49 protein-coding genes and 1 other annotated feature (2 of these 50 cut by a window edge) are annotated in these 52,942 nt (G+C 52.3%); all 49 genes read left to right on the plus strand.

The genetic code is table 11. The features are described 5' to 3' along the window. A protein-coding gene (gene tig, locus MHH82_RS07575; RefSeq protein WP_145038572.1) for a trigger factor crosses the window boundary here: on the plus strand, positions 1-486 show its 3' portion. The gene continues 837 nt to the left of window position 1, outside the view; only the last 486 of its 1,323 coding nucleotides appear in the window; its start codon lies off the left edge, out of view; it ends in the stop codon at positions 484-486. Positions 487-760: 274 nt separating this feature from the next. Beyond that, positions 761-1,351 (plus strand): ATP-dependent Clp endopeptidase proteolytic subunit ClpP, encoded by a 591-nt coding sequence (clpP, locus tag MHH82_RS07580; protein WP_009590407.1) that lies wholly within the window; start codon positions 761-763, stop codon positions 1,349-1,351. Positions 1,352-1,365: 14 nt separating this feature from the next. Then, the gene (gene clpX, locus MHH82_RS07585) at positions 1,366-2,631 is read left to right on the plus strand and encodes an ATP-dependent protease ATP-binding subunit ClpX (RefSeq protein WP_009590414.1); all 1,266 of its coding nucleotides are present in this window, start codon (positions 1,366-1,368) and stop codon (positions 2,629-2,631) included. Positions 2,632-2,745: 114 nt separating this feature from the next. Then, complete coding sequence (gene ispG, locus MHH82_RS07590; RefSeq protein WP_009590416.1) at positions 2,746-3,855, plus strand: flavodoxin-dependent (E)-4-hydroxy-3-methylbut-2-enyl-diphosphate synthase; 1,110 nt, start codon at positions 2,746-2,748, stop codon at positions 3,853-3,855. Positions 3,856-4,477: 622 nt separating this feature from the next. Then, a complete protein-coding gene (gene lonB / locus MHH82_RS07595; protein ID WP_285857570.1) occupies positions 4,478-6,187 on the plus strand; it encodes an ATP-dependent protease LonB in 1,710 nt (569 codons plus the stop codon). An 84-nt stretch (positions 6,188-6,271) separates the two neighbouring features. After that, positions 6,272-8,608 carry an endopeptidase La gene (gene lon, locus MHH82_RS07600; RefSeq protein WP_015734000.1) on the plus strand — a complete coding sequence of 779 codons (2,337 nt, stop codon included), beginning with the start codon at positions 6,272-6,274 and terminating at the stop codon, positions 8,606-8,608. Positions 8,609-8,625: 17 nt separating this feature from the next. Then, positions 8,626-9,270, plus strand: coding sequence for a ribosome biogenesis GTP-binding protein YihA/YsxC (yihA, locus tag MHH82_RS07605; protein WP_015734001.1), 645 nt, complete (start codon positions 8,626-8,628; stop codon positions 9,268-9,270). A 213-nt stretch (positions 9,271-9,483) separates the two neighbouring features. Next, entirely contained in the window at positions 9,484-10,074 is a 591-nt protein-coding gene (locus MHH82_RS07610) for a hypothetical protein (RefSeq protein WP_015734002.1), read from the plus strand. 355 nt (positions 10,075-10,429) lie between these two features. Beyond that, positions 10,430-10,828 (plus strand): adenosylmethionine decarboxylase, encoded by a 399-nt coding sequence (speD, locus tag MHH82_RS07615; protein WP_006208786.1) that lies wholly within the window; start codon positions 10,430-10,432, stop codon positions 10,826-10,828. A gap of 338 nt (positions 10,829-11,166) precedes the next feature. After that, on the plus strand, positions 11,167-12,573 hold the full coding sequence (gene hemA, locus MHH82_RS07620; RefSeq protein ID WP_015734003.1) for a glutamyl-tRNA reductase: 1,407 nt from the start codon (positions 11,167-11,169) through the stop codon (positions 12,571-12,573). Between the two features lie 18 nt (positions 12,574-12,591). Then, on the plus strand, positions 12,592-13,422 hold the full coding sequence (gene ccsA, locus MHH82_RS07625) for a cytochrome c biogenesis protein CcsA (protein ID WP_009594011.1): 831 nt from the start codon (positions 12,592-12,594) through the stop codon (positions 13,420-13,422). A gap of 6 nt (positions 13,423-13,428) precedes the next feature. Further along, positions 13,429-14,085: a precorrin-2 dehydrogenase/sirohydrochlorin ferrochelatase family protein gene (locus MHH82_RS07630; RefSeq protein ID WP_015734004.1), complete on the plus strand. Its 657-nt coding sequence runs from the start codon at positions 13,429-13,431 to the stop codon at positions 14,083-14,085. Between the two features lie 3 nt (positions 14,086-14,088). Next, on the plus strand, positions 14,089-15,045 hold the full coding sequence (gene hemC / locus MHH82_RS07635) for a hydroxymethylbilane synthase (protein ID WP_009594031.1): 957 nt from the start codon (positions 14,089-14,091) through the stop codon (positions 15,043-15,045). 4 nt (positions 15,046-15,049) lie between these two features. Beyond that, positions 15,050-16,606, plus strand: coding sequence for a uroporphyrinogen-III C-methyltransferase (cobA, locus tag MHH82_RS07640; protein WP_340964864.1), 1,557 nt, complete (start codon positions 15,050-15,052; stop codon positions 16,604-16,606). Positions 16,607-16,661: 55 nt separating this feature from the next. Then, a complete protein-coding gene (gene hemB / locus MHH82_RS07645) occupies positions 16,662-17,660 on the plus strand; it encodes a porphobilinogen synthase (protein WP_340964867.1) in 999 nt (332 codons plus the stop codon). Between the two features lie 36 nt (positions 17,661-17,696). After that, positions 17,697-18,992, plus strand: a complete 1,296-nt coding sequence (gene hemL, locus MHH82_RS07650) for a glutamate-1-semialdehyde 2,1-aminomutase (RefSeq protein ID WP_009594000.1) — start codon at positions 17,697-17,699, stop codon at positions 18,990-18,992. Beyond that, positions 18,989-19,897 (plus strand): RluA family pseudouridine synthase, encoded by a 909-nt coding sequence (locus MHH82_RS07655; RefSeq protein ID WP_145038559.1) that lies wholly within the window; start codon positions 18,989-18,991, stop codon positions 19,895-19,897. The genes hemL and MHH82_RS07655 overlap by 4 nt, the downstream gene beginning before the upstream one ends. A gap of 163 nt (positions 19,898-20,060) precedes the next feature. Next, a complete protein-coding gene (locus MHH82_RS07660; protein WP_340964873.1) occupies positions 20,061-21,410 on the plus strand; it encodes a LysM peptidoglycan-binding domain-containing protein in 1,350 nt (449 codons plus the stop codon). 251 nt (positions 21,411-21,661) lie between these two features. After that, positions 21,662-21,960: a binding site (T-box leader), on the plus strand. A 111-nt stretch (positions 21,961-22,071) separates the two neighbouring features. Then, positions 22,072-24,741: a valine--tRNA ligase gene (locus MHH82_RS07665; RefSeq protein ID WP_015734008.1), complete on the plus strand. Its 2,670-nt coding sequence runs from the start codon at positions 22,072-22,074 to the stop codon at positions 24,739-24,741. Between the two features lie 8 nt (positions 24,742-24,749). Further along, positions 24,750-26,153, plus strand: a complete 1,404-nt coding sequence (locus tag MHH82_RS07670) for a bifunctional folylpolyglutamate synthase/dihydrofolate synthase (protein WP_036662707.1) — start codon at positions 24,750-24,752, stop codon at positions 26,151-26,153. A 6-nt stretch (positions 26,154-26,159) separates the two neighbouring features. Continuing rightward, a complete protein-coding gene (gene murC, locus MHH82_RS07675; protein ID WP_015734010.1) occupies positions 26,160-27,536 on the plus strand; it encodes a UDP-N-acetylmuramate--L-alanine ligase in 1,377 nt (458 codons plus the stop codon). Positions 27,537-27,741: 205 nt separating this feature from the next. Continuing rightward, the gene (locus MHH82_RS07680) at positions 27,742-29,136 is read left to right on the plus strand and encodes an SPOR domain-containing protein (protein ID WP_015734011.1); all 1,395 of its coding nucleotides are present in this window, start codon (positions 27,742-27,744) and stop codon (positions 29,134-29,136) included. Positions 29,137-29,263: 127 nt separating this feature from the next. Next, positions 29,264-29,506 (plus strand): DUF4321 domain-containing protein, encoded by a 243-nt coding sequence (locus tag MHH82_RS07685; RefSeq protein WP_009594010.1) that lies wholly within the window; start codon positions 29,264-29,266, stop codon positions 29,504-29,506. A gap of 25 nt (positions 29,507-29,531) precedes the next feature. After that, positions 29,532-30,143, plus strand: coding sequence for a Maf family protein (locus MHH82_RS07690; protein ID WP_015734012.1), 612 nt, complete (start codon positions 29,532-29,534; stop codon positions 30,141-30,143). A gap of 84 nt (positions 30,144-30,227) precedes the next feature. Continuing rightward, complete coding sequence (gene radC, locus MHH82_RS07695; protein ID WP_009593994.1) at positions 30,228-30,917, plus strand: RadC family protein; 690 nt, start codon at positions 30,228-30,230, stop codon at positions 30,915-30,917. A 38-nt stretch (positions 30,918-30,955) separates the two neighbouring features. Further along, a complete protein-coding gene (locus MHH82_RS07700) occupies positions 30,956-31,990 on the plus strand; it encodes a rod shape-determining protein (RefSeq protein ID WP_009593998.1) in 1,035 nt (344 codons plus the stop codon). A 57-nt stretch (positions 31,991-32,047) separates the two neighbouring features. Next, entirely contained in the window at positions 32,048-32,923 is an 876-nt protein-coding gene (mreC, locus tag MHH82_RS07705; RefSeq protein ID WP_015734013.1) for a rod shape-determining protein MreC, read from the plus strand. Beyond that, on the plus strand, positions 32,920-33,447 hold the full coding sequence (mreD, locus tag MHH82_RS07710; protein ID WP_015734014.1) for a rod shape-determining protein MreD: 528 nt from the start codon (positions 32,920-32,922) through the stop codon (positions 33,445-33,447). Before mreC ends, mreD begins: the two co-directional genes overlap by 4 nt. Before the next feature lie 85 nt (positions 33,448-33,532). After that, entirely contained in the window at positions 33,533-34,195 is a 663-nt protein-coding gene (locus MHH82_RS07715) for a septum site-determining protein MinC (protein ID WP_015734015.1), read from the plus strand. A 3-nt stretch (positions 34,196-34,198) separates the two neighbouring features. Continuing rightward, a complete protein-coding gene (gene minD / locus MHH82_RS07720; RefSeq protein WP_009594006.1) occupies positions 34,199-34,993 on the plus strand; it encodes a septum site-determining protein MinD in 795 nt (264 codons plus the stop codon). Positions 34,994-35,165: 172 nt separating this feature from the next. Continuing rightward, on the plus strand, positions 35,166-36,074 hold the full coding sequence (locus MHH82_RS07725) for a M23 family metallopeptidase (protein ID WP_015734017.1): 909 nt from the start codon (positions 35,166-35,168) through the stop codon (positions 36,072-36,074). Next, a complete protein-coding gene (locus MHH82_RS07730) occupies positions 36,067-36,930 on the plus strand; it encodes a M50 family metallopeptidase (protein ID WP_015734018.1) in 864 nt (287 codons plus the stop codon). Before MHH82_RS07725 ends, MHH82_RS07730 begins: the two co-directional genes overlap by 8 nt. A 119-nt stretch (positions 36,931-37,049) precedes the next feature. After that, complete coding sequence (locus tag MHH82_RS07735) at positions 37,050-38,285, plus strand: Rne/Rng family ribonuclease (RefSeq protein WP_340964884.1); 1,236 nt, start codon at positions 37,050-37,052, stop codon at positions 38,283-38,285. Between the two features lie 161 nt (positions 38,286-38,446). Beyond that, positions 38,447-38,758, plus strand: coding sequence for a 50S ribosomal protein L21 (rplU, locus tag MHH82_RS07740; protein ID WP_006208810.1), 312 nt, complete (start codon positions 38,447-38,449; stop codon positions 38,756-38,758). Positions 38,759-38,771: 13 nt separating this feature from the next. Further along, positions 38,772-39,104: a ribosomal-processing cysteine protease Prp gene (locus tag MHH82_RS07745; RefSeq protein WP_009593993.1), complete on the plus strand. Its 333-nt coding sequence runs from the start codon at positions 38,772-38,774 to the stop codon at positions 39,102-39,104. 17 nt (positions 39,105-39,121) lie between these two features. Next, complete coding sequence (gene rpmA, locus MHH82_RS07750) at positions 39,122-39,433, plus strand: 50S ribosomal protein L27 (protein WP_009594004.1); 312 nt, start codon at positions 39,122-39,124, stop codon at positions 39,431-39,433. Positions 39,434-39,604: 171 nt separating this feature from the next. Further along, positions 39,605-40,345 (plus strand): Spo0B domain-containing protein, encoded by a 741-nt coding sequence (locus MHH82_RS07755; RefSeq protein WP_235201772.1) that lies wholly within the window; start codon positions 39,605-39,607, stop codon positions 40,343-40,345. 13 nt (positions 40,346-40,358) lie between these two features. Next, the gene (gene obgE, locus MHH82_RS07760) at positions 40,359-41,669 is read left to right on the plus strand and encodes a GTPase ObgE (RefSeq protein ID WP_145038550.1); all 1,311 of its coding nucleotides are present in this window, start codon (positions 40,359-40,361) and stop codon (positions 41,667-41,669) included. A gap of 282 nt (positions 41,670-41,951) precedes the next feature. Further along, positions 41,952-43,253 carry an SPFH domain-containing protein gene (locus MHH82_RS07765; RefSeq protein WP_145038548.1) on the plus strand — a complete coding sequence of 434 codons (1,302 nt, stop codon included), beginning with the start codon at positions 41,952-41,954 and terminating at the stop codon, positions 43,251-43,253. A 20-nt stretch (positions 43,254-43,273) separates the two neighbouring features. Further along, a complete protein-coding gene (locus tag MHH82_RS07770; RefSeq protein ID WP_145038546.1) occupies positions 43,274-44,032 on the plus strand; it encodes a hypothetical protein in 759 nt (252 codons plus the stop codon). A gap of 24 nt (positions 44,033-44,056) precedes the next feature. After that, positions 44,057-44,806: a hypothetical protein gene (locus MHH82_RS07775; protein WP_145038544.1), complete on the plus strand. Its 750-nt coding sequence runs from the start codon at positions 44,057-44,059 to the stop codon at positions 44,804-44,806. 48 nt (positions 44,807-44,854) lie between these two features. After that, complete coding sequence (locus MHH82_RS07780; RefSeq protein WP_015734025.1) at positions 44,855-45,514, plus strand: hypothetical protein; 660 nt, start codon at positions 44,855-44,857, stop codon at positions 45,512-45,514. A gap of 235 nt (positions 45,515-45,749) precedes the next feature. Continuing rightward, positions 45,750-46,187, plus strand: coding sequence for an ACT domain-containing protein (locus MHH82_RS07785; RefSeq protein WP_009594028.1), 438 nt, complete (start codon positions 45,750-45,752; stop codon positions 46,185-46,187). Positions 46,188-46,245: 58 nt separating this feature from the next. Then, positions 46,246-47,532: a homoserine dehydrogenase gene (locus tag MHH82_RS07790; RefSeq protein WP_015734027.1), complete on the plus strand. Its 1,287-nt coding sequence runs from the start codon at positions 46,246-46,248 to the stop codon at positions 47,530-47,532. 61 nt (positions 47,533-47,593) lie between these two features. After that, on the plus strand, positions 47,594-48,667 hold the full coding sequence (thrC, locus tag MHH82_RS07795) for a threonine synthase (protein ID WP_015734028.1): 1,074 nt from the start codon (positions 47,594-47,596) through the stop codon (positions 48,665-48,667). Next, on the plus strand, positions 48,664-49,632 hold the full coding sequence (gene thrB, locus MHH82_RS07800) for a homoserine kinase (RefSeq protein ID WP_213580569.1): 969 nt from the start codon (positions 48,664-48,666) through the stop codon (positions 49,630-49,632). Before thrC ends, thrB begins: the two co-directional genes overlap by 4 nt. Further along, on the plus strand, positions 49,629-50,516 hold the full coding sequence (pheA, locus tag MHH82_RS07805) for a prephenate dehydratase (RefSeq protein ID WP_009594007.1): 888 nt from the start codon (positions 49,629-49,631) through the stop codon (positions 50,514-50,516). The genes thrB and pheA overlap by 4 nt, the downstream gene beginning before the upstream one ends. Continuing rightward, the gene (ilvE, locus tag MHH82_RS07810) at positions 50,517-51,401 is read left to right on the plus strand and encodes a branched-chain-amino-acid transaminase (RefSeq protein ID WP_015734030.1); all 885 of its coding nucleotides are present in this window, start codon (positions 50,517-50,519) and stop codon (positions 51,399-51,401) included. Between the two features lie 163 nt (positions 51,402-51,564). Then, positions 51,565-52,942 carry the 5' portion of a LysM peptidoglycan-binding domain-containing protein gene (locus tag MHH82_RS07815; protein ID WP_340964906.1) on the plus strand. The gene runs 341 nt beyond the window's last position, so the window shows 1,378 of its 1,719 coding nt (coding positions 1-1,378); it begins with the start codon at positions 51,565-51,567; its stop codon lies beyond the right edge, outside the window.

Here is a 52,942-nt window from a genome sequence, read left to right on the forward strand (position 1 = left end):
GAGCAAGAAGCCCAAGGCGTTCGTGAGAACGAGGCCGTTGAAAAAGCAGCAGCAAACGCTGAAGTTGAAATTCCTGAAGCTATGATTCAATCCGAAGTTCAAAACATGATGCGCGATTTCGACAACCGTCTTCGCCAGCAAGGCATGAACCTGGAAATGTTCCTCAGCTTCTCCGGCCAAACCAATGCCGATCTGGAAGGCCAAATGAAGGACGATGCTGAAAAACGCGTTCGCAACAACCTCGTGCTGGAGCAAATCGCGAAGGAAGAGAAACTCGAAGTATCCGAAGAAGAAATCAACAAAGAGCTGGAAAACATGGCTGATACGTACAAGCGTTCCGCTGATGAAATCCGCAGCATCCTCGGTGCTAACGGTTCCCTCGACAGCCTTCGTGAAGAACTGCTTCTTCGCAAAACGATCGACTTCTTGCTGGAAAACAGCGTAGAAGGCGCTCCTGTTGAGAAAAAAGAAGCAACTGAAGAATAATAAATAGGCGGCTGCCGAAGCCGCCCTCACATTAGATAAGGCACGTACATTTCATGCGTGCCTTATTTTTAACTAAGAATAGCCAATTTACTACTAAATGTGACATGAATTGGTTATAAATTTCGACATACATAATGAGACAAGTTGGCAGGATATAATTCTTGGCAAGTTCATAGAATGTAAACAGGGTTAAAAAATGACATCGTGCTTTGAACATGTTAGAATAACTTTTGTAACGCTGTAGTATATTTTTCAAGGAAAAGAGGTTGGTCGCATGAGTCTTGTACCTATGGTTGTTGAACAAACCAGTCGAGGCGAAAGATCTTACGATATCTACTCAAGATTACTGAAGGATCGCATTATATTCCTCAGCAGTGCGATCGATGACGATGTTGCCAATCTTGTTATTGCCCAGCTTCTGTTTCTGGCTGCGGAAGATCCGGAAAAAGACATCTCTTTGTACATCAATTCCCCTGGCGGTTCGGTAACGGCCGGGATGGGTATATATGATACGATGCAGTTGATCAAGCCTGATGTATCCACGATTTGCGTCGGCATGGCCGCCAGCATGGGATCATTGTTGCTTACTGCAGGAGCGCCAGGCAAACGCTATGCTCTCGAGAACAGTGAAGTGATGATTCATCAGCCGCTCGGAGGCATTCAAGGTCAGGCATCCGATATCCAAATCCATGCAGATTGGATCATCAAGACCAGACAAAAACTGAATCAAATCTATGTGGAGCGCACGGGTCAGCCCCTTGAAAAAATCGAACGCGATACAGACCGCGACTTTTTCATGAGCGCGGAGGAAGCGAAGGCGTACGGTATTATTGATGATGTTCTGTCTTCACCGACCAAATCTTAAGGGGTGGTAATAGCATGTTTAAATTTAACGATGACAAAGGGCAGCTGAAGTGCTCCTTCTGCGGCAAATCGCAGGAGCAGGTCCGCAAGCTGGTTGCGGGGCCCGGTGTTTATATATGTGACGAGTGCATCGACTTGTGTTCGGAGATCGTAGAGGAAGAGCTCGGACATGAGGAAGAAGTGGATCTGAAGGATATTCCGAAACCGCGTGAAATTCGCGATATCCTGGATCAATACGTAATCGGACAGGATCAAGCAAAGAAATCCCTTTCGGTTGCCGTTTACAATCACTACAAGCGCATCAACACCCAGAGCAAGATCGAGGACGTCGAATTGCAAAAGAGTAATATTTTGCTGCTCGGACCAACAGGTTCCGGTAAAACCTTGCTTGCGCAAACGATGGCCAAAATTTTGAACGTGCCGTTTGCTATTGCAGACGCAACCTCGCTGACCGAAGCCGGTTACGTGGGTGAGGATGTTGAGAACATTCTGCTGAAGCTGATTCAAGCAGCGGATTATGACGTGGAAAAAGCAGAACGCGGCATTATCTATATTGATGAGATCGACAAAGTGGCCCGCAAATCGGAGAACCCGTCCATTACGCGTGACGTTTCCGGTGAAGGGGTTCAGCAGGCTCTCCTGAAAATTCTGGAGGGAACCGTTGCTTCCGTGCCGCCGCAAGGTGGACGCAAGCATCCGCATCAGGAATTCATCCAGATCGATACAACGAACATCCTGTTCATTTGCGGCGGTGCGTTTGACGGTTTGGAGCAGTACATCAAACGCCGGATCGGCAAAAAGGTCATCGGCTTTAATGCATCCGGAGAAAGCCAAAAGGATCTTAAGCCAGGTGAATACCTGACGATGGTTCTGCCGGAGGATCTCTTGAAATTCGGATTGATTCCGGAATTCGTCGGCCGTCTGCCGGTCGTGTCCACGCTAGAGCCGCTGGATGAGGCGACATTGGTACGTATTCTGTCCGAGCCTAAAAACGCGCTGACCAAACAGTACCAAAAGCTGCTTGAGTTTGATAACGTGAACCTCAAGTTTGAGCCAGGCGCTCTTGAAGCGATTGCCCGCGAAGCCATTAAGCGCAATACGGGTGCACGCGGACTGCGTTCCATTATCGAAAGCATCATGCTAGACGTGATGTATGAAGTGCCGTCCAGAGATGACATCAAGGATTGCGTCATTACGGAGCAGGTCGTTCGGGATAAAGTAATTCCTGAGCTTCAAACCAAAGCCAACGAAGACGACAAGAAACAAGAAGAAAGCGCCTAATGCGTTATAGCGTTTTAGACGTGGAATAAATCTACGCTGATTCTCCACTTCCAGTTATGCCCAAATGGGCTTTGCTGGAGTGGAGCTTTGGCGTTATATGGGAGAGATCGTACCATGTTTTTGAGACAAGACACACGGCCCGTCAAGGTGGGGAACCTTACCATTGGGGGAAAGAACGAAGTCATTATTCAAAGCATGTGCACCACCAAAACAGCAGACGTGGAGGCTACTGTTGCCGAGATATTGCGCCTGGAGGAAGCAGGATGCCAGATCGTCCGGGTAACGGTGAACAATGAGGAAGCAGCTGCTGCCATCAAGGAAATCAAGAAACGCATTCATATCCCGCTCGTGGCGGATATTCATTTTAACTATAAGCTTGCCCTGATGGCGATCGAGAACGGTATCGATAAAGTCCGGATCAATCCAGGGAACATCGGTAAGCGCGAAAAGGTTGAAGCCGTCGTGAAGGCATGCAAGGAGAAGGGGATTCCGATTCGGATCGGGGTTAATGCCGGTTCCCTGGAGAATCACCTCCTTGAAAAATACGGCTATCCGACACCGGAAGCCATGGTAGAAAGCGCCCTGTATCATATCGGCATCTTGGAAGAACTGGACTTCCACGATATCATCGTTTCGCTTAAAGCGTCTGATGTGCCGATGGCCATTGCGGCGTACACCAAGGCCGCCGAAGTGATTCCGTACCCGCTTCATCTTGGAATTACCGAAGCAGGTACCCTCTTCTCGGGCACCGTGAAGAGCGCGGCCGGTCTTGGGGCACTGTTGTCCCTAGGCATCGGCAGCACGATGCGTATTTCCTTGAGTGCCGATCCCGTCGAGGAGATCAAGGTTGGCCGGGAGCTTCTAAAATCCTTCGGTCTGATCTCGGATGCGGCAACCTTGGTATCCTGCCCGACTTGCGGACGGCTGGATATCGATTTGTTCTCCATCGCCAATGAGGTGGAGGAGTACATCTCGAAGATCAAGGTGCCGATCAAGGTTTCCGTCCTGGGCTGCGCCGTGAACGGTCCCGGTGAGGCCAGAGAAGCCGACATCGGTATTGCCGGCGCTCGTGGGGAAGGTTTGCTCTTCCGTTACGGAGAGATGATCCGCAAAGTTCCGGAAGCCACCATGGTGGAAGAACTTAAGAAAGAAATCGATCATATCGTGAAGGTGTACGAGGAAACCGGCGAAATCCCGGGACGTAAGCACAAATCCACGGTCTGAGCTGGATAACTAAGTTTCCATAAAGGTAGTTTCAATCTAAAGAAAACGGCAATCTCTGGATCGCAAGAGATTGCCGTTTTGTTGTTTTCTAAGGAAGCACAGGGTCTTAGGTGATGTGTGGTTCAAATTTATTTGAATGTATTTTTAAGCGGTCTAATATTTTTCTAAAGTTGCAATTATGCTTTCTGTTGTTCCAAGTATAATCGCTCCTAACCGAGCTTCTGATAATGAAGCTCAGCTCTACCCACTCCCCACCCCCCACGATGAAGAAGGATGCCATGCGCCGCACCAGCGGAGCGGACGAATCGATTCCGGAGAAGCGAAGCGGTCGGCTGAAAGTTTTCCGCAGGAAAACTCGCATCGGAAGGATAAGCTGTTGCCGAATTTCTACATTACTATTCTCATTCATGAAATTCGGAAACAACAGCGATCGGAGGAACGATACGTACGCGGAGCGTCTCACTCAAGTGGCTCACCTAAGCGTCTCCATCCACTTTTTGATACTTTTCCGCCTCCAGCGTTTTACCATCCGAGGAATCGGCAATACTACCATGTATTAACGTTTGGATGAAGACATAATGGAGTACAGGAGGAATGACTTGTGAATTTAAGTATCGTGATTATGCTGGTGCAGCTGTTTTTTGCAGTCATCATCGGCATTTATTTTTGGAATTTATTGCGTGGACAGAAGACAAGCAAAACAGCGGTGGACCGGGAATCGCGCAAGGAGCTCGATAAACTCCGCAAACTCCGGTCGGTATCGCTAACGAAACCGCTCGCGGAGAAAACGAGACCGCAAACCATGGATGACATTGTGGGGCAAAAGGACGGCTTGCGCGCCTTAAAGGCCGCGCTATGCAGCGCGAATCCTCAGCATGTCATCGTATATGGTCCTCCGGGGGTCGGTAAGACCGCTGCTGCCCGCGTGGTGATGGAGGAAGCCAAGAAGAACCCGCAATCGCCGTTTAAATACGACGCGAAATTCACGGAGATCGACGCAACGACGGCCCGTTTCGACGAACGTGGAATTGCCGATCCGCTCATCGGGTCTGTTCATGATCCGATTTATCAAGGCGCCGGTGCCATGGGGGTGGCAGGCATCCCTCAGCCGAAGCCGGGCGCGGTGACCAAGGCCCATGGGGGAATCCTGTTTATTGACGAAATTGGGGAATTGCATCCAATCCAGATGAATAAGCTTTTAAAAGTGCTGGAGGACCGCAAGGTGCTGCTGGAAAGCGCATATTATAATTCAGAGGATGCGAATACGCCCGCTTATATTCACGATATTTTTCAAAATGGGCTTCCGGCGGACTTTCGCCTGGTAGGCGCTACGACACGTTCGCCGGAAGAGATTGCTCCTGCACTTCGCTCGCGCTGCATGGAGATTTTTTTCCGTCCGCTTCTGCCTGAAGAGATCGGCAGGATTGCGGAGGATGCCATTCAGAAGATTGGACTGAACGCTCCGCCGGAAGCGGTAGAAGTGGTGAAGCAGTACTGCTCTAACGGCCGGGAAGCGGTCAATATGATTCAATTGGCGGCCGGCCTGGCATTGACCGAGAAGCGAGATGCCCTGCGCGCGGCGGATGTGGAATGGGTGGCCAGCAGCAGCCAGCTGCAGCCAAGGCCCGACCGGAAAATACCGGAGAAGCCGCAGGTTGGGGTCGTTAACGGATTAGCTGTATATGGCCCGAATATGGGGGCTCTGCTAGAAATTGAAGTATCTGCGGTTCCTGTCGAGGAGGGCCGGGGTACCTACAATATCACCGGGGTAGTGGATGAAGAGGAATTTGGCGGAGGCTCGCGCAAGCTGCGCCGCAAGAGCATGGCCAAAGGCTCGATCGAGAATGTGCTGACCGTGCTGGGCTCGATGGGTTTCACGCCCAAAAACTATGACCTGCATATCAATTTTCCCGGAGGAACGCCGATCGATGGACCTTCCGCCGGCATTGCGATGGCAACGGCCATCGTATCCGCAATCAAAGGGATTGAAGTCGATAACAAGGTAGCGATGACCGGCGAGATAAGCATCCATGGAAAAGTGAAGCCGATTGGCGGAGTCATCGCCAAGGTGGAAGCGGCATTCCAGGCAGGCGCGACCCGCGTAATCATCCCCAAGGACAATTGGCAGACCTTGTTCCAGGATCTGAGCGGGGGCTTGCGGGTGATTCCGGTAGAATCGGTGGATGAAGTTTTCGGGCATATCTTTGGCGGTTCGTTTGCTCCGGAGGTGATACAGCTTCCCGGAAACGAGGTATTTCCATCCTCTTCCGCTTCTTTGCTGCAGGCCACGCCTCCGCGCAACGGAAAAATAACGGATGCCGGAGGATGTTAAGCCTCGTATAGTTGGTTTTTTATACGCAGATTTGATAAAATAGGAATAGTGTCAACATTGAGAGCCATTGGAGGTGCGAAAGCGATGGGACCCAGTAAATCCAAAGGTCGTCGTTTTCCTTTACTGCCTTTAAGAGGTCTTCTGGTCTATCCAAGCATGGTGCTTCACTTGGACGTAGGCCGGGAGAAATCGGTAAAGGCTTTAGAAAAGGCGATGGTTGAAGACAATTTGATTCTCCTATGTTCTCAATCGGAAGTGAACATTGAAGAACCGACGCAGGATGATATTTTTCGGATTGGCACAGTTGCGAATGTACGCCAGATGCTTAAGCTTCCAAACGGTACCATACGTGTGCTAGTGGAGGGTATGGAACGGGCGGAAGTTATTGAATATACGGATCAAGAGGATTACTACGAGGTCATCGCTCGGGAGCTTCCCGAAGAGGAGAACCATGATCCTGAAGTCTCCGCATTAATGCGAACCGTACTGTCTCAGTTTGAAAATTATATCAATCTGTCGAAGAAAGTGACGCCTGAGACACTGGCGGCCGTTTCCGATATCGATGAGCCAGGACGGCTGGCGGACGTCATTACGAGTCATTTGTCGCTGAAGATCAAGGATAAGCAAGAAATTCTCGAAACAATCGACGTTCGCAAACGGCTTGAGAAACTTCTAGATATACTGAATAACGAACGCGAAGTGCTGGAGCTGGAGCGCAAGATCAACCAGCGGGTCAAGAAGCAAATGGAGAAGACCCAGAAGGAATACTATTTGCGCGAACAGATGAAGGCCATCCAGAAAGAGCTTGGCGACAAGGAAGGCCGTGCCGGGGAAGTAGAGGAGCTCCGAAGTCAGCTTCAGGAGCTTGAACTGCCGGAACGCGTCCAGGAGAAGGTAGAGAAGGAAATCGACCGACTCGAGAAAATGCCGGCGAGCTCTGCGGAGGGCGGCGTTATCCGGAACTATGTGGATTGGCTGCTGGCACTGCCGTGGACGAACAAAACCGAGGATGATCTAGACATCGTCAAGGCGGAGCAAGTGCTGGACGAGGATCATTACGGTCTCGAGAAGCCGAAAGAACGCGTGCTGGAATATTTGGCGGTCCAGAAGCTGGTGAAGAAGATGAAGGGGCCTATTTTGTGCCTGGTCGGCCCTCCGGGCGTCGGTAAAACATCGCTTGCCCGGTCCATCGCCCGTTCCCTGGAGCGCAAGTTCGTTCGCGTCTCGTTAGGCGGGGTAAGGGACGAGGCGGAAATCCGCGGTCACCGGCGGACTTATGTCGGAGCTATGCCGGGACGCATCATTCAAGGCATGAAAACAGCGGGTTCGATGAATCCCGTGTTCCTGCTGGATGAAATCGACAAGATGGCATCCGATTTCCGCGGGGACCCGTCTTCCGCACTGCTTGAAGTGCTCGACCCTGAACAGAACAATACGTTCAGCGATCATTTCGTGGAAATTCCTTTTGACCTGTCCAACGTGATGTTTGTCACGACGGCAAACGTGCTTCATAACATTCCAAGACCGCTCCTGGACCGGATGGAAGTGCTGAACATTCCGGGGTATACGGAGCTGGAGAAGCTCCAAATCGCCAACCGTTACTTGCTGCCCAAGCAGAAGAGCGAGCATGGGCTTGAGCCTGAGCAGCTGATTCTGGACGAGGAAGCGCTGATGAAGGTGATCCGGGAATATACCCGCGAATCCGGCGTGCGGAATCTAGAGCAGCAAGTGGCGGCGCTGTGCCGCAAAGCCGCCAAGCAGATCGTGACCCAGCAATCGGAATCCATCGAGATCAAGGCTGCCGATATCAAGGATTATCTCGGCATTCCGAAGTTTCGTTATGGCATGGCCGAGCTTGAAGATCAAGTGGGTACGGTCACGGGGCTCGCATGGACGGAAGTGGGCGGCGAAACGCTGACCATTGAGGTAACCGTGGTGCCTGGTACCGGCAAGCTGACGCTGACGGGCAAGCTTGGTGACGTGATGAAGGAATCGGCTCAAGCCGCCTTCAGTTTTACCCGCTCGAAAGCGGTAGAGCTGGGCATTGATCCGGATTTCCATGAGAAGCTTGATGTCCATATCCATATCCCGGAGGGAGCCATACCGAAGGATGGCCCTTCAGCCGGCATTACGATTGCGACGGCTCTTATCTCATCTTTAACCAAACGGCATGTAGCCCGTGACGTGGCCATGACGGGTGAAATTACACTTCGGGGACGCGTACTGCCGATTGGCGGCTTGAAAGAGAAGTCGCTGGCAGCCCACCGTGCCGGTTACAAAAAAATATTGCTCCCTAAGGATAACGAACGCGACCTGCGTGATATTCCTGACAGCGTAAAGAACGACGTGGAGTTCGTTCCGGTATCCCATATGGATCAGGTTCTGGAGCATGCGCTCGTTGAACAAGCGGGAGTGCACTAGAGAGGAAAGTCTACATTATGAAAGTTACGAAAGCCGAGTTTGTCATCAGCGCTGTCGTACCTGCCCAATATCCTGAAGACGCCTTGCCGGAGATTGCTCTGGCAGGGCGTTCCAATGTGGGCAAGTCATCGCTGATTAACCGTATGATATCCCGTAAGAACCTGGCTCGTACAAGCGCCACGCCGGGGAAGACACAGCAGCTCAACTATTATCGGGTGAACGACGACCTGTATCTGGTCGATTTTCCCGGCTATGGTTATGCGAAGGTATCCAAGACCCAGCGTGCGGCATTTGGCGAAATGATTGAAAGATATTTGCTCAGCCGGGAAGAACTGAAGCTTGTATTATTGATTGTGGACATGCGTCACCCGCCTTCAAAAGACGATATCAGCATGTATGAATGGCTGCAGCATTACAACCGGCCGGTGTGCGTAGTCGCGACCAAGGCGGATAAAATTCCGAAAACGCGCCGCCAGAAGCATGTGAAGATCGTGAAGGAAACGCTCGGTTTCAAGCCCTATCATTCCTTTGTCATGTTTTCATCCGAGCTGGGTTTGGGTAAAGATGAGTTATGGGCCATTATGGAGTCCCATATGGGAACGAAGGATCATGAGGAAGAGCCGCACCCGGATTCGGAGAATGAAAGCAACGAGCATGTCTGATCCGGATGGGTTTGTGATGTTTTTTCAAGGGTGTTATAGGGAATCGGTGCATTCTTTACAGGAAAGTGAGCATCTTGCGGGAAATATCGCTCTGATTCCGGCTAATTCCGTTTTTTTATGAAATATGATGGATATTCTCATTCGAACGGCAGGAAAAACCGCTTGGATCTGCTGTATAATGGTAGTAAGTTAAAAGAATTGAGGGAGATTTTTATGGCTCAGCGGTTAGCCACAGAATATGTTAATGCCACAATGCAAATGACGGATATTCAAATGGATCAATTTCTGCAATATACCCAAGCTTTCCGGGTCACTAACCGGGTAAAAGTCATGGATAGCGGAGAGCAGGAGTTCGTGCTCGAAGATGAAAGCGGGGAAGAAGTTCATTTGCCCTTTGAACGCAAGAATGGCTTGTACGTCTGTGAGCTGTCATGCCGATTGGTTACTCCCCATCTGACGAATGCCGTACGCAAACTGTTTGCGGCTTTTAAGGGATCAGGTAAAGTGAATCGGATTTATCGCGGCTTTACGATGAGCTACGACTACCATGCGGGAACGGTGCATCGAATTACGCAAGTCGCCGGGAACGACAGCATTGTCATTTATGAGTACAAGAATACGGCAGGCGAGCTGCAGCGTCTCTTTAACAGCAATGAAGCAGAGAAAGAGATCGAATCCATCCAGCATCATATCAACGTGCTTCTGGACCAGCGGATTGCAGCAGGGAATGATAAACTGATTACGAAGACGATAGACGAAAGGCTGCGACGGTTTAATCAGCGCCTGTTCGTGCTTGAAGCTTAGGGAGGGCTGCCCCGCAAGGGGCGGCTTTTTTATGTGTATTTATCGTTAAAAATTCGGTTTCATGCATGTTTATGTAACATAGAGCGGATGATATTTATTTCATGGGCCGGAGACACCACGTGGTTCAAATGCACATATATTGAGCTGTAAAATATTTATGGGTTATTTTCGAAAAAGGTGTTGCATTTAAGCGTCATAGATGTTATTTTTAATCTCGTTGAAAAGAAAATAGGAACCAGGATTCACTCAGGACATGTAATGTTGCGAGAGATTATTCCCTCGGGAAGTGAATGACGTAGGTCCTAGCGGATGAAATTTTCAAACATTTTATTCCTAGGAAGGGGGAAACCGGAAGATGGAATACTCAACTTTCGGAAGACACGTTGCTGTTGATACTTGGGGAGTCGATTTTGAACTACTGAACAGTGCAGAATTTTTACAAGCTCAGATGGTGGAAGCCGCTGAAGCATGTGGAGCAACGGTATTGTCCGTCCAATCCAAGCAGTTTGAACCACAAGGTGCGACTGTGCTGGTGTTGCTGTCGGAAAGCCATCTCTCGATTCACACATACCCTGAGAGAGGTTTTGCTGCGATTGACTGTTATACCTGCGGGGAGACAGTAGATCCGCAGTTGGCTATTGACTATCTGGTATCCGCTTTGAAACCTGAAAAATGCTATGCTAAGAAACTCGTGCGCGGACTCGGCGAAATGACCGTGGAAACGCCTGAGATGAAACAGGCTGAGCTCGTTTAATCCAGCCCTTAAAAACGCGTATTCTGATAACCATGGATATTTCCATGGTTATTTATTTTGTGAAGATGGAAAAGTTTCATGAACATTCCATGCCGTCGTTCTCTGAAATGAGATTTCGTAGAAAATAATACGTATATCTAGGGTGTTCTATATCCACAATAGTAAGGTGCGATCTAGAGGAAGGAATGTTCAAGAATGGCATGAAGAAGTATGGGGATTTCATAAACATTTCATAAAATAGACAAGGCTGCCCAGCATACTGTGATATAATGAACAGGGTCAAGGCAGTCCGTTGTGAACGGCAAAACTACTCGGAGAAATAGGCAGGTGAACATGCAATGCACATCGTCGTTGTTGGGTTGAACTATCGCACGGCGCCCGTGGAAGTCAGAGAACGCTTTACATTCTCGGAAGAAGACATGCCTAAGGCGTTAGAGCAGCTTAATTCGACCAAGAGCGTATTGGAGGGCGTCATTGTCGCTACCTGCAACCGTACTGAGATTTATGTTGTGGTAGACCGCCTTCATATGTGCGGCTACTTTATCCGCAGTTTTATGGAACAGTGGTTCGGCATTAATCGTGAAGAATTTACGCAGCACCTCTATATATATGAAGATGAACAAGCCATTTCCCATCTGTTTAAGGTTACCTGCGGTTTGGATTCCATGGTCATTGGAGAGACGCAGATCCTGGGACAGGTGCGCAATGCTTTTTTGACGTCGCAGAAGCATGATGCCACCGGAACTTGGTTCAACATGTTATTCAAGCAGGCCGTTACGCTCGGCAAGCGGGCGCATTCGGAAACTTCGATCGGAGAGAGCGCGGTTTCGGTCAGCTATGCTGCGGTGGAACTGGGTAAACGGATTTTTGGCGCATTTAACGATAAAAAAGTGATGATACTCGGTGCAGGCAAGATGAGCGAGCTTACCGTGAAGCATCTTTATGCCAACGGCGCGGCCGAAGTGATCGTGGCCAACCGCACGCTTGGCCGTGCCGAGGAATTGGCTCGCAAGTTCAAAGGAACGCCGTGCACCATCGCCGAAGCTAAGAATTTGTTGAATAAAGTCGACATTGTGATTAGCTCCACAGGCTCGAATGAATATGTTCTGAATGCGGAGCGGGTTAAAGAGAGCATGAAGAAACGCCAGTCCCGCCCGTTGTTCATGATTGATATCGCAGTTCCGCGGGACATCGATCCGGCGGTTGGGGAGCTCTCCAACGTATTCCTGTACGATATCGATGATCTGGAAGGCATTGTGGAAACCAATCTGGAAATGCGCCGGGTGGAAGCAGCGAAGATCGAAGTGATGATTCAAGAGGAGATGGATGCATTCCACACATGGCTGAAGACGCTCGGTGTCAGACCGGCGATTCGGGCCTTGCAGGAGAAATCGAACGCCATTCATGAAGAAACGATGGAAAGCTTGTTCAACAAGCTGCCTGAGCTGGACGAACGCCAACGTAAAGTCATCCGTCGTTTGACCAAGAGCATCGTCAACCAGATGATGCACGATCCGATCAACCGGATCAAGGAGATGACGGGCGGCAAGCAGGGCGGCGAGGCATTGGATTATTTTTCACAAATCTTTGCGCTGGAAAGCTTGATCCATGAGAATGAGCAGGAAGCCCGCGGCCGCAACAAGAAAGCAACTGCACCCGTTAAAGCTGAACGGACGAAGAATGCTGTAGATCAGCAGGCAGAAGAGAAGCCGCTTAAGGTGTCTCTGGCCCCAGCCACCCTTTGAGGAGGGTGAGTATAACCCATGCTGTTAAACATAATTTATATCACCGGCATTTGTATCTATGCCCTGAGCCTTCTGTTTTATATCTCGGATTGCATTTCACGCAATTCGGTGGCGAAGCGGATAGGCACAGGGCTTCTTGTCATTACCGCGCTGCTGCAATTCGCGGGCATCGGCATCAGGGCCATGGAGGGCGGACATTTCCACTTCCCGGTATTTACGCTGTTTGATTTCCTGTTCCTGCTGGCCTTTTGCATTTCGATCACTTCGATTGCCCTGGCGTATATGAAACGCTCGGAATTTGCCGTCCTGCTCATCAACCTCGTCGGTTTTTGCGTGATGCTGGTCAATCGTTTGTGGTTCACGGCAGGAGATAATGCATTGTACAGCTGGGAGACGGAACACCGTCTCTTGCTGATTCATATTGCCCTGGCGAGCATCAGCTTCGCCGCTTTGACCGTCGGGGCCGTGTTTGCGGCGATCTACATGTTTCTCCATCGGAAGCTGAAGCACAAGCAGTGGAATGATACGGTCCGCAGGCTGCCGAGTCTGGAGAAGCTGGATGTGTATTCTTATAAAGCGCTGATGGCCGGTACGATTATTCTGGTCATGTCGCTTGTCTTGGCCGTCATGTCGGTGGCCATGGCCGGGCGGTGGACCCTGTTTTTGGATATCAAAGTATTGTCTACGCTGACGGCGCTAGCGATGTATATGGTGTATTTCATCAAACGCCGACTGTGGAGAAGGTCCGGCAGGGAGGCCGCCATATGGGCTTTAATCGGGTATGGATTCATTATATTGAATTTTTTTCTGAATACATGGTCCGCTTTCCACAGTTGGTCAGGAGTGTGACGGCTGATGACGCATGACCATTATGTGCCCGTCCTGCTGAATTGCAGGGGACGTTTATGCTTGATCGTCGGCGGAGGCAAGGTGGCGGAACGCAAAGCGCTCACCTTGCTGAACGCCGGGGCAAGCGTACATATTGTAAGTCCTGTACTAAGAAGCGAGACGCTCCGGCATTTGGCGGGAGAGAAGGCCCTTCAATGGACGGAACGGAAGTACCGGCCGGACGATCCGGCGGGCGCGTTCATGGTCCATGCGGCAACGGATGACGCCAAGCTGAATCTGAAAATCGCCGAGGACGCCGATCGCCTTGGCGTGCTGGTTAACGTAGCCAGCGACGGCGAGGCCGGTACGTTTATCAATCCGACGGTGCTGCGGCGGGGAAGGCTTATGCTGGCCGTGTCCACGTCGGGAGCAGGGCCGATGGCGGCACGCGACATACGCGATGAGCTCGAAGAACGGTTCGGGCCGGAGTATGAGGATTATTTGGATTTTTTATACAGGATGCGTTCGATGATCAAGGATGAGGTGAAGTCCGCCGACGCGCGCAGGCGGCTGTTGCAAAAGGCATACCGCATGGACATGCTCGGGGAGATCCGCCGCGGAGGTTATGTGCCGTGGAGTCCGGATGAAATCAAGCAGTGGATTGAGAAGAATCAGGAGGAATGAAGGATGCGCACAATCGTAGTTGGCAGTAGACAAAGTGCTCTGGCACTGACACAGACAGGACAGGTTATCGATGATTTGAAGCGTTTGGCCAAGGAGCACGGATTGGAGTATGACTTCGCGGTCAAGAAAATCGTCACCAAGGGCGACCGCATACTGGATGTTACCCTTTCCAAGGTAGGCGGCAAAGGATTGTTTGTCAAAGAAATCGAGCAGGCCATGATAGACGGCGAAATTGACATGGCGGTTCACAGCATGAAGGACATGCCTTCCGTTCTGCCTGAAGGACTGGTTTCCGGGGCGGTGCCCGCAAGAAAGGATCCTCGCGACTGCCTGATCTCCAAAGAAGGGACAACGCTGGATGACCTTCCTCAAGGTGCCAAGGTAGGAACAAGCAGTCTGCGCCGGTCCAGCCAGCTCAAGGCCTATCGGCCTGATCTGCAGATCGATTGGATCAGGGGAAACATCGATTCACGGATTCGCAAAATGGAGGAAGGCGAGTTTCAGGCCATCATTCTGGCGACAGCCGGCCTTCAGCGTATGGGCTGGGAGGATCGGATCACGTCGTACCTGCCAGTTGAAGTCAGTCTGCCTGCCGTAGGCCAAGGCGCTCTCGGCATTGAGTGCCGTGAAAACGATGAAGAGCTGCTGCATCTGCTCTCTCTTTATAACGATGAAGTAACCGCGCGGACCGTTGCGGCGGAACGCAAGTTTCTAAGCGAGCTGAACGGCGGATGCCAGGTCCCGATCGGGGCTTACGCCGTCATGAAGAATGTGGAGGCAGGAGATTCCCGCGGCGAACAAAACGTTATACAATTAACAGGAATGGTAGGTTCTCCTGACGGCGAAATCGTCTTGAAGGAAAGCGCCGAAGGAACCGACCCTGAAGCGCTCGGAGTGGAAGTGGCTGCAAAGCTGAAAGCTAAAGGAGCGGAGAAGATACTGGCACAAGTTAGGGGTTGAGGGGATGGCAGGCAAGGTTTATCTCGTGGGAGCAGGTCCGGGCGATGCGCGCCTGATTACGATCAAAGGCAAGGAATGCATTGAAAAAGCGGATGTCGTGGTCTATGACCGATTAGCCAGTCCTCGGCTGCTGCGCTGGATGAAACCCGGAGCGGAGAAGGTCTACGTGGGCAAGCTTCCGGATCGGCATACGATGAAACAGGAACAGATCAATCAACTGCTGGTGGATTATGCTTTGGAAGGCAAGACGGTGGTCCGGTTAAAGGGCGGCGATCCCACCATTTTCGGAAGAGTCGGCGAAGAAGCGGAGCTGTTATATCGTCATGGCATCATGTACGAGATCGTCCCGGGGATCACCTCCGCGATCAGCGTGCCGGCTTATGCAGGGATTCCGGTGACGCATCGCGATCATGCCTCATCCTTATCCATCATTACAGGACATGAAAGTCCCGAGAAGCTGGACCGGATGATTCAATGGGATAAGGTGACCCATGCGACGGGGACTTTGATTTTTATGATGGGCGTGGCGAAGATCGGTTATATCAGCCGTCAGCTGATGAAGAATGGAAGGCCTCCGGAAACGCCGGTGGCTCTAATCAGATGGGGAACCCGGGCGGAGCAGGATACGCTGACGGGAACGCTGGCAGACATCGAGGACAAGGTCAAGGCAGCGGATTTTCAGCCGCCTGCCGTCATCGTCGTTGGCGAGGTGGTGCTTCAGCGGGAGCACTTGAAGTGGGCGGAACGCCTGCCCCTGTTCGGCAAAAGGATTCTGGTCACGAGGGCCAGAAGCCAAGCCAGTTCATTGGTATCCCAAATCGAGGAGCTTGGCGGGGAGCCTTATGAGTTTCCCGTCATTGAAACGGTGATGCCCTCGAAGAGCGAAGTGCTTGCCGGAATTCAAGAAGCGGTGGACAAGCTGGATACGTATGATTGGGTGTTCTTCACCAGCGTAAACGGCGTCGAGTTTTTCTTCCGCCACCTGAAGGAGCATGGACGCGATATTCGCTCTTTGGCCTCGGCACGCATCGTCGCGGTAGGTCCCGCAACAGCCGATGCTCTTGGGAATTACGGTATATCCGCCGAGGTGATCAAGGAGCGTTACCAGGCGGAGGGCCTTATCGATGCTTACGGTCCAGAGCTTCAGCCGGGCCAGCGCGTGCTGCTGCCTCGCGGCGATCTCGCGCGCAGATGGCTGCCGGAGAAGCTTATGGAAATGGGACTGCACGTGACGGAAGCCGTGATATACGAGAACGTGCTGTGCGGCGAGGACGATGATGAGCTGCTGAAGCTGCTTCAAGACGGCGGCATTCAGGCGGTCACGTTCACCAGTTCTTCTACGGTTACCAATCTGCTGAAAGTGCTGAAAGGTATGGGCGTGGCAGAGCCTGCCGATCTGCTGAAGGAATCGACAATTGCTTGCATCGGACCGCTGACCGCGCAAACCGCGGAGGAAGCCGGACTGCACGTATCGCTCCTCGCCGAGGAAGCGACGGTCGACAGTCTGGTCAAGGCCTTGTGTGTTTGGAACGAGAACGATCCACGCCGTATAACGCCATAATATCCTTATCTTTTTAATACATGATTTAAATTACATCATATGGAGGTACAACGTCATGAGTTTTCCAATCGTACGCCATCGCCGGCTGCGTCAAAATGCCGGCATTCGCAGCATGGTCCGGGAGACCGTGCTTCATACGGAGGATCTGGTTCAGCCGATCTTCGTGACCTATGGCAGCGGTGTGAAATCCGAAATTTCCTCGATGCCGGGCGTATATCATTTTTCGCTGGATACCTTGAAGGAAGAAGTGGACGAAATCGTAAATCTAGGGATTCCTGCCGTGCTCCTGTTCGGGATTCCTGAGACAAAAGACAGTGTAGGCACGTCCGGTTTCACGGATGACGGAATCGTCCAAGAGGCCACCCGCCTCATTAAGTCGTGGCATCCCGATCTTCTGGTCATTGCGGACACGTGCCTGTGCGAATTCACCGACCACGGCCACTGCGGCATGGTCCATACCTTCGAGCGAGACGGTCACACCTGCGGCGACGTATTAAACGACGAGTCGCTGGAGCTGCTCGTTCGTACGGCGGTCTCCCAGGCGAAAGCGGGAGCCGATATCATCGCACCTTCCAATATGATGGACGGCTTTGTCCAAGCCATTCGTTCCGGACTCGATGAAGCCGGATTTTATAATGTGCCGATCATGTCGTATTCGGTTAAGTATGCTTCGGCTTTTTACGGTCCATTCCGCGAAGCCGCAGACTCCGCTCCGCAGTTCGGCGACCGCAAAACCTATCAAATGGATCCGGCTAACGTAAGGGAAGCGCTCCGCGAGGCGGAGACGGACGTGCTGGAAGGCGCGGATATGCTGATGGTGAAGCCGGCGATGGCTTACCTCGACGTTGTCCGATTGCTGAGAGACCAGTTTGATCTGCCGATCGTCGCTTACAACGTGAGCGGCGAGTATTCCATGATCAAGGCGGCGGCTCAGCAGGGATGGATCAGTGAGCAGGCGATCGTGATGGAGCTGCTGACGGGGATGAAGCGTGCCGGTGCGGACATTATCATTACGTATTTCTCGAAGGATGCGGCACGCTGGATGCGCGGCTAGTAACGATTAACGACTAAAGAGTTAGGAGTGCATAGAATGAGCCAAGATTTGCGAAAAGAAGAGTTGTCGCGTTCTGCTTTCGAAGAAGCGAAGTTATATATCCCGGGCGGCGTCAACAGTCCGGTACGTGCATTTAAATCTGTAGGACTCACGCCGATTTATATCGATCGCGGAGAAGGCAGCCGGGTATACGACATCGACGGCAACAGCTTTATCGATTATGTAGGTTCCTGGGGACCGCTGATTATGGGCCACGCACACCCTGAAGTCGTTGAAGCGCTTCAGGAGACCGCTGCCAAAGGGACCAGCTTCGGCGCGCCAACCCTGCTCGAAACGAAGATGGCGAAGCTCGTGTGCGAGCGCGTGCCGTCGATCGAGGTGGTGCGAATGGTGAATTCCGGCACGGAAGCCACCATGAGTGCCATCCGGCTGGCGCGAGGTTATACCGGACGCAGCAAAATCATCAAATTCGAGGGCTCCTACCACGGTCACGCGGACAGCCTTCTGATCAAGGCGGGATCCGGTATCGCGACACTGGGCCTGCCTGACAGCCCTGGCGTGCCTGAAAGCGTGGCGTCCAACACCATTGCGGTTCCTTATAACGACCTGGAATCGGTACAGCTTGCCTTCGAGCGTTTCGGCGAAGAGATCGCGGCCGTCATCGTTGAGCCGGTGGCAGGGAATATGGGCGTGGTTCCGCCGCAACCAGGATTCCTGGAAGGCCTCCGCAAAGTCACTTCCGATTATGGCAGCATCCTTATTTTTGACGAGGTGATGACCGGATTCCGGGTGGACCTCAATTGCGCTCAAGGACGTTACGGCGTTACGCCTGATTTGACATGCCTGGGCAAGGTGATCGGCGGCGGGTTGCCGGTCGGCGCATATGGAGGCAAGCGTGAGCTGATGGATCAGATCGCTCCGGCAGGACCGATCTACCAGGCGGGAACGTTAAGCGGAAATCCGCTGGCCATGGCAGCCGGATACACCACCCTGAAGCTGTTGACGCCTGCCGTTTATGAGCAGCTGGAGGAACGGGGGGCCCGCCTTCAGGCAGGATTCGAGCAGAGCGCCAAGGAATTCGGCATCCCGCTTACGATCAACCGGATCGGATCCATGGTCTGCCCATTCTTCACGAATACGCCGGTCGTGAATTTCGATACGGCCAAGACGAGTGACCTGGACCGTTTCCGCCGCTATTTTGCGGCGATGGTGCAAGAGGGAGTCAGCGTGCCTCCTTCCCAATTCGAGGGCATGTTCATCTCGGCGGCCCATACGGTGGAAGATATTGATGCTACCATCGAAGCCAATTACAACGCCTTCAAAAGCCTATGAGTTACGGGGGCAGCTGGAGTAAGCGCGGCGAATGGCTCGAGATGACGCCCGGTAAGGCGCTGTTGGGCCAGCCGGATCGGGACGAGGCCGCCGCCAAGTGGCTTCTGGAAACGGTCGGTATGCCCGAGAAGCTGTATCGCAAGCTTCATCATGAGCAGGGGATACAATGGAGAGGGGACCGGCTTCGGCTGGTCCTTTTTCCTTATCGGGAATACGGCATCGAACCGAGGTGGCAGGAGCTTCAAGTGTTGTACGAGGACGATTTCTGCCTGGTCGTGAACAAACCGGCCGGCATGGCGGTCCATCCGGACAACGAAAGCCGGGAGACAACGCTGAATCATGTCGTGGCCGCCTATTACGAAGCAGAGGGGATTCACGCGGCAGTCCGGCACATCCATCGGCTGGACAAAGATACGACGGGTCCCGTGCTGTATGCCAAGAACGAATACGCTCAGCTGAAGCTTGACGAGGCCATGCGGGAGAAGAAGATCATTCGAATGTATGCGGCGATCGTTCAAGGAAGGGTATCGCAGGAGCTGAAGCGCATCGATTTGCCGATCGGCAAGGACCGCTATCATGCAAGCCGCCGGAGGGTTTCATTAACGGGGCAGGCCGCGATCACGCATATTCTCTCAGCCGAAGCGTATCCGAAAGCCAGTCTCCTGCACATTCGCCTTGAAACCGGCCGCACGCATCAGATCCGGGTCCATCTAAGCCATATGGGACATCCGCTTCTGGGGGATGTCTTGTACGGAGGACCAGGGACGTTTGCGCGCCAAGCGCTGCATGGCGAACGCCTATTGTTCCATCATCCTTTTACGGGCGAGAGCATCGAGGTGCCGGCGCCGTGGCCTCAGGATATGATGGAGTTAAGAGAGCGAATCATAGAGGGATCGAACCAATAGGAGATGCTGCAGCAGCCCTGAATGCCCGGTAACTTCCATGCGCAATTCGCAAAAAAGTCATGCTCTCCTGTTTTCGGCATATAGATAAATTGAGTGGCAAAACTTAGGCTCATGCCGTGATGACAGATCACGGATAGTATATGCCAAAAAGGAGGACATTCCCGTGTTTGACCAGTCCTACGGATTGCGGTTCGATATTTACGAGCGTATTAATTTGACGGAAGATTTGCCGGGAATCGATGAATTGGAAGAGGCGGAGTTGATCCCGCACATTCAGGTGATCAGCCAGCAGGACCAGGCCACGCTTCGGGGCCATCTGCTTCTAGCAGGCCTGTATAAAGGGGATACCGAAGCAGGAGAGACGGAGCCGCTCGAGCATTGGATTCCGGTCGAGATCACGGTCCCGCTGAACCGGGTATCGTCATTGGATGACATCGCGGTCGAGATCGAGAATTTTGACGTGGATCTGTTATCCAAGCGCAGCTTGAACATAACGGGGGTTTTATCGCTCAAAGGAATCCAGGCGGCGGCTCCGGGAGCTCGTGACCAAGTATGGACCAGTGAGGAATTCACAGTGGTACATGCTCCTGAAGCGAATGATATGTATGCAGGCGTAGAGCAGCAGTTCGCAGCCAACCCGTATGAACCGTATCAAGGCGGCGGAGCCAACGCTGAAGCGACTACGCCTTCGCCTTCTTATTTCAACGAGGCTCAGCCCAGAGTCCAAGAGTCCGAGGCGGATGCGCGCACGCAGCAGTATCTGGCATCTTGGGCGGAATACGAGAATCAAATTCAGGATGCGCAGGACTCGGACCGAACGGTAAGCATCTCCGGTACGCCTGAAGCCCAGGATACGGTCGAATATGCCTTACATAATGAGACGGAATTTCAGCCAGCTGAGCCGTCGACTCCGAGTGTATGGCAGTTCGAACGGGCTGCGGCCCAGCCGGAACCGCAGCAGGAAGAACCGGCAGCCGACTTCCCGGGCGTCATTGAGCGCAAAAGCGAAGAGGTTCAAGCCCTGCCGGTATTGGATTCCCCGGAAACGGAGGAAGCCCAGCCTGTTTTTGCCGAGGAAGCCGAGCCCTTGGAGGAGATAGAGGAGGAGGTTTCCGTTCAAGTCGAAGAGGCTCCGTCCAAACCGGAGCTGAAGGTTGCCTTCAACGCGAAGAACAGCACCGCCAATACCGCTTCGGGCGTAGGCTTCTCCTCATTGCTTCAATCGAGCAGAACGGTTCAGGATCAGGAACAAGCTGCTCGAGACGAGGAACAGGCCATCGAAGAATCGGTGGATGCCGTTTCGTCCGAGGATGTGGAATGGAAGAGTCTTTTCCTGGGCAACCGCCGGGAGGAAACGCCATTCCGTAAGGTCCGGATGTGCATTGTTCAGCGTGAGGAGACACTCGACGTGATTGCCGAGCGCTATCAGCTGACGCCGCGAGAGCTGTTGTTGTATAACCGCATGTCCGAGCAGAATGTGGAAGAAGGCCAGGTATTGTATATTCCCCAGTAATCGGGAAGTCGTCATGGGGCTAGAATGAAGCAGGCCGAGGCAGGCAGCCTTGGCCTGCTTTTTGTGCTGCGGAGAACCGGTTTGGAGGAGAGGAAGTAGAGCGAGCTTGGATTGTATGTTACAGCGAACAAGGAGGATTTATTTGAATCGGCAGGTATGATGTCTAAATCGTTCGGAAACACTCGAAATATTGACTATATGGAACAACCACGTTATATTTGAATAGTATATGTACAGGTATTCCAAAAGCTAGAACAACGTTGAACGGGAAGAGTAGGAAGGTATGGCCTTCAGAGAGCGGAATTGCTATCAAGCGCTGTGAGATTCCGCAGGAACCAGCTTGCCGAAGTCGCCCCGGAGTTGCGGACTTGAGATAGAGTAGGATCGATTGCTACCCTGGTTAGAGTTCGCCGGCCGCAGCCGTTATCTGCGTAAAGTGTCGTGCTTGACTGAAAGCCTTTCATGTTCTTCATGGGAGGACAACGGTTGCTGAACCATGTAAGCACGAAACAAAGGTGGTACCGCGAGAGAACAGTCTTTCGTCCTTTGAGGACGAAGGGCTTTTTTTGTTTCACGCCAACTATGATATCCACGAACACGCCCGGAGGCTAAAACGTTTCGGGTTGGCAAAACTGATTAACAGTATCGGAGGTACGAAAATATGGATCAAAAACAAAACCAATCCCAGTTAGAAATGCCGACGACGTATGATCCGAAGGCAGCCGAACAAAAATGGTATCCGTACTGGAAGGAAGGCGGCTTTTTTGAAGCCGGCAAGCGACCGGACGCGGAGCCTTACACGATTGTTATTCCTCCTCCTAACGTTACGGGCATGCTCCATATCGGCCATGCGCTTGACTTTACGCTGCAGGACATCCTGATTCGCGTGAAGCGGATGCAGGGCTACGATGCGCTGTGGCTCCCCGGTTCCGACCATGCGGGCATCGCCACGCAAACCAAGGTAGAGCAGAAGCTTCGCGAAGAAGGCGTTACCCGTTACGATCTGGGACGCGAGAAATTCCTGGAGAAGGTGTGGGAATGGAAGGACCTGTACGCAAACACGATCCGTGACCAGTGGTCCAAGATCGGCCTGTCCCTCGATTACTCCAGAGAACGTTTCACGCTCGACGAGGGATTGTCCGAAGCCGTACGGGAAGTATTCGTCAAGCTTTACGATAAAGGGCTCATCTACCGCGGCAAACGCATCATCAACTGGGACCCGGCTGCCCGTACGGCTTTGTCCGATATTGAAGTGGAGTACAAAGAGGTCAACGGCCATTTGTATCACCTGCAATATCCGCTGAAGGACGGCAGCGGCTCCATTACCGTGGCAACCACCCGTCCGGAGACCATGCTCGGCGATACGGCGGTCGCCGTTCATCCGGAAGACGAGCGCTATAAAGACATGATCGGCAAGACATTGGTGCTGCCTATCGTGGGCCGCGAGATTCCGGTTATAGCGGATGAGTACGTGGAGAAGGACTTCGGCAGCGGTGCGGTTAAAATTACGCCGGCGCATGATCCGAACGACTTCGAGATGGGGCTGAGACATGACCTGCCGCAAATTACCGTAATGGATGAATCCGGAACGATGAATGAGTTTGCCGGCAAATACCAGGGCCTTGACCGTGCAGAATGCCGCAAGCAGATCGTCAGCGACATGAAGGAATCGGGCGTATTGCTTCGCATCGAAGACCACGTCCATCAGGTTGGCCATAGCGAAAGATCCGGTGCGGTGGTCGAGCCTTACCTGTCGACGCAGTGGTTCGTTAAGATGCAGCCGCTTGCGGAAGCAGCCGTGGATGCGCAAAAATCCGGCAAGGGCGTGAACTTCGTGCCTGACCGGTTCGAGCGAACCTATCTGCACTGGATGGAGAATGTACGCGATTGGTGCATTTCCCGTCAATTGTGGTGGGGTCACCGGATCCCGGCGTGGTATTCGGAATCCACGGGCGAAGTGGTTGTTGCCATGAATGAAGAGGAAGCCCGCGCGAAGCTGGGCAAGGATGATCTGAGACAGGACGAGGATGTGCTGGATACCTGGTTCAGCTCCGCGCTCTGGCCGTTCTCGACCATGGGCTGGCCGGACCTGGACAGCGAGGATTTCAAACGTTATTATCCGACCAGCGTTCTCGTAACGGGTTACGACATCATCCCGTTCTGGGTGTCGCGGATGATTTTCCAAGGACTTGAATTCACAGGGCAAATGCCGTTTAAGGACACGCTGATCCATGGCCTGGTTCGGGATAGCGAAGGCCGCAAGATGTCCAAGTCGCTGGGCAACGGCATTGACCCGCTCGAGGTTATTGAACAGTATGGCGCAGACGCTATGCGTTATATGATATCGACCGGCAGCACGCCGGGTCAGGATCTTCGATTCCGCTGGGAACGCGTGGAGCAAGCGCGTAACTTCGCTAACAAAATCTGGAATGCGTCGCGCTTTGCGCTCATGAACCTGGAGGGCTTCACGGCGGCGGATATCGACATTTCCGGAGAGCTGGGAACCGCGGACCGGTGGATTTTGCACCGTTTGAACGAAACTTCCCGCGACATTACGCGTCTAATTGATGCCTACGAATTTGGCGAAACCGGTCGACTGCTGTACAATTTCATCTGGGATGATCTGTGTGACTGGTATATCGAATTTGCCAAGCTGTCCCTGTATGGCGAGGATCAAGCAGCCAAGAAAAAGACGCAGTCGGTGCTTGCCTATGTGCTGGACCGCACGATGCGCTTGATTCACCCGTTCATGCCGTTCATCTCCGAAGAGATCTGGCAGCATTTGCCGCATGAAGGCGAGACCGTCATGCTGGCTTCTTGGCCGACCTATGATGAGGCGTTTGAGAATACGGAAGCTGTTACCGAAATGAACCTGCTGATGGATGTGATCCGTGCCGTACGTAACATCCGGGCGGAAGTGAACGTGCCGATGAGCAAAAAAGTAGAACTGCAATTGAAACCGGTAAGCGGGCATATTGCCGGCATTATCGATCGCAATTCCGATTATATTCGCCGCTTCTGCAACACGTCGGAGTATGAGTCCTCCCTTGCGCTTGAGGCGCCGGATAAAGCGATGACCGCCGTGGTGACAGGTGTTGAGATGTATCTGCCGCTTGCCGGACTGATCGATATCGCTCAGGAGATCACGCGTCTGGAGAAGGAAATTCAGCACTTGAACAGCGAAGTCGAGCGCGTGGAGAAGAAGCTGAACAATCCTGGTTTCGTATCGAAAGCACCCGAGAAGGTGATTGAGGAAGAACGGGCGAAACTCGCGGATTACTCGGACAAACGCAGCAAAGTGATTGCGCGCATCGAAGAATTGAGAGGCTAAAGGGCAAGATGAATCTGGACCAGAAGGTGAGAACGATGGTTGATCAATCGGCAGCTGCAGCCGCAGCTCCGTTCCATACCTATGAGGAAGCGGTAGCTTGGATCAATGGGCTGATTCCGTTTGGGATCCGCCCTGGCATGGATAGAATTCAGCGATTGATGGAGCTGCTCGGCCATCCGGAGCGTCGATTAAAATTTATCCACGTGGCCGGAACGAACGGAAAAGGCTCCACATGCGCTTTTTTAACAAAGGTTCTGCTTCAAGGGGGATTCACGGTAGGCACCTATACGTCCCCCTATATTACGAAGTTTACCAATCGGTTTCAGTATAACGGCGAAGACATACCGGAAGAGACGCTGCTGGAACTCGCGAATCGCTTAGAGCCGCTTGTTGCCGAAGTTGCGGGCTCCGGGCTTGGATCGCCCACGATGTTTGAGGTGTCCACGGCTCTTGCGATCCTGTATTACGGCGAGGTGTCTTATCCGGACGTGGTGGTATGGGAGACCGGACTTGGCGGTCGTCTTGACGTGACCAATATCGTTCATCCCATCATTTCGGTGATCACGAACATCGGCATGGACCATACCGACGTTCTGGGCGATACCATTCAGGAGATCGCCATGGAGAAGGCCGGCATCATCAAGCCCGGAGTGCCCGTGGTGAGCACGGTCACTCAGCCTGAGGCTGTCGAAATTCTGAAAGAAACGGCCGCCAAAAACCGTACAAGTCTGTACCTCGTAGACGAGCAATTCTCTTATGAACGGCTGCGCGGGGACGAAGAAAGCCAGACTTTCCGTTTTAAGGGACCGTTCCGGGATATGGATTTGGATATTTCGATGCAGGGCGAGCATCAATGCGCCAATGCCGCGGTTGCCATGATGACGCTGGAGGTGCTTCGCCAGTACATGGCCTTTATCGTGGATGAAGAAGAATTGCGTGCCGGGTTTAAGGATACGTTCTGGGCGGGAAGACTGGAGCAAGTGCAGTCCTCCCCGCGGATTGTTCTCGATGGCGCGCACAACCCCGAAGGGGCTGAATCCTTGGCCAAAAGCTTGCCGCAGATCTATAAGTATCGGAAACTGAACTTAATGATGGGAATGCTGGCAAATAAGCATCATGAATCGTATTTGCAGCATATACTGCCAATAGTGGATACGCTTATCCTGACTGAACCGGATTTCCGGAAGAAACTGGACGCCAAGGCGCTTGGTGACATCGTAGAGCAGGTAAGGGAGAAATACGCCAAACATACACTGCAAATCATCATAGAACCAAATTGGAAAAACGCACTTGAAGAGTTGAAGTCACGGACGGAAGCGGAGGATCTTGGGGTGGTGTCGGGCACGTTGTACCTGATTGCCGACGTGCGTTCCAACCTCCTGGGCCTTTCCGATTCTGAAAAAGGTTGGTGATATCTGTTGAATACATCAGAACATGTTCATTTTATAGGAATTGGCGGCTACGGGATGAGCGCCATAGCGCGAGTAATGCTGGAGATGGGTTATAAAGTCACGGGTTCTGACGTGGCATCGCAAGAATTGACAGAAAAGCTGGCGGCCAAGGGCGCCAAAATATACATTGGACATACCGCCGAGCAAGTCCAAGGCGCGGACCTTGTGGTGTACTCCACGGCATTGTCCAAAGACAACGTGGAGCGGGTCGAGGCAGAGAAGCTGAACATTCCTGTCCTTCACCGCGCGCAGATGCTGGCGCGTCTTTTGAACGAACGCAAAGGCGTGGCCGTAGCGGGAGCGCATGGCAAGACAACCACTTCATCCATGATTGCGCTCGTGATGGAAGAATGCGGAGTCGATCCGACATTTATCATCGGCGGGGAAATTATGAACGTGGGCACGAATGCCAAAGCGGGTGAAGGCGAGCATGTGGTGGCTGAAGCCGACGAGAGCGACGGTTCATTCCTGCAATACCATCCATGGCTCGGCGTCGTTCTAAATATCGAAGCCGATCACCTGGAGAATTACGAAGGGGATTTCAATCGTCTCAAGGCCGCCTACGTGCAATTCCTCAGCCAGATCAAGGCTGACGGTACGGCCGTGGTGTGCGCCGACGATAACAACATTCAGGCGATTTTGCCTGACCTGAAATGCAATGTGACCACATACGGCATTCATGCGGATGCGGAGTATACGGCAACCAATCTGGTGCTGGGCGACCGTCACGTCAGCTTCACGATGCTTCATAACGGCATGGAGCTGGGCACCGTCGAGCTGTCCGTACCGGGTAAACATAATGTCTACAACGCCATGGCCACGGTGATATGCTGCTTGAAGAGCGGCATCTCGTTCGGGGCGATTGTAGAGGCCATCGTCAAGTTCAACGGGGCTAAGCGCCGCTTCCAGGTGCTTGGCGAAGCTGAAGGCATTCTGGTGATTGACGACTATGCGCATCATCCGACCGAGATCGAGGCGACGATCAGTGCCGCTAAAGCTACGGGCAAACGGATCATTGCCGTATTCCAGCCGCAGCGGTATTCGAGAACCTTCTTCCTGCTGGATGCGTTTAGCCGCGCGTTCGGGGAAGCGGATGAGGTGATCATCACCGATATTTACTCTCCTGCCGGCGAGAAGCAGATCGAAGGCATCAGCTCGGGTAAGCTGGTGGAGCTGATCGTTCAGAACAGCAATGCCGGTGCCCGCTATTTGCCGACCAAGGAAGATGTCCTGAGCGATCTCAAAGGTCGCGTAAAAGAAGGCGACCTGGTTCTCACGATGGGAGCGGGCGATATCTGGAAGGTCGGCGCTGCTTTAGCGGAGTTCATTAAGGGCAAGAAATAAAGATTGCCTGCTTCCTTTGCTGCTTCGCTGCAGCAGGGGATTGCATGGGCTTTGCCTCTGTAAGGGGGACAAAGCCAGCATCGATAACGATACGAAGGGCTGATCAAGATCATTTCTTGGTCAGCCCTTTTGTTTTTCGCATACTCATAAGTTGCCAAGCTTGATCATATAGCTAGGTGTAGAAGGACAAGTGAGGTGTGTGGATATGAATAAAGCACGGATGACGATACGTATCGATCACGAGCCGCCGAAGGACAGGAGCAAGGATCGTGCCCGCGAGGAACACGATGCGAACCAAAACGTTCCAGCGGGCCGCAACCCCCGGGTCTACGACCACCATTCCGTCTTTGACGAATATGACACAGCGGCAGCAAATCGGTTTACCGATACGGACGCTTCGTACGAACCTCAGAGGAGCGTTCAGCAGGAACATTTGCGCGTCGTCCCGCCGCTCCGGGAGGAGCGGGATAACCGGGAAGTGGACGATCGTGACTGGAGACCATCGCGCAATCATCGGTCCAAGGCACGGCTAGCTGAGGAAAGAAGGCGCCTGGACCATGATAACGGCTGGCCGTACGGCGATGCCCCTGATGCCCCTGTAGAATCGGATACATACCACGACGTGCATGAGGAACTCTACGACCTCCATGATGATGCATTTTCCGGGAGAATGACCCCCGAAGCGAACGACTCCCATTGGAATCTCGGGCCCGAGTCGGATCTATATGAGACATCTGCCGGCGATTACGGTTATTATCGCTCACGCAAACCCACCTCCTTTTGGAAGATGGCGGTGTCCGTGACCGCTGCCGTCATCACGGGCCTGCTGTTCGGGTACATGGTGCTGTCCATGTTTAACGGCGGCGACGCCGGCAAGAACCCGGCAACGGGGCAGCTCGAGAGCAGTGATGCAGGGAACTTAGCGCCGACCGATCCATCCGGGGGAGCGGGGACATCACCGACGCCTGATATGACCGAATCGGCTGTTCATATTCCGGGGCAAAACTTTTATCTGCTTCAATACGGCGTGTTCAGCACGCCCGAGCGGGCTGCCCAGGCGATCGGGGAACTGCAGCAAACCGGTATTGCCGCAGGCGGCGATCTGGACGAGGAGAACCGTGTGTATGCGGGCATCTCGCCCGACCGCGAGCAGGCGAAGCTGCTCAGCAATCAGCTTAAGGCCGAAGGCGTAGAATTATACGTTAGAGAGATCGCGCTGCCGGGCATAGAGTCAGCGGCATTCGCTGGCGAGGAGCAGACGCTGACGGACTATTTTGCGATAAGCGGGGAGCTGGTATCGGAGCTTAGCCAGCTATCGGCATCCTTGCTGGGCATGCAGGAGCCCGGCGCAGCGACGTCGGAGCATATGAATACTATCACGAATCTGCATCAGCAATGGATCCAATCGGTCAAGCAGCTGGCCGCAGGCTTGGGTCCGGAGACCGGGGCCGTGCTGCCGGCCATGGAGCAGTCGATGAACAGTTCGATCACGGCGCTCTCCGAATACAACAAAAATCAATCCAAGGGGCATTTGTGGGAGATCCAAACAGGCATGATGAACTATGTCATGGGCCAAAAGAAACTCCTCGATGGCCAATAAATTCAAATTTACGTCAAATCCGGCTTGGAACTGGAAATAGTTCCCCATGCCGGATTTCTGTTTGTATTGCTTATCGATTCACCGTATAATAATTAGGGTGTCAAAAAATGGCGAGGGAAGAGGATGCATGAAGAAAAATAAAGGAATGCTCATCTTGTTTTTGCTGCTGGGGTGGCTGACGGGAACATGGCTTGCCAAGGCGCTTCAACCGGTCAAGGCTCTGTCGTTTCTGACGTCTACTACACCGATCAAGTGGTCGCCTTCAGCTGATTTTGACATTATTCGTTATGACATTAACCTTGAACTTAACTTTTGCCTGCTCAGTCTGCTTGGCATTATTGCTGCCGTCTGGTTATACCGCAGGCTCTAAGACATGACAAAGGAGATTATCCCCCTTGAATGAGAAGAGAAACCGCCGCATCATATTGGCTTCCACCTCTCCTCGGCGTCAGGAATTGATTGCCTCCCTTCGTATCCCATTCGAGATTATGCCAAGTGAAGCTGACGAGGACACACCGCAAGGGTGGTCGCCAGAGCGAATTGTGGAGTCACTGGCGCTGCGCAAAGCGGAAGCGGTTCTCCGAAAGCTGACGGATGATCCGGGAGATGGTATCATTGTGGGAAGCGACACGATTGTGGTCGTAGATGACCATGTCCTCGGGAAGCCGGAGGATCATACTGATGCTGCAAGGATGTTGTCCATGCTTCAAGGACGGGCACACTTCGTTTACACGGGAGTGGCTTGCATCGACCGGCGTTCCGGTCGCGCCAAGGTATCTCACCGCGTGACGACCGTAAAGATGAAATCATTAAGTGATGATGCGATCGCGGCTTACGTAAAGAGCGGGGAACCTGCCGACAAAGCAGGCTCGTATGCGATTCAAGGCCTGGGTGCAACCATCGTGGAAGGGATCGAAGGCGACTACTTTAACGTTGTCGGCCTGCCGCTTTCTCTGCTCTCGGACATGCTGTCTGAAATGGGGATGGATGTACTCACCGATTCATAGATATAGAACACGGCATCCGAAGCCAACGGAATCATGGAAGCTTCGGGGACCTGCTGATTTAAATCTTAGAAAAGAGGGGAATATATGGAGTCGCCAACGCTATTGCTGCGCGACATCCCCCATGATGAACGACCAAGAGAGCGCATGATGCAATATGGGGCGAGCGCTTTAAGCCATGCAGAATTGCTGGCGATTCTGCTTCGGACCGGTACCCGCCAGGAATCTGCCGTACATATAGCCCAGCGGCTGCTGGGGGAAGCAGGCGGCATCCGGCAGCTCGTTGATCTTAGCATCGAGGAAATTACGCAAATCAAAGGAATTGGAACCGCCAAGGCTGTTCAGCTGAAGGCTGGCATCGAGCTTGGACGGCGCTTGGCCGCATCGAGACATGTAGAGCCGGTTATTATCCGCAGTCCGCATGACGCGGCAGAACTGCTCAGTGAACAGATGCGGTATTTACAGAAAGAGCATTTTGTCTGTGTTTTTTTAAATACGAAAAATCATGTCATTGCCCAGGAAACGCTATCGATGGGGAGCCTTAACGCCTCCATCGTTCATCCCCGCGAGGTGTTCAGAGCGGCCATCAAATGCAGCAGTGCATCCCTGGTGTGCGCGCATAACCATCCTAGCGGAGATCCGACGCCCAGCCCGGAGGACATTTCGCTGACTGCACGCTTAGTGGAGGCAGGACAGATTGTCGGGATCGACGTGCTGGATCATCTGATCATCGGGGACGGATCGTTTGTAAGTTTGAAGGAACGGGGCTTGATGTAATATAATAGTTCAGATTGACGAAGAAAGGGAGATACATCATGTTAGGTGGTTTTACGAAAGATTTGGGAATCGATTTGGGGACGGCAAATACGTTGGTTTATGTCCGTGGAAAAGGAATTGTCGTAAGAGAGCCTTCCGTGGTTGCTCTGCGTACAGATACAAAGAGCATTGAAGCCGTCGGGGAATCGGCTAAGAAAATGATTGGACGGACACCAGGCAACATTCGTGCCATTCGTCCGATGAAAGACGGCGTCATTGCCGATTTTGATACAACGGCTACGATGATTAAATACTTTATTCGTCAAGCGCAGAAGCAGCGTTCCATCTTCCCGCGCCACCCGAACGTGATGGTATGCGTGCCTTCAGGCATTACGGCCGTCGAGCAGCGTGCGGTTGAAGATGCGACCAAGCAAGCGGGGGCACGCGAAGCCTACACGATCGAGGAGCCTTTTGCGGCGGCAATCGGTGCAGACTTGCCCGTGTGGGAGCCTACGGGCAGTATGGTCGTAGATATCGGCGGAGGTACGACCGAGGTTGCGGTCATTTCCCTTGGCGGGATTGTAACCAGCCGCTCCGTGCGGGTTGCGGGCGATGAAATGGACGAGTCCATTATTTCTTATATTAAACGCCAATACAACTTGATGATCGGTGAGCGCACATCCGAGCTGCTCAAGATGGAAGTGGGCTCCGCGATGCCGCTGGAGACCGTGGAAACGATGGAAATTCGCGGCCGCGACTTGGTGACGGGTCTGCCGAAGACGATCACGATTACATCGGATGAGATCAGCGAAGCGTTGGCAGACACCATTAATGCTATCGTTGAAGCCGTTAAGGTTACCCTTGAGAAATGTCCTCCGGAGCTTGCTGCGGATATTATGGACCGGGGCATCGTGCTTACGGGAGGCGGCGCATTGCTTCGCAACCTGGACAAGCTGCTTGCCGAAGAGACCGGCATGCCGGTCATCGTTGCGGAGAATCCGCTGGATTGCGTGGCCATTGGCACAGGTAAAGCGCTCGAGAACATTCACTTGTTTAAATCCCGGAGCAGCTCTGCCGTCCGTTCCAAACGGTAGAAACCAAAATAAAAGTGTAAACCCCTAATGTTGGGAGAGAAAACAGTAAGTTAGAGGGTGTTGCAACTGTTTAAGCTGCTAGGCAATAAGCGTTTGTTCATTATGCTCATCGGGCTGGTAGCGTTTATCGCTATTATGGGGTTTACGCTCGGCCCGAGAGCTTCTTTATCTTGGCCTGAAAAATTCGTCAAAGATACGGTCGGTTTTGTGCAAAGTGTGTTTTATAAGCCCGCTGCTTATATAGCGGGTTTCTTTGAAGATGTACGGAATATGAAGGCGATCTATGAAGAGAATGAGGAGCTGCGCCGGGCGGTTGCGCAGTATTCGCGTGAGAGTGCAAATTACAACAACATGAAAGCCAATTACGAGGCACTAAAAGACGAACTTCATTTTACCGAAAACCAGAAGAATCGCGACAAATACGAATATCGAACCGCTCAAGTCCTTAGCGTTAATTCGGATCCGAATAACCGGACACTGGTCATCGATCTGGGCGAGCGCGATGGGGTTCGCCCTAATATGTCGGTCACCACGGTCGACGGCATGGTCGGCATCATTAGCAACGTCAGCAATTTCACCTCCACCGTGAAACTGCTGACAACGATGGACGCCCAGGATCCGAATCCGCAGCCGATTTCGGTTACGGCCATTGGCAAAGAGGATAAGACGTTCGGCGTGGTTGAGAGCTACGATGAGAAGACCAACACGCTGCTCATGACGCGGATTTCGGAAGATGATCCGATTAAGGAAAAAGATAAGATCATTTCATCCGGTGCCGGAGGCGTTATTCCTCAAGGCATGATCATCGGTAAGGTCCTCAGCGTTCAGACCAGCCAATACGGTCAAAGCAGAACGGCTACGATCGAACCAGCCGCCAAGTTCGATGATTGGAAATATCTGACCGTTGTCATTACCCCTGAGGAGCCGAAATGATGGCACGTAAACAGATTCTGGTCCTGCTGCTGTTCGTGCTGTTTATTCTGCAGGGCACGGTGGTTTTCTGGTTAACGCCAAGCTCGCTGCAGCTTCAGATTTATCCTAATTTCGTGTTGGTTTGTTTGTTTTTTGTATCGATTTATTACCATCGCCACACGGGGCTCGTGCTCGGACTCCTGTTCGGCATGCTTCACGATATCGTGTATTATGGCGAGATGATTGGCACTTATTCGTTTGCTATGGGCGTATCCGCATATTTGGTGGGGCTTGTTTTCAAGTCCCCGCGGGCGCCGCTGCCCATGATGATGACCATTGTCATTCTGGGAAGCTTGTTGTTTGACAGTACGCTTTTTGGCATATATAAGGTATTTCGACTCAACCCGACTTCTTATAATTGGTCACTGCTTCATCATATGCTTCCCAATCTCCTTGTTCATTTTGCCTTTGCTCTGGCAATTTACGTTCCCTTACGCAAGCAGATTGAGCTGGTAACGAAGAATCAGAGAAGGAAGGCAACCTGAACCCTCTCCAATATGACATTTTACTAGACTAGCAGGAACTTGTAGGTTTGAGCGCGAAATGTATAGGGATGGGAGGGACAGGCTTATGGCTGTAAAATCCAATCATGTGACGATTAAGGGCATCAAAGATGGCCTGGTATTCCTGCTTGACGATCAATGCGAGCTGGAGGAATTGCTTGGCGAGCTCCGCTATAAGCTGGAGCATAGTCATCAGAATATTCTGACCGGACCCATCATTCATGTGGATGTGAAGCTGGGTTCCCGGCAAATTTCCGAAGAAGAGAAGCAGACGATTCTTGACATATTGAAGCAAAAGGGCAACTTGCTGATACGCAATGTGGAATCGCCGCCGCTTGCGTCCGAGCTCGTTCCGGAGGAGAAGCTTGCGCTTAAGACGGGGATGGTGCGTTCCGGACAGGTCCTGCATCATGACGGCGATCTCTTGTTCCTCGGCGATGTGAATCCAGGCGGGACGATTACTTGCACCGGCGACATTTACATATTGGGCGCTCTGCGCGGAACCGCGCACGCCGGTGTAGAAGGCAACGAGGAGGCGATTATAGCGGCTTCGTATTTTGCCCCTACCCAGCTTCGAATCTCCCAGATGATCAGCAGACCGCCGGATGAATGGGAAACGCGGGAAACGGTCATGGAGTTTGCGTATTTGAAGGACGGAAGCATGGAGATCGACAAGATCAGCAACATCTCACGTTTGGGTCGGGATTTTAATGTGTTTAAAGGGGTGTAGAACATGGGAGAGGCAATCGTCGTAACTTCAGGTAAAGGCGGAGTCGGTAAAACGACGACATCGGCGAACATCGGCACAGCTTTGGCACTGCTCGGAAAAAAAGTGTGTCTGGTTGATACGGACATCGGTCTTCGCAATTTGGATGTCGTGATGGGCCTGGAAAACCGGATTATATACGATTTGTGCGACGTTGCGGAAGGGCGATGCCGACTTAACCAGGCGCTGATCAAGGACAAGCGCTTCGATGAGCTGTATATGCTTCCTGCAGCCCAGACCAAGGACAAGAATGCCGTTTCTCCGGAGCAGGTCAAAGATATCGTACTTGAATTGAAAAAGGAATTCGAATACGTCATTATCGATTGTCCGGCCGGAATCGAGCAGGGATTCAAGAATGCCATCGCCGGCGCGGACAAAGCGATTGTCGTCACGACGCCCGAGAATGCGGCCGTAAGGGACGCGGATCGGATTATCGGCCTGCTGGAGAGCTCGCATGTCGAGTCTCCGAAGCTCGTGGTGAACCGGATTCGCCCCAATATGGTGAAATCCGGGGACATGCTCGAAATCGAAGATGTGCTGCAGGTGCTGAATATCGATCTGATCGGTATCGTGCCTGATGATGAAATGGTCATTAAAGCGGCCAACATCGGGGAGCCTACGGTGATGAACCCGGATTCCCAGGCAGCCATCGCCTATAGAAACATCGCCCGGCGTATCCTTGGCGATACCGTTCCGCTGATGCAAATCCATCAGAAAAAAGGAATGTTCACCAAATTCAAAAAGTTTTTTGGAATGGGTTAAGGGTTTCGACCAAGAACCGGTGCCGGGAGGCATCGGTTTTTTTGTTTTTCTCCTTCGGCAGTCTAAGCGGCTTTCGTAGAACCCGTCCGCCTCTTCATCAGGGCTTGTTCTAAATATCTCTCATCTCCTCATAGGATAGAGTAAGAAAACAAGCCCCAAGGGGGAGAGAACAATGGACATCAAAACTTCCGTCAAGAACCGAAGAGAAGCCCGCATTCGCGAACTGCTGGAAGGGGAGCAGTTCACGGCGCAGGACGATAAGCCGTCTTGGACGGGGCTTCCCGATAAAACACCCGCTAATCCCCATAATCCAAAGCCAGGCTTCATCAAGGACAACATAGCGAACCCGTCCCCACGTTACGCAGAGCATGAACCGGATCCCGAGCGGCTTTGGAAGCAAGGGCATCGCGGTTGGTATGATACGCTGGATCCCGGTGCTCCGGGAGAACCGCCAAGAAAAGCTTCGTTCCTGTCGGGCTTGATCCGCCGCGTCGCCGTCAGTGCGCTGGTGTTTGGATTGGCATGGGGCGTATTTTCGTTTCAGCAGCCGTGGGCCCTTCGCGCGCAGGCATTTATCATTGAAGGGCTGAGCCATGAGATGGATTTCCAGGCGGCCCAGGTATGGTACGAGGAGCATTTTGGCAGCGCGCCGTCCTTTATACCGATTTTTGGACAAACCGACGAGCATTCGACGAAGGTAAATGCCGGGACCTCTTTGGTTCCTCCGCTTTCGGGAAGGGTGGTTCAATCCTTTGCCGTTGATCTGAAAGGCATCGTTCTGGAAGCCGGAGGGGGTTCTTTAGCGGACCGGGCGGTTAAAAGTATAGAGACCGGGCGCGTTCTTGAGGTTAAAGAACATCCTGATAACGGGATTACGGTACGCATACAGCATACGGGAGAGCGAACGGCGGCATACAGCAGGCTGGCGGAAACCGGGCTTAAGGTGAATGACTGGGTTCAAGGCGGAGATATTATCGGGACTTTGGCATCTTCAGGCACAGGCAGCCCGCCCTCCCTTTATTTCGAACTCAAAGAGGGGGATCGTGACGTCGATCCGGCGGAAGTGATTCCGTTTGATTAAGTTTAAGGGAACGGTCTTGTCGCTGCATCCGCTCTTTGTCATTGTCATGCTGGCATCCGTATTCACCGGCCGCTTCCTGGAGTTGCTGACCCTGTTTATTATCGTGTTTATTCATGAATTGGGACATGCCGCCGCCGCGGCAGCGATGGGGTTCAAGGTACGAGCCATTCAGATGCTGCCGTTCGGCGGCGTTGCTGTCATTGAAGACGACGGCAGGATGACCGCGATGAAGGAGATCATCATTGCGCTTGCGGGACCGCTGCAAAATGTCATTATGATCGGCATTACCCTGGCCTGCCAATGGGCGGGGTGGGGTGACGAGCAGCTGCTGTCTTATATCATTCAGGGGAATCTCGTCATCGCGTTGTTTAACCTGCTTCCGATTCTGCCGCTGGACGGCGGCAAAGTGCTGCAGGCCGTCATCAGCCTGCTTGCCCCTTATCATGCCACCTTGCTGTGGGCTTCCCGCGCAGGCATTTTGTGCAGTTTAATTATGATCGGTTACGGATTGCAGCCGTTATTCTCCGGAGGCGGCGTTCGTTTAAATGTGCTGATGATCGGCCTTTTCCTGGCGTATTCCAATTTCGAAGACTATCGGAACGTCCATTACCGGTTTTTAAGATTTTTGGTCAATCGGAGCGAGGTTTATGAACGGAATTTGGACGGACTTGGTCCTGCCCAGCCAATCGTTGCAGATTCTTCGAAACCTTTGGATGATATCATGCGTCTATTTAAACGAGAGAAGTATCATTTGATTTATGTCATGAGCGGACGCGGCAGCCTGCTTGCCGTTGTTCCGGAGCAGCATGTGATCTCTTCTTATTTTGCATCAACTGGTCCGCCCTGGTATGCGTAAATCGTAGACATCATGAGGAAGACGGGGGGGCGGGCCAAGATTCTTTATCCATTCATGTCATCTGAGATTGTGTTAGGATAAAACAATAGAATATCGTCTTCCATTTGAGAGGTGAAGCCATGAGGCAAATGATAGTTCATTGTGAACATGAGACCATTCAGATGGCCCTCATCGAAGATGGGAGGTTAGCCGAATTCGCCGTTGAGCGGAGTCGTGAGCAAAGTGTTGTCGGAAGCTTTTATAAAGGCAGGGTTGTGAACGTGCTGCCGGGGATGCAGGCGGCTTTTGTAGATATCGGGCTGAAAAAGAACGCGTTTTTATATATCGATGATGTGCTCCATCCGCATTTAGAGAAGCAGCCCAAGCAGAAGCCTTCGATTTCGCAGCTGCTGACGGCGGGGCAGGAATTGATCGTGCAGGTCATGAAGGAACCCAGAGGCGGCAAGGGAGCGAGGGTGACGACGCATTTTTCGCTTCCGGGCAGATGCATGGTGTATATGCCGACTGCGGACTATGTTGCCGTCTCCAAGAAAATCGGACGCGATGCGGAAAGGGCCCGGCTGAAGAGCATCGGCGAGCAGCTTCGCACAGATGAAGAGGGAATCATCATCCGAACGGTGTCGGAGGACGAGCCCCTGGAATTCATAAAGGGAGATCTGGAGTATTTGCGAAAAGAGTGGGCCCGGATTCTCGACAAGGCGGAATCTGCGCCCGTTCCGGCGCTGCTGCATCGCGATTTAGGCCTGCTGCAGCGGTTTCTCCGCGATGCCTTTGATCCGCTGCATGACGAGCTTGTGATCGACAGCAAGCTGAAAGGCGAGGAAACCAAGAGTTATTTGAAGGAAACCGTTCCGGGAATGGAGCCCAAGGTTACATATTACTCGGAAGGAGGCCCGATTTTTCAAGCGTACGGGTTGGACGAGCAGATGAGAGCCAGCTTCGCAAGGAAAATCACGCTTCCCGAGGGCGTGACCATCGTCGTAGACCAGACCGAAGCCATGACGATCATCGACGTGAACACAGCCAAATATATCGGCGGGGATAATTTCGAGGAAACGGTACTGAAGACGAATCTTCTGGCTGCGCAGCAGATCGCAAGGATTCTGCGCCTTTGGGATATCGGTGGCATTATTATCGTGGATTTCATCGATATGGATCATGAAGAGCACCGGCAGCAGGTGGTTTCTGTCATGGAGGCCGTTATGCGCAAAGACCGCACGAAGAGCTTTGTGGTCGGATGGACCAAGCTGGGACTGCTGGAAATGACCCGCAAAAAAGCCCGTGAAAGCTCGTCCCTCCCCTTTGCCAAGCCTTGCGGAACCTGCGGAGGCCGGGGCGTGGTTATCGAAGAATGATGTTGACGGTGAACGGGGAATATGATATTATCATTGGGTATGTGTCTAGTGATAGGTTGCTGCACATGCTGTAACCGCTCCGGTTGGGTTCACAAGAACGTTCCTTTTGGGACGGACACCTTAATACTAGGCGAGTCTGAGACATAGGGAGGTGCAAGCAAATGTACGCTATTATCGAAACAGGCGGTAAACAATACAAAGTTCAAGAGGGCGACGTATTGTTCATCGAGAAGCTGACTGCAGGTGACGGCGAGAGCGTGACTTTCGACCGTGTACTGGCCGTTTCCAAAGAGGACGGATTGGTAGCAGGAACTCCGGTTGTTTCCGGTGCAACTGTAACTGCAAAGGTAGAGAAGCACGGTAAAGGCCGTAAGGTCGTTGTATACAAATACAAGCCGAAGAAGAACTACCACAAGAAGCAAGGTCATCGTCAACCTTACACTAAAGTAACCATCGAGAAAATCCAAGCGTAAGAAGGTGCGGTAATTGATTACTGTACAAGTATTGCGCGGGGGAGATGGACGGATCCATAGCTTCAAGGTAACGGGGCACGCGGGATATGCCGATCCAGGTGAAGATATTGTATGTGCTGGAGTTTCCAGCATTACCGTGGGAACGGTGAATTCCATTGAAGCGTTAACCGGAACCGTTATGGAGACCCGGATGAAGGGCGGCTTTCTTAGCGCAAATCTTCCGCCTACGGCAGATGATTCCGTCTCCGGCCAAGTTCAACTGCTTCTCGAATCCATGGTTGTTATGTTACAGGGAATTGCCGATTCGTACGGCAAGTATATAAGAATACAAGAATTGACTACTTGAAGAAGGAGGTAGACAACATGTTGAAATTGGATCTTCAGTTATTCGCATCGAAAAAAGGTGTAGGTTCCACAAAGAACGGTCGTGACAGTGAAGCGAAACGTCTTGGCGTGAAACGTGCAGACGGTCAAGCAGTGACTGGCGGCAGCATCTTGGTTCGTCAACGCGGAACGAAAATTCATCCAGGCACGAACGTGGGTATCGGTAAAGACGATACTTTGTTTGCGAAAGTGGACGGCGTTGTGAAATTTGAACGTTGGGGTCGCGATCGCAAGAAAGTGAGCGTCTACCCGGTTGATGTCGCTCCAGTAGCGGCTGCAGTTGAAGCTTAATCGTTTCTTATGCTGCATACAGAAGAAGCCTTTCGGCATCGTTGCCGGGGCTTCTTTTTTTGTAAATTGCGCAAAGAATGATCATCCAGGGGGATGAACCGTCCTGAAAGTCTATGATATACTGGGATTTGGTGAATGTAACCAATTGCTGTTGAAAGACGAGGAGAAGCGATGAAATCCTGGAAATGGATAGCAGCTGTGGCGGGGTTAACCTCCGTAATACCGGTGGCATGGGTGGTATGGAAGCCATCTTTGGCTGCAGGAGCAGTGTTGACGGCTTGGGCTGTCGCCGCGTCTGCCTGCGGAGCATGGCTTGTCCGTAAATCGGACGAGCGCAGGCAGCAAGCCATCATTCGGAATATGGAGCAGACGGCGATTCAAATGTTGAATCACCATCGTCATGATTGGATGAATGAGCTTCAAATTTTGTACGGCTACATTCAACTGGGGAAGCTTGATAAAACCGTGGGTTCTGTGGAAAGAATAAAGGACAGGATGGCGACGGAGAGCAGGATCTCCAAGCTTGGCATTCCTTCATTGGTTTTTTATTTACATTCATACCGAACGTACAGCAGCAATCTGCAGCTCTGCGTTGAAGTGGTGGACCAGGTACAGCTGGAAGACAAAGTATCGCCACAAACGGCAGAGTCTTTTACCGAAGCGATCATTCAAACGGTGAGAGCCTTTCAATTGAGCGGAACGGCGTCATGGGGGGATACCCGGCAGTTAACATTAACATTTATGCAGCAGGAGCAAGAGCTGATCGTATGGGCTCTAGGAGAAGGTTCCTTTGGAGATCCGGAGGGCTTGAAGCTTCAGATTGAACAATCCGTAAAAGGCGAAGGCATTCGGGTGGAGCAGACGGAGCCGGGGGAGACCTCGTACCGCTTGTATCTGCCGTTTGTGACTTGAGGAAGGTGATTTCATGTTTGTAGATAAGGCAAAAGTATATGTAAAAGGCGGCGACGGCGGCGATGGGCTCATTGCGTTTCGCCGTGAGAAATACGTTCCTGAAGGCGGACCTGCCGGCGGCGACGGCGGCAAGGGCGGCGACGTGATTTTCCGGGTGGACGAAGGACTGCGCACGTTGATGGATTTCCGTTACCAGAAGCATTTCAAGGCCAAGCGCGGGGAAAAGGGCCGCAATAAAAGCCAGCATGGGGCCAATGCGGAGAGCATGATTGTCCGTATTCCGCCGGGTACCATCTTAACGGATGACGATACCGGTGAAGTGATTGGCGATTTGACCCGTCACGGTCAACAGGTTGTTGTTGCCAGAGGCGGCCGCGGGGGCCGCGGAAACATCCGCTTTGCCACGCCGAACAATCCGGCGCCCGAGCTTGCCGAGAATGGAGAAGAGGGCGAAGAGCGCTACGTAACCATGGAACTTAAAGTGATGGCTGATGTAGGTCTCGTCGGATTCCCGAGCGTAGGCAAATCCACCCTGTTGTCTGTTGTATCCGCGGCTCAGCCGAAGATCGGGGCATACCATTTCACGACCATCACGCCAAATTTGGGCATGGTTGAGGTCGGGGACGGGCGCAATTTCGTCATGGCTGACCTGCCTGGCCTGATTGAGGGTGCCCATGAAGGCGTGGGACTTGGCCACGAATTCCTCCGGCACGTGGAACGAACCCGCGTCATTATCCACGTCGTGGATATGGCAGGCACGGAAGGACGGGATCCGTTCGAGGATTGGCAAAAAATCAACGACGAGATTAGGCTCTATAACCCGGTTCTGATCGACCGGCCGCAAATCGTAGCCGCCAATAAAATGGATATGCCGGAAGCAGAGGAGTACTTAGCGGCCTTCAAAGAGAAGGTGAAGGAGATTCGCCCTGACATCGAGGTGATGCCGATCTCCTCGCTGACCCGTCAGGGGATCCAGGAACTTCTTTATCGCACGATCGATGTGCTGGAGAGCATTCCGGATGAGCCGGCGATTGAAGAAGTATCCGAAGTTTCCGAGCGCAAGGTGTATAAATTCAAAGCGCAGAACGACAATTCCTTCACCGTCACCAGAGATAATGAAATGTATGTGGTGCACAGTGAGCGAATTGAGCGAATGCTGAAACGGATGCAGATGAATTCGCATGATGCGATCCTGAAGCTTGCCAGAACGATGCGTCATATGGGCATTGATGAAGAGCTGCGGAAACGGGGCGCGACGGAAGGCACCATCGTACGGATCGGCGATTTCGAATTCGAATTTGTAGAAGGCAGCAGTTACTATTGATGTTCAGATGAATATATGTTTAACAAAAATACCGCAAGGTCTGTCTACAGCAGGCTTGGCGGTATTTTTTTTCGTGAGCGAAGGGAAGGGGGCTTCCCATAAATCGTGAATGAAGCGCGCAGCCGTATATTCCATTGGCTGTGAGTCTGGCTCGAAATGCCGGATCACGCTTTCCAAATTTTGCATCCACTTATCGGATAAATCGTATACAATAGTAGTACAATAGTACCTTTTCCATAGATCTCAGGATGGAAGGAACGGCGCAAAAAGGAGAGTAGAACTATGGCTATTATTGAAGTCGTAAAATACGAAGGCCCGCCGGATGTGTTTGCCTGGCGTTATCCGAATCAGGAGTTAGGCACCTGGACCCAGCTTATTGTTCATGAGACGCAGGAGGCGATCCTGTACAAGGGCGGTCAGGCACTGGACTCTTTCCCGGCAGGGCGGCATACGCTGAGTACGGCAAACATCCCGATTTTATCCAATGTCATCAATCTTCCATTCGGAGGGAAGTCTCCCTTTACGGCAGAAGTATGGTTTGTGAACAAACTTCGTTCGCTGGACGTGAAATGGGGGACCAGCTCGCCGATCCAGCTGCAGGATCCGAAATACAACATCATCGTATCGCTCCGGGCCTTTGGCCAATTCGGCGTTCAAATCAGCGATCCGCGAAAGTTTCTGGGAACCATGGTCGGTACCCTGCCAACCTTTGATCAGGGAACGCTGGTCAAATATTACCGCGGCGTGCTGATGTCCAACATTACGGAAATCATATCCTCCTATATCGTTCGGAAAAAAATCAGCGTTGTGGAAATCAATGCTTACATAGCGGAAATATCCAAACACATCATGGAAGCGATTGCGCCTTCATTTGAAGAGATGGGGATTACCCTGCTGAATTTTTATGTGGATTCCATCAACATACCGGAGCATGATCCTGCAGCTGTCCGAATCAAGGAAGCGTTGGCAAAAAAAGCGGAGATGGATATCATCGGTTATACCTACCATCAGGAAAGAACCTTTAATACGCTTGAGGGAGCGGCGAAAAATCCCGGAAGCCCGGCAGCGGTCATGGGGACGGGGCTGGGCATGGGACTCGGAATGGTCGGTCCGATGTATGAGACCGCCCGGCATATGTTTGACCATGCTCAAGAGAAGAACGATATGCAAATCGAGCAGAAGGCATGCACCAAATGCGGAATGCTGAACGGGGAAGAAGCGCGGTTCTGTTCGGGCTGCGGCCAGTCGTTTCAGACTCAGGCCGATGAAGCGCCGGCGAAAGCCATCCTGTGCAACGATTGCGGGCAGCCCCTGGCTCCGAATGCAAAGTTCTGTCTTCACTGCGGCGATCCTTACCATGCATGCCCGAAGTGCGGACATGATCACCCGGCTGGCGCAGCCGAATGTCCGGATTGCGGTGCACCGCTGCCGATGCCTTGCCGGGCATGTGGAGAATTGGTGGATGCCGAAGCCAAGTTTTGCCCGCACTGCGGGTCGAGTCACGCGCTTACATGTCCAGGGTGCGATCATGAGATCAAACCGGGCCAGAAGTTTTGCATGGAGTGCGGTCATAAATTGATGTGAAGCGAAAGCGGGGGAATCAGGTGAATACAAGAACCAAGGATCGAAACGGGGCATGGCTGGCAGCCATTGCGCTTCCGTTGGTTACGATCCTCTTGTTTGGATGGATCGGCGGGATGTTCCAGCCGAGTTCTTGGATATCGGGAATTGCCGTTGGATGCGCCGAAGCGGCCGTTCTCCTATTTATCGGTGTTGTCATCGGCAGGGGGAAGGCAGCTTCGTCAGGCACCCCATTTTATATTGCTTCCGGCATCATAATTGGTATCTATACGGTGTCCGTTGTGCTGGAGGTTATTTTGCTGGGATACTTATTTAAGCTGCCTGTATCCTCGTATTTCATGATTCATCTGATTACGTTTTCTGGATTTTTCGTTGTTCTTGGGCTCGTATTCCTGGCGGCAAAATATGCAGGCGCACAGGAGCGGAAGGAAAGCGATCATCTCGAGGTCAAGAGAGAGACTGTAGCCTGGATCGGGGAGATTCGCAGAAAGCTAAGCGAACTGCCGGGAGAGAACATGCCGTCGTTGGAACGGCAGATCGCCGAGCTTGAAGAGACGCTGCGTTATAGTGATCCCATATCACATACCTCCTTATATGAAGAGGAGCAGTTGATTCAGCAAAAAATTGCGATGCTGGAGGACCAAGTAACATTGATCGGCGAGGCGCAAGCTGAACAGCGCAAGGAACTGGCAGAGCAAACCGTTCCTATCATCCGCGATATTCTCCGAACGGTGCAGGATCGCAATACGGTGCTTCTGAAGGCAAAGGCGGGATCAACCTAATGCAGATGATAGAGGGGATAGCATATGGGAGCTTCTAATCCGAAGCGTTTTAAACTTAAGTTCACGAAAATGGATTATTCGATCATCGCGCTGGCCGTGCTTTTTTTCCCGCTGGCCATCGTGCTGGCAGCCGTGCGGGTGCTTGTCACCCATCGCCACAACCGTTGTAAGGGAAGGAACAACCGCCTTTTCGGCTGGGTGCTTGCCATTACCTATGGAATCATAGAATTGCTCATGATTCTTGCGACGATTGATGACAAAGATATCGAAAGCCTCTATTCGGCCACCGTCGTTTGGGGCGTCATCATTCTGGTTCCAGCCATGATCATGCTGGTGATCGCCAATAAGGAAGACAAGAAATTCGGCAGCTTGCTGCAATTCTATTCGAATGCCATCCTGCATCGAGGGCTCGTCCAGGTCGAACACATTGCCCGTGAGGCGAGACAATCGCCTGCACACGTGATCCGGGATATCACGTTCATGTTTGAAGAGCGTATGCTGCCTAACGGAAAGCTCGACAACGGAGTTGTTCTCATCCCGTCCTTGCACAGAAAGTCCGAACCATTCCGTGGCGAATTCGTTTCTCGCAGTGGGCAGCACGTGCAGTATTCAATGGGAGATACGACTGCAGGCCCGGCCCCCATATCCCGAACCGAACCTGCGTCCGATCCGGCGCCTAAATCCGTGGAATGCCCTGGCTGCGGAGCAAGAACGGTCGTAACGCATGTGGAGGGGAAGGAATGCGAGTATTGCGGTACCGTGATTGTGGCATAGCACGTCGGATGTACCATTTAAAAGAGAAGAGACTGGGGAGAACTTCGTATGAGCGTTCCGGTAAAGCCTTTTAAATCGCAATTTACCTCATTCGATTATTTTATTATTGGACTGACGTATGTGTTTTTTCCATTAGCTTTGATTATCGCTGCGTTTCGTATTCTGCCCACGCAGCAGCATCACAGTTATCAGGGAAGGAACCTTAGATTGATCGGATGGGTATTGTTCGGCACTTATATTGTTATCCTGGTAATCAATTTAGTGACGAGCGAAACCAGCGAGCAGTTCTTAAACGATAATTTAGCGATGGCGTTGTGTATATTGATCCCCGCGTTGTTTTTGCTGGTTGCTGCCGACTTCTTAGACAAAAAATTCTGGAAGCTGCTCGGAATTTACAGGGAGGCTGTCTTGCAGCGGCGGTTAATTTACATCGAGCATATCGCGATCGTTGCGAATCAAAGTCCGGCCCATGTGATCCGGGATTTGAACTATATGTTGAAGGAGCGCATGCTTCCTGCCGGGAGGATTGAGGATGGCGCGCTGGTGATCCGTTCGCTGCATAGAGAGCCGGTAAAACCCGTTGAATCTCAAACGAAGACGGAATCGAAGTCTGTGGCATGTTCCGGCTGCGGCGCAAGAACCGTGATTTCACGGCATGAGGAAAAAGAGTGCGAGTACTGCGGCTTGACCATGAGATACACCAGTTAGCTTGAAGTTATCGGCAGTCTCCGGAATACCGGGGGCTGTTTTTTAACGCATCATTTGCAAATTTGACGTGAATACCGATGAGTTCCGTTTCGAATTGCGATATAGTATAGGCTATAGGGTTGACCCGGAAATATCGGGTTCGCTAAAAATGGGTCACTTATGTATTGCCCTTACGGGGTATATCCAGTATAATGTCCACTATACGAATACAGTAGTCTTTGAGGAGAGGACGTTTGTGAAGGAACGCTACTATCTGGTCCGGGAAGACATCCTTCCCGAGGCTGTAGTTAAAACGATGCAAGTGAAAAAACTGCTGGCGTCGGGAGACGTGAGGACGGTTCATGAAGCCGTCGAGCAGGTAGGGCTTAGCCGCAGTGCTTTTTACAAGTACAAGGACGGCATCCACCCTATCAATCAATTGGAACGTGATGAAATCGTAACGATTTCCATCGATATGGAACATCGCTCGGGCATGCTATCCGAGGTGCTGGGGCTGGTAGCGGGTGAAGGCGGGAACGTGCTGACCATTCATCAGAGCATCCCGCTGCAAGGAATCGCGAATGTCGTTATTTCCGTCGAAGTTTCCCGGCTGAATGAGGAGCTGGATGATCTGCTTGACGGATTGAGGCGGATAGCCGGAGTCAGAAGAGTGCAGATGATAGGGCAAGGTTAGGGTAGAAACGACGAATAAATAGATATCTATGTGATGGGATACAGGAGGTAGTGTATTAATGAAACCGGTCAAAGTAGGGCTTTTGGGATTAGGAACCGTAGGAACAGGCGTTGTCCGCATCGTTGAGGGGCATCAGGAGGATTTGAGCAGTCAGGTCGGTTCGCCGATTACGATCGAGCGCATCGCCGTCAAACATTTGGAGAAGTACCGCAGCGTCAATGTGGATCAGAGTAAATTAACGGAAGATCCCTGGGCGGTCATTCGCGATCCCGAGATTGATGTCATCGTTGAAGTAATGGGCGGGATCGAGCAGACGAAAACCTACATCCTCGAAGCGCTTGAGCGCGGCAAGCACATCGTAACCGCCAATAAGGATCTGATGGCTCTGCACGGTGCCGAAATATTGGCCAAGGCGCAAGAGAAGCAGTGCGACGTGTTCTACGAGGCAAGCGTTGCCGGCGGCATTCCCATTATCCGCACGCTGATTGAAGGCTTCTCGTCGGATCGTATCATGAAAATCATGGGGATCGTGAACGGTACGACCAACTTTATCTTGACCAAGATGAGCCAGGAAGGCGCCTCCTATGAGGATGTCCTGGCAGAAGCTCAGGAGCTGGGGTACGCGGAAGCCGATCCGACATCCGATGTGGAAGGCTTGGACGCGGCCCGCAAAATGGCAATACTCGGTACCCTCGGCTTCCGCACGAACGTTGAGCTCCAGGATGTATCCGTCAAGGGCATTTCGCAGGTTACGAAAGATGATATCGCTTATGCCAAACGTCTGGGCTACGAGATGAAACTTCTCGGTATCGCGGAGCGTCAGGACGATGAATTCAGCATCAGCGTCCAGCCGACGATGGTTCGCAAAGGTCATCCCATCGCCGCCGTGAACGGCGTATTTAACGCGGTGTATGTATACGGGGAGGCCGTCGGCGAAACGATGTTCTACGGAGCGGGCGCGGGCGAGATGCCAACCGCGACATCCGTTGTGGCAGACCTGGTGGCGGTCATCAAGAATCTGAAGCTTGGCGTTAACGGTCTGAAAGCCATCGTTCCTTATAAACCGAAGAAGCTAAAAACCGATGAGCAGATCATGTACAAGAATTTCATCCTGCTTCATGTGGACGATAAAGCAGGAGTGCTGGCGCAAATTACGCAGGTGTTCGCTCAATATAACGTCAGCTTGGAGTCCGTTGTTCAGCAGCCGAACGAGCACAACCCGGACGCAGAGATAATCATCGTTACGCACAATGCGAGCAAAGCCAGCATGGACGAAGTGCTGAATCACTTTGAAGGCCTGGAAGTCATACGCCGAATCAAAAGTGTTTACCGCGTTGAAGGATAAGGATTAGAATCCATTAAATCAACATATATAATTTTTTCATAAGAAAAGGAGAACATGAGAGATGCCGTATGAAGGATTGCTGCAAACCTACAGAGAATATTTGCCGGTAAATGAGCGTACCCCGCTGCTAACGCTTAAGGAAGGGAATACCCCGCTCATCAAAGCCGTGAATCTATCCGAAGAGCTCGGAATCGATTTGCATTTCAAATTCGAAGGGCTGAACCCGACAGGTTCATTCAAAGACCGCGGGATGGTCATGGCCGTCGCGAAAGCAATGGAAGAAGGAAGCCGTACCATCATGTGCGCTTCGACGGGCAATACATCGGCTGCGGCTGCTGCTTATGCCGCTCGCGGCGGATTAAACTGCATCGTGATCATTCCGAACAACAATATCGCGCTGGGCAAGCTCGCGCAGGCGATGATTTACGGAGCGAAGGTGATCGCGATTGAAGGGAACTTTGACCGCGCGCTGGAAATCGTTCGCGAGATCACGGCCAAGCATCCGATTTCGCTGGTAAACTCCGTGAATCCTTATCGAATCGAAGGCCAGAAGACGGCTGCATTCGAAGTCGTTGACCAGTTGGGCAAAGCTCCGGACGTACTGGCCATTCCGGTCGGCAATGCGGGGAACATCTCCGCTTACTGGAAAGGATTTAAAGAATACCACGCAGCGGGCAAATCCGCTTCCCTGCCGAAGATGCTTGGGTTCGAGGCGGAAGGCGCCATGGCTATCGTCAAGGGTGAGCCTATTCCGAATCCGGAAACGGTAGCGACGGCCATCCGCATCGGGAACCCGGCCAGCTGGAAAACCGCGGTTGCCGCCGCTGAGGAATCCGGTGGACAAATTAACTACGTTACGGACGAGGAAATCTTGGAAGCATACCGCAAAATCGCATCGCGCGAGGGGATTTTTGCCGAGCCAGGATCGGCCGCCTCCATCGCAGGCGTTTATAAAATGAAGCGAGAGGGATATTTTAAAGGTGGGGAATCCGTTGTCTGTGTGCTGACAGGACATGGGCTGAAAGATCCGAATATCGCGATTTCTACCGTGAACGCCGAACCGCTCGTCGTATCGGATACGGAATCGGCCGTAATGGATGCCATCGCTAAGCTTGAAGGAGCTGCGCGGGTATGAGTTTGTCCCAAGGCGTCCGGGTGAAGGTTCCGGCCAGCACGGCTAATTTGGGACCCGGATTCGATACGCTCGGCATGGCATTGTCCCTGTATTCCTGGATCGAGATGAAAGCGTCGGAGAAGACCGTGTTCCATCTTCATGGCGATGAGATGGGCGGTCTGCCGACCGATAAGAGCAACCTGATCTATAAGGTGGCTCAAATGGTTTTTGAAGAAGCGGGACAGGCAGTTCCTGATCTCGAGATTTCCATGTATTCCGAAATTCCGCTTACCCGCGGCCTTGGCAGCAGCGCATCGGCGATCGTAGGCGCGCTGGCTGCAGCCAACGCTCTAATCGGGTCACCCCTGCCGGATTCCAAGCTTTTTGATATGGCGACGAATCTTGAGAAGCATCCTGATAATGTGGGGGCTTCTTTATTTGGAGGAATCATTGCGGCCGTATGGGATGGATCCCATGCGGATTATATGCGCATTGAACCTCCGGCGGACCTTGGAACGCTCGTGGTGATTCCCGATTTCGAGCTGGCGACATCCAAAGCAAGGGAAGCGCTGCCCGCCCAGGTCAGTTTAGCGGATGCTGTATATAATATTAGTCGGTCCTCCTTAATGACCGCTGCTCTTTCGGCAGGCAGACTGGACTTGATTCGTGCCGCGATGAAAGACCGGATCCATCAGCCATATCGTGCGCCGCTTGTACCGGGGATGTCCAAGATTTTGGCCGAAGCGCCTGATCATGGAGCACTCGGCATCGCGCTGAGCGGAGCTGGTCCGACGATGATTGCGCTGGTGGACCGGAACGAACCGCGTGCAGAAGAATTGGGCGCGTATCTCACGGAGACGATGAAGGCGGAAGGAATCCAGTCTTCGTGCTACCCATTGAATCCAGTCGCGGAAGGCGTCCAGCTCTTGGATGATATTAATAATAGATCCTTTTTGGATATGATTAGAGGGGAAGTTACCGCATGAAAAAAATAGCCTTGTTGCCCTCAGGATCGGTATCTCATGAAGCGATACTTTATCTCCTAAATGGTGAGCCGGTGGAATTTGTCCACCATAAACTGATCTCTGATGTATTTATGTCAACAGTAGAAGGAAAAAGCGATTACAGCGTGATCCCGATCGAGAACACCATTGAAGGCTCCGTAAGCCTTCATATGGATTGGCTGGTCAATGAGGTGGATCTGCCGATGCAGGTGGAGTGGGTCTATCCCTCCATCCAGAACCTGATCGGTAATGCTGCCGAATTCCGTTCAAGTGACGGAACGATGGATTACAGTCAGATCAAAAAGATCTGGTCCCACCAAGTTGCGACAGCCCAGTGCCGTCAGTTCCTAGCGAAGGCTGCACCGCAGGCTGAGTTGGAGCAAGTGGGCAGCACCTCCGAAGGGGTTAAGATCGTAAAGGAGAATCCCGGCCGGGGATGGGCGGCAATCGGCACTTCGCTAGGCGCGGCCACCCACGAATTAAACGTGCTTGCTGAGCGTATTACCGACCATGATAACAATTACACACGGTTTGTGCTGATCGGACGCGAGCCGATATTGGTCAACCGTTCGCCGGAACATATCAAGACCAGCATTCTCGTAACGCTTCCAGAAGACGTGCCGGGAGCGCTGCATCAGGTGCTTTCCGCTTTTGCGTGGCGTCGCCTGAACCTGTCGCGGATCGAATCCCGTCCAACGAAGAAGAAGCTCGGTAATTACTATTTTTATATCGATGTGATGGCCGCAGCGGATTCCGTTCTGTTGGTTGCCGCCATGGGAGAGATTGAAGCGCTGGGATGTCTGGTTCGAGTGCTGGGCTCTTATCCGGGCTATGCCTATGAGAGTGAGAAGATGGAGGTTAAGTAAATGTCGGAGCAATGGATCTATTTAGATGGAGAATATGTCACGAAAGAGAATGCTAAAGTATCCGTTTTTGACCATGGGTTTCTGTACGGAGACGGCATATTCGAAGGCATTCGAATATATAACGGCAACATCTTTAAGTGCAAAGAGCACTTGGACCGGCTGTATGATTCCGCCAAGTCCATCGATTTAGTCATCCCCCTGGCATATGAAGAACTGCTGGAGGCTATGGCCGAGACCATTCGACGCAATGACATGCGGAATGGGTATATCCGTATCGTGGTATCCCGCGGTGCCGGCAACTTGGGGCTGGATCCGCGCCGCTGCCCTAAACCGACCGTGTTGATCATTGTGGAGCAGCTGGCGATTTATTCCGAAGAAGCTTATCTCAATGGCCTGAAGGCCGTCTCCGTTGCCCAGCGGCGTAACATACCGGATGCGCTTAACCCGAAAATCAAATCCTTGAACTATTTGAACAATATCCTCGTGAAGATCCAATCCAACTTTGCGGGAGCGGATGAGGCTATTATGATGAACGCGCAGGGATATGTGACGGAAGGCTCCGGGGACAACATTTTCATCGTCAAAAACGGTGTAGTCACTACGCCTCCGTGCTATCTTGGCGCACTCGAAGGCATTACGCGCCAGGCCATTATCGATTTATGCGAGAAACTCGGCATTAAACTGAAGGAAGAGCCGTTCAGCATGCATGACGTATATATTGCGGACGAAGTATTTTTTACGGGCACGGCTGCCGAGGTCATTGCGGCCCGCGAAATTGACGGACGGATCATCGGAAAAGGCCAGGCTGGTCCCGTTACGCTGCAATTGCTGGAGGAATTCCGCAAAATTGTGGATCAAGACGGTTATAAAGTATGGGAATCCTAGGGTTTCAGGACAACTAAATAAACGACTTAAACCATCCTTTCATGTCGATGAAAGGATTTTTTTTGCCCAGAGGGATGTCAATCGCCTATTCCGTGCATAGGATGTAGTAACGAAAGCGGGCGAATTACATGACGCCTAGAAGAGTGTAGGAGGTTTTAGCGGCGTGAAGATACACATCGTCAAGGAAGGCGACACCCTATATGAGCTGTCCAAAAAATACGACGTACCTTTAGCGAAAATCATCGATGCCAATCCACAGCTGGTGGATCCGAATAAGCTCGATGTCGGTGCCAAGATCAAAGTTCCGACCGAGCCCGTTCAGGTCCCTGACGGCAGCCAACCCATTATCCATAAGCATACGGTAAAGCAGGGAGACTCCCTCTGGAAACTGTCCAAGGCATGGGGAGTCACTCTGAAGGAAATCATCAATGCCAATCCCCAGCTTAAAAATCCGAATGCCCTGCTGGTGGGGGAAGTCGTCAACATCCCTTCATCTGGCGGTTCTATGGAGTCCGGCGTTAATGACGGGGTTTCCATGAGCAGTGGCAGCGGTGCAGCTGCAGGCAAGAAGAAACCCGGCAGCAAGGATTACACCGGAGTTAAGGAAGAAATAACAGCGCCGATCGAGCAGCCTCCTGTCGTTCCTGAGGTTAAGGAGCCTGAGCCGCCGATTCTGCCGAAGCTTCCGGAGATTTCGCCTTTCCCCGAGGAGCCTAAGAAAATGGAACCGGAATACAAACCGGAGATATTACCTGAAATCAAGAAGCCGATCATCATGCCGGAAATCAAGAAACCAGAGATTATGCCAGAGGTGAAAAAACCGGAAGTGATGCCGGAATTTAAAATGCCCGTAATCATGCCAGAGTTCAAACCAGAATTCAAACCGGAGTTCAAGCCAGAGTTCAAACCCGAATTCATATCTCCATATAAACCTATGGAGCCGGAGTATACGTATCCTGTCAAAACCATGCCATTTCCGCATCCTGTTCATCCCATAGCCGAACCATGTCCGCCTTTTGCCCAGATGCCGATGCAGATGATGCCGCATCCGTGTCCGGAGTTTCCTTTTAAAGAGGCACCCGCATTTGCAATGCCTCCGTTCGGTCTTCATGAAGGTCCCTGCGGGTGTCATGAGCCTATGAAATGGCCGGGCGCCGATTATGGCAATGCCGTCCATCCGTATCACAACATGCCGCAGGAAGCGATGCCGGTTTCCTACAATGAAGGCTGGGGAAGTACAGTTTCAGGATATCCGGGTCTTTCTGAACAGCCGATGAGCATGGAATATTCCCAGTTCTCAATCACGGAATCTTATACAGGGAATATGGTTTCCGACTACCATCCATATCCCGAGCATCATCATACAGCAATGACATATGGTTATGTTCCGTCTCCTTGCGGATGCCACGGGGGAGAAATGGGGTCGCACCATCACATGCCGCATTTCGGGTACCCACAACAAGGGCATCATCCGTACGCGCCTGACATGGGGGCATCGTATCAGCCGTGGCAGGAGGGAATGAACTACAATGCTGGGGCAT

The sequence above is a fragment of the Bacillus sp. FSL K6-6540 genome (assembly GCF_038007545.1).

What these genes read in the sequence shown, in the direction of transcription:
- clpP (WP_009590407.1), top strand. Translation starts at nt 761, where the DNA reads ATGAGTCTTGTACCTATGGTTGTTGAACAAACCAGTCGAGGCGAAAGA.
- clpX (WP_009590414.1), top strand. Translation starts at nt 1,366, where the DNA reads ATGTTTAAATTTAACGATGACAAAGGGCAGCTGAAGTGCTCCTTCTGC.
- ispG (WP_009590416.1), top strand. Translation starts at nt 2,746, where the DNA reads ATGTTTTTGAGACAAGACACACGGCCCGTCAAGGTGGGGAACCTTACC.
- lonB (WP_285857570.1), top strand. Translation starts at nt 4,478, where the DNA reads ATGCTGGTGCAGCTGTTTTTTGCAGTCATCATCGGCATTTATTTTTGG.
- lon (WP_015734000.1), top strand. Translation starts at nt 6,272, where the DNA reads ATGGGACCCAGTAAATCCAAAGGTCGTCGTTTTCCTTTACTGCCTTTA.
- yihA (WP_015734001.1), top strand. Translation starts at nt 8,626, where the DNA reads ATGAAAGTTACGAAAGCCGAGTTTGTCATCAGCGCTGTCGTACCTGCC.
- MHH82_RS07610 (WP_015734002.1), top strand. Translation starts at nt 9,484, where the DNA reads ATGGCTCAGCGGTTAGCCACAGAATATGTTAATGCCACAATGCAAATG.
- speD (WP_006208786.1), top strand. Translation starts at nt 10,430, where the DNA reads ATGGAATACTCAACTTTCGGAAGACACGTTGCTGTTGATACTTGGGGA.
- hemA (WP_015734003.1), top strand. Translation starts at nt 11,167, where the DNA reads ATGCACATCGTCGTTGTTGGGTTGAACTATCGCACGGCGCCCGTGGAA.
- ccsA (WP_009594011.1), top strand. Translation starts at nt 12,592, where the DNA reads ATGCTGTTAAACATAATTTATATCACCGGCATTTGTATCTATGCCCTG.
- MHH82_RS07630 (WP_015734004.1), top strand. Translation starts at nt 13,429, where the DNA reads ATGACGCATGACCATTATGTGCCCGTCCTGCTGAATTGCAGGGGACGT.
- hemC (WP_009594031.1), top strand. Translation starts at nt 14,089, where the DNA reads ATGCGCACAATCGTAGTTGGCAGTAGACAAAGTGCTCTGGCACTGACA.
- cobA (WP_340964864.1), top strand. Translation starts at nt 15,050, where the DNA reads ATGGCAGGCAAGGTTTATCTCGTGGGAGCAGGTCCGGGCGATGCGCGC.
- hemB (WP_340964867.1), top strand. Translation starts at nt 16,662, where the DNA reads ATGAGTTTTCCAATCGTACGCCATCGCCGGCTGCGTCAAAATGCCGGC.
- hemL (WP_009594000.1), top strand. Translation starts at nt 17,697, where the DNA reads ATGAGCCAAGATTTGCGAAAAGAAGAGTTGTCGCGTTCTGCTTTCGAA.
- MHH82_RS07655 (WP_145038559.1), top strand. Translation starts at nt 18,989, where the DNA reads ATGAGTTACGGGGGCAGCTGGAGTAAGCGCGGCGAATGGCTCGAGATG.
- MHH82_RS07665 (WP_015734008.1), top strand. Translation starts at nt 22,072, where the DNA reads ATGGATCAAAAACAAAACCAATCCCAGTTAGAAATGCCGACGACGTAT.
- MHH82_RS07670 (WP_036662707.1), top strand. Translation starts at nt 24,750, where the DNA reads ATGAATCTGGACCAGAAGGTGAGAACGATGGTTGATCAATCGGCAGCT.
- MHH82_RS07680 (WP_015734011.1), top strand. Translation starts at nt 27,742, where the DNA reads ATGAATAAAGCACGGATGACGATACGTATCGATCACGAGCCGCCGAAG.
- MHH82_RS07685 (WP_009594010.1), top strand. Translation starts at nt 29,264, where the DNA reads ATGAAGAAAAATAAAGGAATGCTCATCTTGTTTTTGCTGCTGGGGTGG.
- radC (WP_009593994.1), top strand. Translation starts at nt 30,228, where the DNA reads ATGGAGTCGCCAACGCTATTGCTGCGCGACATCCCCCATGATGAACGA.
- MHH82_RS07700 (WP_009593998.1), top strand. Translation starts at nt 30,956, where the DNA reads ATGTTAGGTGGTTTTACGAAAGATTTGGGAATCGATTTGGGGACGGCA.
- mreD (WP_015734014.1), top strand. Translation starts at nt 32,920, where the DNA reads ATGATGGCACGTAAACAGATTCTGGTCCTGCTGCTGTTCGTGCTGTTT.
- MHH82_RS07715 (WP_015734015.1), top strand. Translation starts at nt 33,533, where the DNA reads ATGGCTGTAAAATCCAATCATGTGACGATTAAGGGCATCAAAGATGGC.
- minD (WP_009594006.1), top strand. Translation starts at nt 34,199, where the DNA reads ATGGGAGAGGCAATCGTCGTAACTTCAGGTAAAGGCGGAGTCGGTAAA.
- MHH82_RS07725 (WP_015734017.1), top strand. Translation starts at nt 35,166, where the DNA reads ATGGACATCAAAACTTCCGTCAAGAACCGAAGAGAAGCCCGCATTCGC.
- MHH82_RS07735 (WP_340964884.1), top strand. Translation starts at nt 37,050, where the DNA reads ATGAGGCAAATGATAGTTCATTGTGAACATGAGACCATTCAGATGGCC.
- rplU (WP_006208810.1), top strand. Translation starts at nt 38,447, where the DNA reads ATGTACGCTATTATCGAAACAGGCGGTAAACAATACAAAGTTCAAGAG.
- rpmA (WP_009594004.1), top strand. Translation starts at nt 39,122, where the DNA reads ATGTTGAAATTGGATCTTCAGTTATTCGCATCGAAAAAAGGTGTAGGT.
- MHH82_RS07755 (WP_235201772.1), top strand. Translation starts at nt 39,605, where the DNA reads ATGAAATCCTGGAAATGGATAGCAGCTGTGGCGGGGTTAACCTCCGTA.
- obgE (WP_145038550.1), top strand. Translation starts at nt 40,359, where the DNA reads ATGTTTGTAGATAAGGCAAAAGTATATGTAAAAGGCGGCGACGGCGGC.
- MHH82_RS07765 (WP_145038548.1), top strand. Translation starts at nt 41,952, where the DNA reads ATGGCTATTATTGAAGTCGTAAAATACGAAGGCCCGCCGGATGTGTTT.
- MHH82_RS07775 (WP_145038544.1), top strand. Translation starts at nt 44,057, where the DNA reads ATGGGAGCTTCTAATCCGAAGCGTTTTAAACTTAAGTTCACGAAAATG.
- MHH82_RS07780 (WP_015734025.1), top strand. Translation starts at nt 44,855, where the DNA reads ATGAGCGTTCCGGTAAAGCCTTTTAAATCGCAATTTACCTCATTCGAT.
- MHH82_RS07790 (WP_015734027.1), top strand. Translation starts at nt 46,246, where the DNA reads ATGAAACCGGTCAAAGTAGGGCTTTTGGGATTAGGAACCGTAGGAACA.
- thrC (WP_015734028.1), top strand. Translation starts at nt 47,594, where the DNA reads ATGCCGTATGAAGGATTGCTGCAAACCTACAGAGAATATTTGCCGGTA.
- thrB (WP_213580569.1), top strand. Translation starts at nt 48,664, where the DNA reads ATGAGTTTGTCCCAAGGCGTCCGGGTGAAGGTTCCGGCCAGCACGGCT.
- pheA (WP_009594007.1), top strand. Translation starts at nt 49,629, where the DNA reads ATGAAAAAAATAGCCTTGTTGCCCTCAGGATCGGTATCTCATGAAGCG.
- ilvE (WP_015734030.1), top strand. Translation starts at nt 50,517, where the DNA reads ATGTCGGAGCAATGGATCTATTTAGATGGAGAATATGTCACGAAAGAG.